The sequence below is a fragment of the Pinisolibacter aquiterrae genome, from assembly GCF_019160155.1.
In the GTDB taxonomy this organism is placed as follows: Bacteria; Pseudomonadota; Alphaproteobacteria; order Rhizobiales; family Ancalomicrobiaceae; genus Pinisolibacter; species Pinisolibacter aquiterrae.
In genome coordinates this window covers 112832-156846 of sequence record NZ_JAFNIH010000042.1, presented here as the reverse complement: position 1 = coordinate 156846, position 44015 = coordinate 112832, and the positions used below count along the sequence as shown (strand labels likewise).

Here is a 44015-nt window from a genome sequence, read left to right as displayed (position 1 = left end):
AACTCAACATCCAGCCGACCCTGACGATCCGGCCGGGGTTCCCGGTCCGGGTCATCGTCAATCGTGATCTCGTGTTGGCGCCTTACGGAGGGCAGACGCCATGACCAAGTTGAAGCTCGGAGCACTTTCCGACGATCGACCGGTCAAGCTCTCGGTCGAACTGCCGGCCGCGGTGCACCGTGATCTCGTCGCCTATGCCGAGGTGCTGGCGCGGGAGACCGGGCAGGTGGCGCCCGAGCCGGCGAAGTTGATCGCACCGATGATCGAGCGGTTCATGGCGACGGATCGGGGGTTCAGGAGATCGAAGGCGGGGCGGTGAGCGCTGGGCGTTCGGAATGAACATCGGAAAGTCGTGACCGAATTCCATCCCCCGGGGCGTCTGATCGTCGGGATCCAGACACTCCTCTCTCCATCGTGACTAGATCCGCCCTTGTGAAAATCCATAGTCGCGAAAGGGGCACCCGTCCGTCGGTCCAGTCTGACCGATCGTGTCGATGTGGGAGCGTTTCATGTTGCCCTGCACGGGGGATCGGCTGACCATCGGGGGCATCCTACCGGCTCCGGTGCCGGACCCTCTCCGGACGAATGCTGCCGATTTCGTGATGGAAAGAAAAAAGTGATTTATAGGGCCATATTTGGCACGTAAACTTCAAATTTCCTATTTATAGGGTCATATGTAGCCCTCTGCTGAAGGGTATTGAAAACGCCATTTAAAGGGTCATATCATACCCTATAAATGGATGGGTGCCGATATGGTGTCAAATATGACCCTTAATGATGATGGTGCTTCTGTGACCGTCGAGGGCCATCGGCGCGATCTCGGTGCGCGTATCGCAAGGATACGCCTCAGTCGAAATCTGACGCAGGCCAATCTGGCCCTGGAGGCGGGTGCTTCCGTCCGGAGCATAAAACGTCTCGAGGCAGGGGAGAACATCTCGCTCGATACGTTCATCCGCGTGCTCATGGCGCTCGATATGGAGGATCACTTGCGCACCATCCTACCCGATCCCGACGTTCGGCCGGTCGAGCGCATAAGGCGAGAAGGCCATGAGCGCCAGCGCGCGCGCGGACGCAGCGCCGTGACCAAGGCGACGGACTGGGCATGGGGCGAGGAGGACGAGAAATGACGGACGCCACCGTCCGACTGTGGGGCAAAGACATCGGTGCCGTGAGCTGGTTGGCCGATCGGGAGCTCGCCGTCTTTCAGTACATGCCGGACTTCGCCGACAGCGCCATTCAACTGGCGCCGATCATGATGCCATTGAGCCGCGATCCCTACGTGTTTCCCGGGTTGCCCCGGGACGCGTTCAAGGGCCTTCCCGGGATGCTCGCCGACTCGCTGCCGGACAAGTTCGGCAACGCACTGATCGATGTCTGGCTCGCGGCGCAGGGCCGATCGGCCTCCGGCTTCAATCCGGTCGAACGTCTCTGCTACGTCGGTACGCGCGGCATGGGTGCGCTCGAGTTCCATCCGACTATTCTCGCGGGGGCACGGAAATCGCGGCGCCTCGAGATCGATGCCCTGACCAGGCTCGCCAATGATGTCCTCAGCAGCCGGGCGCAGATCGCCGGTGTGCTGAAGGGCGAGGATGATCACGAAACGCTGGAGGACATCCTGCGCGTCGGAACTTCGGCCGGCGGCGCACGGGCGAAGGCCATTCTCGCCTGGAACGCGCAAACGGGAGAGTTCCGGTCCGGGCAGATCAAGGCCGGCGAAGGTTTCACCTACTGGCTGATGAAATTCGACGGCATCTCGAACAACCGCGACAAAGAGCTGGCGGACCCTCGAGGGTTCGGGCTGATCGAATACGGCTTCCATCTGCTCGCGGTCGCGGCCGGCATCGACATGAGCGAATGCCGCATTCACCGGGAAGGTGGGCGGGCGCATTTCATGACACGCCGTTTCGATCGCAGCTCGAGCGGCCAGAAGCTGCACATGCAGTCGCTCGCGGCGTTGCGCCACTACGACTTCAATGCGGCGGGTGCCTATTCCTACGAACAGGCCGTGGAGACGATCCGACTGCTGGGGCTGCCCACCTATGACGTCGAGCAGCAATTCCGCCGCGCCGTGTTCAATGTGTTGGTCCGCAATCAGGACGATCACGTTAAGAACATTGCCTTCCTCATGAATCGCAAGGGCGAGTGGCGCCTGTCGCCGGCTTTCGACGTCAGCTACGCCTATAATCCGAATGGCAGCTGGACCAACCAGCACCAGATGAGTCTCGCTGGGAAGCGCGACAATTTCGAATTTTCCGACCTCGTTCAGTTCGGCATTTTCTGCGGGATGAAGCCCAAGAGGGCGGAAGGTATCATTCGGGACATGCACGAGCAGGTGGAGGACTGGCCGACTTACGCAGAGAAGGCGAGCATTCCCGAAAGCGTCGCCAATACCATTCATCGGGCGATGCGGCGGGAGATCGTGATCCACTGACATGAAGTCGGAAAGTGCCGCCTCATAGGTTTGCCCTGACGTCGGGAGATGCATTCGCCACCCGAGTGTGGATCGGCACAAAAGTCTGGCTCCATCGTGAAGTTGGGATAGCCCGTTGATCGGGCTACAAAATCCGAGACATATAAGGGGGCATGATCGGCGCCTGTCGTGATCCCTCCCAATTCTTGAAGTACGTCGCGATTTCAATGCCTTGCCATATCCGCACTATTGCCGCGCTGTCGCGGAAGAATCGCGAAGGCGGGCTGATCACGGTGGAGGTCACCGGCGCGCCGGGCATTCTTGTGCTGGACCGAGGCTTGGGTTTTCCAGGCGACGTGCTCGATGCAGAGTTCCGGTGTCGCGGGCTGGTGCGCTCCGGCCGTCGCGACGGCGCGGGCCCTGGACTGTCCATCGTCGAGCGCACGATGCTGGCGCATGGGGGGAACTTCTGCTCTTCAACATGGAGGCCGACGGGGGCTGTGTGGAAATGCGATTCCTGACTCCCGTGCATTGATAGATTGCGGCCACGTCAGCCCGGTGGAAGGGTCGCACTGGCAATGATGCCTTTGATGCCCATGAGGAGCCTGGCTCTGTGCAGGGTGATCGCGGTTTCGGGAAAGCCGCCAGCCAGAAGGAGCTGCCAGAGATCGTCCGCATCATACGTCACGTGCGTCTCGGGTCCCGCGAACGGCCAACTCTTCATGTTCGCGCGGTCGGTCACATAGAGGACGACTCGCCCGCCCGGCCTCAGGACGCGGCGAATCTCCGAAACGGCGAGGCGTTCGCGATCGAAGAAGTAGGCGACATTGACCGCGAGCACCCGGTCGAAGCTGGCATCCGCCCATGGCAGGTGATGAAAGTCGCCGACTTCGAGTTCCATCCGGCCGGAAGCGATCGCCTCCGCATTGCGGCGCTCGGCGAGGTGCACCATGGCCGGGGAGCCGTCGATGCCCCAGATCCGGCCCAGCGTCACGCGCCGGGCCAGCCTGGCGAGGCCTTCGCCGGGGCCGAAGCCGATCTCCAACACGTCGTGGCGGCGGGCCAGCTGGAGCACATGGATGGCGAGGCGGTTCGGCCTTCGGTTCATGTAGGCCATGAGCCGCCCGACGAGGGTGCCGGCCACGCCTTCGGGATGGGCCAGTTGGCGGCCGAGCCGGTGCCACAAGCCCCCGCTCGGGGGCTTGGTCGGCGCCGACGTTCCGGCGCGAGAGGGATCAGAGGGTCTCATTGCTTTGCCCCGATCTCATCCAGTTTTTCCTGGATCACCAGCCGGCGGTTCTTGTCCCACAGAGGGCGGTCGGGATGGATCGGAGTGGCGAGAGCGTGGCCGAAGGCCTCCCGCGCCTTGGCGTACTGGCCCTGCGAGAACAGGTAGTCGCCGTAGAAGTACCAGGCGTCGAGCCCGGTCGGGGAGCCTGCCGTGGCCTGCTCGAGAAGACGGCGCGCCTTGTCCTTGTCGCCGAAGGCCAGAGGAAAGCCGGGTACGCGATAGTAGAGGACGCCGAGGCTGGTCGGCGCACCGGCATCGAGCGCCGTGGGGTTCATCTTGTTGGCCTTCTCCAGGATGTCTCGGGCCCGCGTGGCGAGCGACAGGGCCGAGATCGGATTGACCATGGACGCACGTTCACTGGTGATGATGCCGTCCCAGATGAGGACCTCGACCCGGTCGGGATACTTCGCCGCCAGGGCGTCGGCCTCGATCCCGAGGGCATTCATCCGCTCGGTCTGCTTGTCGCCCTCGGGAATGGTGAACTTGGCGGTCTCCCACTCGAGTTGAATCTGCTTCACCTGGGCGGTGACGGCGTCGTCGACTGCCCGGGCCGATCGGGCACCGAGCGCGAGAGCGGCAAGGAAGACGGCGCAAAGGAGCCGGTGTGAATGAGCACGCATGGAACATCTCCGTGTTCTCGGATGTCGGGGTCAGTTGGCGCCGCGCACCGCCGAGCGGGTGAGCGCCCGGTCGATGAGCTTCGGAGCGAGGCGTTGGACGAGGACGAACAGGCGTTCGAGGCCGAGGGGGTAGGCGTCGTCCCGGCCGCGCTCGACCGCCCGCCAGATCGCGGCGGCGACGCGCCCGGGGTCGTCGAGACTCATGCCGGAGGCGGCGATGAGGTCCTGGAAGGCGGTGGCCGCGGCAGTGCGAGTGGCGCGCGGCGCGACGTAGGTGACGCCGATCCCGATCGGCTTCCACTCCCGCCGCAGGGCGTCGGAGAAGCCCCGCAGCGCGAATTTGGATGCGGAATAGGCGGCGAAGCCGGGATAGGCGATGTCGCCGAACATCGATCCGACGTTCACCACCCGCGATGGTCGGGCCGCCGCGAGCAGGGGGGCGAGATCCCGCGTCAGCGCCATCGGAGCGAGGACGTTGGTGCGGAACAGGTCCTCCAGGGCGTCGTCGCCGAGACCATCCGCCGCACCGCCCATCACGACCCCGGCATTGTTGACCAACACGTCGAGAGCCCCCCAGGCATCTGCGATGCGGGCGACCACGCGGGCGCGATCCGACGCCACCGTGATGTCCGCTTCGATGAGAAGGGGGGCGGCGCCTTCCGGAAGGGCCGCGACCGTCTCCTCGAGAGGCGCGCGACGGCGACCGCACAGGGCAACCCTCATGCCGCGTCGGGCCGCTTCCAGCACCAGGGCACGGCCGATCCCCGTTCCGCCGCCGGTGACGAGGACGCGTTCGATCTCACGCGGCATGGTCGAGCTCCCAGATGGAGCCGAGGTCGCGGAAGATGTCGCCGTAGAGCCGGTAGAACATCTTCGCGTGGTCGATGACGATGGCCTGAACCTCCGGCGCGTCGAAACCGTCCACCAGCTTGCGGAAGAAGACCACGTGTTCCTGGTCGAGGCTGCCGTGGGAGGTGAGATAGGAGAAACCGGGCTCGCCCTCCGCGCCGAAGCCGCGTTTCAGAGCCCCGGCGAGTTGCTCGGCGAGCAGCACCGACATGCCCTCGAGCACATGGACGCTGCCCAGCATGCCATAGGGGCTGACGTGTTCGATGGCGTGATGGGCAAAGGCCACCATGACACGGGTGGCCGGCCCCGGCGTGCCGAGGCGCACGGCTTCGGCATCGCCGCCCATGGCGCGGATGTCGTCGAGAATCCACTTCTCGTGGCCGCGCTCCTCCACCATGTAGCCCACCAGCGCATCCTGATAGCGCTCGTCGGGGGTGCGGGACGCGGCGAGGGCGAGCAATGGGAACGTATGTTTCACATGGTGATAGGCCTCGGTGAGGAAGGCGACGTAGACGGTCTTGGACGCACCGGAGCGCAATGCGCTCCGCACCAGCGGTATGCTGAGAAATCGCGTCCGTTCGGTCGCGGTCTCTTGCGTGAGGCGATCGTAGAAGCTCATGGCTCGGCTCTTTCTTCGAGTTGGATGGGCTGCTGCGGGAAAACGCCGGTCGCGCCGGCGATCAGTTCGCGCGCGACGGATCGGCGGATCCGACCATTGTCGGTGAAGAGGCCCACGGCCTTGGCTCGGGCGAGGTCGAGGACGTCGATACGCATCGGTCGCGCATAGGCGGGCAGCGCCGCGCACCACATGGCGACGCGTTCGTCGATCGCCTCGGGTGTGGCCTCGTCGAACCAGGCCGCTGCCCGTGGTGTGGGCACGACGAGCGCGGCGAGGCCGGCGCCCGCCGCCGCGGCGGCGCAGAAGGCGATGCCGGGATCGTCGAGGATGGCGCTCTCCACCCATTCTGGGCTGACGTTGCGCCCGAGTGCCGTGACGACGAGATTGTCCTTGCGGCCGAAGACGGTCAGCCGCCCGGTTTCGTCGAGGGCGCCGAGGTCGCCCGTCGCCCACGGCCGCTCCGCGACGGAGCCGCCGAGATAGCCGTCGGTCACACAGGGGCCGTCTACGTGGATCTCGCCGTTTCGGATGGTGACCGCGAGCCCCGGCAACGGCTCACCGACGGTGCCGGCGATCCGCGCGCCCGGGCGGTTCATCGCCACCACCGAGCAGCACTCGGACAGGCCGTAGCCCTCGTGGATGGGAATGCCCAACCGCCATGCGGACTCGGCCAAGTGGGGCGGAACCGCCGCTCCTCCGACCGCTACGAAACGCAGCCCGGTCGGTGCGCTCTCGCCGGTGGCGAGCAGTTCCGCCACCCAGAGCCGCAGGAGTTCGGGGACCAGCACGCCGGTCGTCGGGCGATGGCGGGCGAAGGCCGCGGCCAGTCCTGTCGGTGCAGCGCGGCCGACCGCCTCCGCGAGTGCCGTATCGAAATGGCAGCGCCCACCGACGAGGGACGGAACGAAGATGGCGCAGATGCTCTCGAGCAGCAGCGACAGCGGCAACACCGAGAGATAGGAATCGTCCTCGGTCGCGGCGCTCGCCTCGGCGAGCGCCGCCGTCGACCAGCCGATCTGCCCGCTCTCGTGGCGAACGCCCTTCGGCCGGCCGGTGCTGCCGGATGTGTAGATGAGGGTGCCGAAACCCGGATGGAAGCCGGGAACGGTTCCGTTCTCGCTCGTCAGCGCGACCGAAAGAACCGGGAGACCGGGGGGCGTCGAGGTTCTGCAGGCTTCGGTGGTCAGAACGAGGTCCACGGCGGCGTCCCGCACGATGTGGCGGATCTGTTCGACACTGAAGAAGGTCGGCAGCGGGACGGCGATGCGTCCCGAGGCGACGCAGGCGAGCTGCGCCACGGCCCATTCCCGGCCGTTGGGAAGCAGGAGCCCGATGGTCCGCGCGGCCTTCGGCAATCGGGTGGACAGGCGAGCCGCTTCGCCGAGGAGACCCGCGCGCGTCAGGGTGCCGTGCGAATCGGCGAAGGCCACCCGATCGGGGTCGCGATCGGCGAGGCGCAGCACCGCTTCAAAGAACGCTCGCATGGCGGGCCTCCCTGACGCGCGGGACGAGTGGCGTGAGCAGTTCGACGCCGCAGGCACCGTAGACCTTGGGGTCCGTCTCGTAGTAGCGGCCCCAGGACGCCGCATCGGCCACGCGGCCCGGATCGGCGTCGGCGAGATAGATCGGCGCGATGTGGAGACGCTGGATGAGCAGGCTGAGGCGGCGCGTGAGCGTGAAGAACGACCACGACAGGCCGTAACCGACACCGGTGGCGATGATGTCGTCGATGAAGCCGGCGATGTCACGGGGCGAGCGGCTGGCGAGGGTGGTGACCTCGAAGATCTCGTCGCGCCGCACGTCGTGCCCGGTGGCACGGCCGAGCGCGGCCTCGATCGGCTCCGCGAGATACTGCTCGGAGAAGAAGCCGCTCTCGACCAGCCGCAGCCCGGCGACGCACAGGATCTCGCCGTCGGGGCCCCAGCGGCAGATCAGTCGATCCGCGATCTGCCCGATATGGGCCTCGTATTCACAGGCGTAGACGTCTCGGATGAAGCGTTCCGCGTCCGCGCGTCGGGCATCTGATCGTTCGATGATGCGTACTCGGCTCATGCCCGCTCGTCCTTTATTGAAAGGTCGAGCGAAATTTACGGGTCCAAGTTTGCGTGAGCATTACGTGAGCTTGGAAAGGCCGAGGAAAAACATGGCTTTTCCTGGGTATGGCTTCGCAGGAGAAGCCATGACGAGATCGAATTTTTCGGACATCGTCGGACGGTCGGCGAACCACGTGTCGCAGAGTGAGTGATGTCGGCCGCAGATCTCGTCGGTGGCGTCGCTTCGCCAGGGTCGAAGGCCACATCGCGGACAAACAGCGTTCATCGGAGCTGCGACACCCGACCGGGTCCCCCGGAATAGTCGCCGGCGGGAGATGGAGACGATGCCGGAGCCGGCATCCCAGCCGAGGTCAGGAGGCATCGCCCAGACAGCACGGGTTCGTCGGGCTTCACCCCTTTGTCAGCGCCAGATGCCGAGGCTCCAATCACGGAATCCAGGCGTACAACTGCATATCATCGGCGCGGCAGCGCGAGGCATGCTGCCCCGCGGCTTCCTGGGTTCCTCTAGAACCGGTAAGCCGCACCAATCCTTGCGAAGGGCTGGATCTTGTCCCTGACGATCGGGCTGTTCCTCGCATCTCCCATGAGAAGACCAGCACCTGCCGCCCCCGTCACCGACCAATTCTCGGTGACCAAATAGGTCACGGAACCCTTCAGATCGACACGCTTCAATCCAGCCTTCGCCGTGTATTCGGGAAGACCAGAACGTGCCGACTGGTTGGCATTCACGCCGAAATAGGCCTCCATGTACTTGTCGTCCGCCAGGGTAGCGAACGCATCGGCCGAGAAGAGGAAGCGGTCGTATCTGTACGATGCCGACGCTCCCAGCTTGCCGGTGAGGCCATCGCTGCCGCCGAACGTCTTGTCGAGTTCGGCATAAATTTTGAACGGCCCAGTTTCATAACTGACGATTCCACCGACGATGCCGCCTGCGCCGACATCACCCAGACCCCTGAGGTAGTTGGAATCGCTTTCTTTGCGGCCGAATTCATATCCGGCTTTCACGCCGATACGAAATCCGCCGTCCTTGTACACGTCCACCGTGAGGCCGCTGGTATCGAGATGCGCCCAGTCGCCATATGACGCGGAAACGATGGGGAATGGCAGAACTCTGAACTTGTCCGATCCCTCGTATTCCGGAAGGACGAAGGCGGCTGCCCCGACAACGACCTTCCATTCGTGGAACACCGAAAATGCGCGATCGATCCGGCTGGGTTGCGCTTGATCAGACGTGGCGGCAGGCGTCGAAGCATTGTCGAAACCCAGGCCGATATCGGCGCCTCGGGCGGCGGCGGGGGCAAACAGCGCCGCTGCTGCAAGGGCGACGATCTTCACCCGCACCGTTCCCCTGTGCGGGGGTCTGCCGCCTTCTTGACGATGTCGATACGGTTGCATTCGCAAACCCCCAAATCCGTTCTGATCGGGATGACACCGGAGTCATCAACTACGGAGGGGACTGTGCGGGGCCAGGATTGCGACAGCATTACGCATCGAGCCGACCTCGATTGACTGTCGTTCGCCGTCTCCTTGCCGACCAGATCGGGCGTCGTGCCCCTTCGTCCGGGTGAAAATCAGACATGGGCTCCGCCGGGATCCGGTCGGGTCGTCGGCGATGTCGTGGAACTGGCGATCTCGCCGATATCGACCGGCGCCTTCGGCAGAAAGCGACCGAGACGCCGTGTCGCACTGTCGATGTAGGACAGCATGACGGGCACGATGATCAGGGTCAGAATCGTCGAACTGACGAGCCCGCCGATGACGGCATGCGCCATGGGCGCGCGCTGTGCTCCGCCGCCGCCGACCGCTATCCCGAGCGGGATCATGCCGAAGATCATCGCGAGCGTCGTCATGACGATGGGGCGGAAGCGGATGACGCCGGCGCTGATCAATGCCTCGTCGAGAGGAAGACCCCGTCGGCGCTCCTTGTTGGTGAAGTCGACCAGCAGAATACCGTTCTTGGTGACGAGCCCCATCAGCATGATCAGGCCGATCAGCGAGAAGATGTTGATCGTGCTGCCACTGACGATCAATCCGAGCAAGACGCCGACCAGAGAAAGCGGCAGCGCCACCATGATGGCCAGCGGCTGAGCAAAACTGCCGAATTGCGAGGCGAGCACGATGTAGATGAAGACGACTGCCATGGCGAGGGCCGTGACCATGTGGCCCATGGTCTTCTGCATGTTCTCCGATTGGCCGCCGAAGCGAATTCGATAGCCCACGGGTAGGTCCTGCCGAGCGACGAGCTCTTCCAGTTCGCGCGTCACGGCACCGAGAGTTCGGCCGGATATGTTCGCCGAAACCAGGACCTCCCGGCGCGTGTCGAAGCGTCGAATTTCCGAAGCGGCTGGAACCGTGCTTATCCGTGCGACCTGGTCGAGGCGAACCATGACGGGGCCGCCGGTCGCATCCATGCGTCCGGTCGTCAGCATGAGCTCGCTGATCGCGCCCGTGTCGGAGCGCTGTTCAGGCGGTAAACGGACGACCACGTCGTAGGTCTCGCCGCGCGGGTCGGTCCAACTGGTGATCTTCTTGCCACCGACCAGCGGGGAGAGCAGACCAGTGAGGTCCGAGACGCCGATGCCCAGATCGTTCGCCGCTTCACGCTTCAAGCGCACCGACAGGACGGACGTCGGCTCCTTGGAGCTGGAGGCGATGTCGACCAGACCTGGAATTCGGCCCATGGCGGCGATGAGTTCGGTCGCTGTCTTTTCCAACACGGCCATGTCGTCGCCGAGCACGCTCAACTGGATCGGGCTACTGCCGGCGCCGAGGCCCATCTGGATGATGGCGATGTCGATGCCCGGGATGACGGAGAGACGCTCGCGGATCGGATCTGCGAGGGCGACGGGCGTGCGCACGCGAGCCTCGAGCGGCACGAGCGCGACGAGAACGGAAGCCCTGTGTTTGCCGATGGCATTGCCGGTATTGATCGTCGAATAGAGCGTGTCGACTTCCGGAAACGCGCGCAATGCGTTTTCGACCTGCCGGACTTTCGCTGCGGTGTAGTCGAGCGAGGAGCCGACCGGCGTCGTCACTCTGATCTGAAGACGGCCTTCGTCGGCATTGGGGACGAACTCGGTTCCGACGAGGGGAACCATGAAGATGCTCGCCAAGACCATGGCGCCCGTCGCCGACAGGGTGACGAGGCGGTGGTGCAGGGTCCAGGCGATCACATGGCGGTATCGCCCGGCGAGGGCATCGAAGCCGTGATCGAAGCGCGCAATGAGGCGACCGATCGGCCCGCGCTCGGCATCCGGATGGGCGTCGGGATCATACCAGACGCTCGACAACATCGGATCGAGCGTGAAGGCGACGAAGAGCGAGATCAGGACCGCGGCCGAGACCGTCACGCCGAATTCGTAGAAGAAGCGGCCGACGATGCCGTCCATGAAGGCGACGGGCAGGAAGACGGCGACGATCGTCGCCGTCGTCGCCATGACCGCGAGCCCGATCTCGTTCGTGCCGTCGAGAGCGGCCTGCAGATGGGATTTGCCCATGTGAAGGTGACGCGTGATGTTCTCGCGCACCACGATCGCGTCGTCCACCAGGATGCCGATGGAGAGCGTCAGCGCGAGCAGGCTCAGCGTGTTGAGTGTGAAGCCGAGGAAACCGATGACGGCGAGCGTGCCGAGCATGGCGATGGGCAGCGTCAGACCGGTGATGACGGTGCTACGCCACGAATTGAGAAACAGGAAGACGATGGCGATGGCCAGTCCCGCCCCTTCGATCAGTGTCGCCTGGACCTGGTTGGCGGATTCTCGGATCGAGGTGGATGTGTCGGAGATCACGCGGAGCTGGATATTCTGGGAGGCGAGTTCCGCATTGAGCCGATCCAGGCGCTGCCGCACGTCGGCGACCACCTGCACGACGTTCGCGTCCTGCACCTTGACGATATCGATCGCGAGCGCCGCCCGGCCATTGTAGATGGCGAGACTTTCGGCGTCCGCCGCGCCGTCGGCAACGGTCGCGATATCACGCAGGTAGACCGGAGCGCCGCCACGCCGCGCGACGACGACGTCGAGAAGATCCTCGGGCCGGTCGATTCCACCCTGTACCTGGATCACGCTCTCCGAAAAGCGACGGATGACGCTGCCGACCGGTACGTTCTCGTTGCCGTTGCGCAGGGTCTTGGCGACTTCGTCGATTCCGACACCGAGTGCGCGCATCCGCATCTCGTCGATTCCGACGTCGATCTGGCGTTTCCTCCCGCCGATCAGCGTTGCCTGCCCGACGCCGGATACCGTCGTGAGCTGACGGACGACACCCTGGTCGGCAATGGTCGTGAGGGCTGAGATGCCGAGAGAATCGGACACGACGGCGATCGAGAGGATGGGCTGATCCGAGGGGTTGACGCGCGAGATGATCGGCTTGTCGATGCCATCGGGAAAGCTCGCCTCGAGCGCCGCCACCTTGTCGCGGACGTCCTGCGCCGCAACCGGGCCATGCACCTCCAGCTTGAAGCTCGCCCTGACGACGGAGCGGCCTTCATAGGACGTCGAGGTGACCTCATCGAGCCCACTGATGGCGTTGAGTGCGTTCTCGATCGGGCGGGTGACGTCGGTCTCGACGGTTTCCGGCGTCGCCCCCGGATAGGTCGTCGTCACCAGGACGATGGGAACGTCGACATTGGGATATTGGTCGAGGCCCAGCCGCTGGAACGCAAAGACGCCGAGCACGAGCAGGGTCACCATCATCATGGTGGTGAAGACCGGGTAGCCGACGGAGATGCGGGTCAGGAACATGTTAGTCCGCCTGTGCAACGACGGCTGCCACGCCGGGCTTCATCTCGGGAAGGGGGGAGGCGACGACGACGTCACCGGCGTTGACGCCACCAACTTCGACCTCGGTGCCGCCGCGCCAGCGCGACCTGATCGTGACCGCCTTGCGGACGAGCCTGCCGTCATGGAGCGTGAGCACGAAGGCCCCTCGGTCATCCTCGCGCAGCGACGTCGCGGGAAGGACGAACATGTCCTTGCGTTCGCGGACCAGTATCGAGCCGGTCGCGAACATCCCGCCCCACAGGTGCCTCTCGGCATTGTCCAGGCGCACATGGACAGCCACGGAACGCGACCCCTCGTTGGCGGCAGGATTGATCCGATCGACGGTTCCGATCAGCGGCCCGTCTTCCCGTCCGTCGATTTGAAGTTCTGCGGTCTGACCGGCCTCGAGGCGGGATATGTCCCGCGTCGAGACGAGCACTTCGGCCTCCAGCGCCGATGTGTCGACGACGGTCATGAGCTCGGCGTTGGAAGCGGTCGCGGTACCGGGGTCGACGGCGCGGCTCGCGACGATCCCGTCGAAAGGCGCCGTGATCTTGGCATTGCGCAAGGCGGTTCTCGCGATGTCGATCTGTGCGGAGAGCCCCTGCACTCTGGCCCGGGCACTCGTGGCATCACTGCGAGCCTTCTCGAGCTGATCTCTCGGCAAGATGCTCTTGCGCACGAGCAGCTCGACGCGATCGAGTGTCTGTTCGGCTCGGAGGAGTTCTGCCTGGGCGCCGTCGAGGTTGCTGTCCTGTAGTGCGAGACTCGCCGTCAATTCCTCGACGGCGAATCTCACCAGCACCTCTCCGGCCGAGATCCGCTGGCCCGCGCGCGCGTTCACTTCCGTGACGGTCCCGGCGGCCTTCGATCTGAGGACGACGCGGTCGATCGGCTTCAATTCGCCGCTCGCACGCACCCGTTCCGTCATCGAAGTCGGCTTCACCGTGACGACCTCGACGGTTGCCAGCTCGAGCGGTTTGATCTCACGGTTTGCCGACTCGGAGGTTTCTCCGGGGACACGGCGTGCGGCAATCGCATCGAGTGTCCCGCCGCGCCGGTCGAAATAAACGAGGCCGGTAGAGAGTCCGCCGATGAGAAAGGTGCCGACTATCAACCCTTTCACCCATTTGCGCGCCATGCGGCTCGGTCCTTCTTCACGCGATCGACAGGAAGCCCGGGCGCCTGCAGACGATTTTCCTCGAACCGCGACATTCGCGCAGGAAATGCCATCTCGGCGCACCGATTTGTCGCTACCGGTAGCGCTCGACCGTTGCAGCAGCATTACCCGAAGGTTTTCGGGGGCGCGCAATGTTGCCGCAACCCTTATGGTCGACAAGAAGAGCGAGGGGCGGGCGCGAGAGACATGAGAATACTACTGGTCGAGGACGAAAAAGAGATGGCGGAAGCCCTGTCTACCGCGCTGGGCAAGCAGGGCGTCGTGATCGATCACACGATGTGTCTCGCCGATGCGGCGGAACTGACGCGCCAGAACACCTATGACGCCATCCTGCTCGATCGGCGTCTGCCGGACGGCGAGGGGCTGGATTTCATTCCGAAGTTGAGGCGGAGCGGCATCGAGACGCCGATCATCGTCCTCACGGCGCACAACGAACCGAGCGAGCGGGTCACGGGCCTCGACACGGGCGCGGACGACTATCTCGGCAAACCGTTCCTGGTCGAGGAACTGATGGCCCGGTTGCGTGCCGTCCTGCGACGCCCCGCCGGACTCATCGAACCGCAGATCGTCACCGGGCGGATGGTCATCGACCCGTTGCATCTGAGCGTGGCCGTCGAGGCGACCCCTCTCGAGCTACCGCGCCGCGAGCTACTGGTTCTGGTGACGCTGGCCAAGCGCCGAGGTCGGACCGTTCTTCGTTCGGTCCTCGAAGCGGCGGTCTACAATTACGAAGAAGAGATCCAGTCGAATGCGCTCGATGCGCACATCTCCAGGCTGCGCAAGCGTCTGCTCGATGCCGGGGCCGGGGTCACGATTCACAACATCCGCGGCGTCGGCTATCTCCTGAAGGAAGACTGATGGCGGATACGAACACCCCGAACCCGTCGCTCTGGTGGAAACTGAGCTGGCAACTCAGCCTCGTCTTCGTCGCCGTCGTCACCGTGGTGATCGTCGGCCTCTCCGCTTACGGAGCCGTCATTCTGTCGCCGAACGTGGCGTTGGAAGACAAACTGGCCACCGCGCTCGACGAGGCCCTCACGCGGGATCCCGGGGGCCGGATCGTCGTCGGCGACACGCCACGCCTCCAGGCGTTCAAAACGGAAAACGACCGGCTCTGGTTCGTCGCTGCGACGTCCGATGGCGAGGTGGTCACCTACGGTGCAGTACCGGCGCAGTATGCCGGTTTGGCACCCTATGTGCGGCTGATGAAGGATGCGGACATACGCGGGGCCAAGGACACGCAGGAGACCGCGTCCATCGACGGTTTCAAGACGTCTCTCGGCGAGGTCCGGGTGATGTACGGAGGAAACACCGACACCACCGACAACATGCTGACGATGCTCAGGAAGCTCTACCCGATTTATGTTCCCCTGCTGGCGATTTCGCTGCCGTCGGTGTTCTTCACCATTCCTCGGGTCGTGCGTCGTGGGCTCGCCGGCGTGAGAGAAGTCGCCCGAGAGGCCTCCGAGATCGAGCCGCGCCGGCAGGAGGTGCGGCTTCGCACCAAGGGCATCCCGAAGGAGATCGCTCCGCTCGTGGTGGCGTTCAACGGTGTTCTCGATCGCCTCGAACGCGAATTCCGGAAACGCCAGCGCTTCCTGATCGATGCGGCCCATGAACTCCGCACCCCGATTGCGATCATGCAGACACGCATCGAAGGCATGGCCGATGGACCGGACCGCGAACGGCTGTTGCGTGACGTGGCTCGGCTGGGTGCGACCGCCGAGCAACTTCTCGACTTCGAACGCAACGATCAGGCGACCGACCGTCAGGATACAGTCGATCTCGTCGATGTCGCGCGCAACGCGGTCGCCGATCTGGCGCCGCTCGCGATAGCGGCGGGATACGAGATCGCGTTCAGGAATGGGCCGGACAGGCTCGAGCGCCCGGGCAACCGGTTTGCCCTTTCCGGCGCCATCGGAAATCTGGTCCGCAATGCGATCGATCACGGCGGCAACGCCGGAATGATCTCCGTATCGGTCGCGGCGGACGGCGAGATCGCCGTCGCCGATGAAGGGCCGGGCATTCCGGCCGAACATCTCGAACTGGTGTTCGAGCCGTTCTATCGCGTCGCCCCGCGAAGCGAGGGGGCGGGGCTCGGCTTGAGTCTGGTGAGGCAGGTCGTCGCCAATCACGGTGGAGAGGTCACGATGGAAAGTGGCTCGAGCGGAACAACCGTCAGGATTCGGCTCTAGCGCAGCGGCGATCTCTGTCGGTATGGCTGACTTCATCTCGTTTCTGCGGCATGAAACCGCGACCGCCGATCGGTGTCGATCATGATCTTCGGATGGAAAATCCATCCTTTCTGCTGCCGGTGGGTCTTCGTGATCCGATTGGGTGATCTTCCGGAGCAGCACGTAATGTTGAGGCAATTCTTCCGCCTCAGTCTCCGATGCGAAAACGTCCGCGATGGAGACCAGAGACATGAGCAGCTGTCCTTCGATCGACCCGATCCAACCGGCGGTCGGGTGAACCGCCGATGATTCAGCTGAGAGTTTTGAGCTCGGTACTGCCCCTGCTGCTGGCGATCGCCGGCTGTGCCTCGGTGCCCTTGAAGGAAGGCGGTACGCTGTCGTCCTACGACAGGCTCGGTCCGCCGAAAGGAAACCTGTCGAAAACGCGAGCCTATGTGGATGGCGCCGGTCTGGCGTCGATGAAGACCGCCCGCATCGTGCCGACGACTTTCTCACCCAGCATGTCGTCGCTCACCGACTCGGAGGCGGATCGCGTCCTCGTCGCCAATGCCATCGATCGGGCGCTCTGCATCGCCCTCAGCGACAAGTATCAGATGTTGCCCGCAGGCCAGATCGCCGATTTGACCGTGCGGGCAGTCGTCACCGACATCGTCCCGACCAACAAGACCATGGCCGGCGTCTCGACCGCGGTATCGCTGGGGACCAGCGTGGTTCTGCCCGTCGGCGTTCCTCGCCTCCCCGTGGGGTTGGGAGGGCTTTCCGTCGAGGCGGAAGCCGTGGATGGCGCCGGGGTCCAGCGGGCGGCGATGGTGTGGGCGCGCGGCGCCAACTCGCTTCAGAACAACCCTCGGGTTTCCGAGGTCGGCGACGCCTATGGTCTCGCAGTCAAGTTCGGGGACGAGTTTTCACGAATGCTCGAGATCGGCAAGGAGCCTGAGGGCCTGGACCTGTCGCTGCCATCGGGGCAGCGTCTGCAATCGTGGTTCGGCGGAAAGCCCAAGTACGAGGCCTGCGACGTGTTCGGCCGCGCGCCCGGACTCGTGGGCGCCGTCGCCGACAAGGTCGGCGCGCCGCCGGAATGGGCAGACAAACGCCCGGCAACGCCCACGCAGTAGTGCATGGCGTTCTGCATTCACGAGATGGAATCGACATTCGGAAATCGACATAATGCATTGAATTGTATGGCATGTGTTGAATTCCGGATTGGATGCTTGGTGTTTCTTGGCGACGGTTGCGATGCGGCGGCATGCTCAAAAATCTGGCCGGGAGGCTCGGGTTGGAAAAACGGCTCCTTCGAGCGGGCGCATCTCTCTTGTCTCTCTGATGCAGGTCTTGGTCGTCGCCGAATATCTGAACTTCCGCCATGCGGCCCATGCGCTCGGCGTCACGCAGTCGAGCGTGAGCGCCCGGATCAAGGCACTGGAGGAAGCTCTCGGCATCCTCTTGTTCGAACGACGCCATCGGGGTGTCCGCCTCACCGAAGTCGGACGGCAATTCGTGGTCGAGGTTTCGGCCGGCATCGCGCATCTGGACCTCGCCATCAAGACCGCAGGTGCGGCTTCGTCCGGTGTGGTCGGCCATCTCGCCATCGGTCTGATTTCGTCCATCTCGGGCGGCTTCCTCGCAAACCTGCGAGCCCGGTTCAGAGAGACCTATCCGGACGTCGAGCAGATCGTGGTGGAAGGTCCCTCGGCGCAAACGATCTCTCTGGTGCGGGACGGTAAGCTCGATGTGGCCTTCGTTCTCGAACCCGTCGATGCGCCCGATTGCCATTCGAAACGCTTGTGGTCGGAACCGTTCCTGATCGCATTGCCGGCCGATCATCCGTTGGTGGTCAACGAAAGCGTCTCTTGGCTGGACCTCGCACCGAATACGTTTCTGATCCGGACCGGAGGAGCAGGCCCGCAGCTTTTCGAACATGTCGTATGCCGAATCGTCGAGTGCGGAAAATCTCCCCACATCCGTCGCTGCGACGTGGAGCGAGATACGTTGATGCACATGATCGCGGCCGGCGAAGGCGTGGCTCCCGCCAGCGAGACGGCCAAGCATATGTCGGTTTCCGGCATCGCATTTCGCCCGATCGCCGACGAGGTCGAACAGGCTCGATTCAGCGCCGTCTGGTCACCACACAATCGTAATCCCGCACTGAAGAATCTGCTCGACATGGCCATCGCAATGAGCCGATCCGCACGATCGGCTTGACCCCTTCGGAAGCCGACCCGGCTCCATTCCGAGTGCTTCGACATCCCCGGTCGCACATTCACTTTTTCGGCGGATCGGCGAACCGTTCGGTCACCCAATCGACGAAACTGCGCAGCTTCGGCGTCGGGCGGCGGTCCGGGGCGTAGAGCAGGTGGAACGGTCTTGCGGGCGCCTCGTAGTCTGGCAACAAGCGGACGAGTTTGCCCGCCGCGATCAACGGTTCGACCATCTCCGAGGATTGCAGAAGCACGCCGAGGCCGGCGAGAGCGGCGGACAGCAGCGCCTCGCCGTCGTCCATCGTGATGCGACCATCGATCGGCACCGTGATGCGGCCGTCCGGGCCATCGAGTTCCCAATGCGTGCTCAGCGTGCCGAAACTGAAGCCGAGACAAACGTGGTGCCTCAGATCCATCGGTGTTGCCGGGGGCGACCGGCGGGCGAGGTAGGCGGGGGCGGCACAGAGTACGAGGCGATAGGGCTGCAGGCGTCGCGCGATGAGACTGCTGTCGACCAGCTTTCCGACACGGAAGACGACATCGTAGCCTTCCTCGATCACGTCGACATAGCGGTTGGACAGGACCAGGTCGACGGAAACTTCGGGGTAGCGGTCGAGATAGTCCGTGAGGTTCGGCGCCAAGGCATGGACGCCGAAGGTCACCGGCACGTTGACGCGCAATTTGCCGCGCGGCGTGACGCGGGTCTCGGCGGCGAGCGCCTCGGCGGCCTCGACCTCGGCGAGGATGTTGCGCGCGCGCTCGCAGAAGACCCGGCCGATCTCCGTCAGGCTCTGCCGCCGCGTGGTTCGGTTGAGGAGGCGAACACCGAGATGGCTCTCCAGCACCTGCACGTGTTTGCCGACCAGTTGCGACGACATGTCGAGTGCATCGGCGGCGGCCGAAAACGAGCCGAGGTCCACCGTCTTGACGAAGATGGCCATGCTGGTGAGGCGATCCATTTGAAACACTCCGTTTCCAGTGATCCTATTTATCGCCCATTTTTGAATGAATCACATGCAATTACGGTTGCGCTATCGACACGAACACATTGGAGCATTCGTCATGAACATCGCCGTCATCGGAGCCGGGAACATGGGCGCCGGCCTCGCTCGCCTCTTCGCCTCGTCCGGTCATCAGGTCGTCATCGGCGCTCGGCAGCCGGAAAAGGCGGCGGCGCTCGCGGCCGAGATCGGTTCGCAGGTGCAGGGTGGCGGCATTGCCGCCGCCGTCAAGCTCGCCGACATCGTCGTCCTCGCCTTGCCCTATGGAGCGGCGGCCGAGGCGCTGAAGGAGGCGGGCGACCTGTCGGGCAAAGTCGTCGTCGACATCAGCAATCCGCTGAAGCCCGACTTCTCGGGTCTCGTCATCGGCCACACCACCTCGGCGGCGGAAGAGATCCAGGCGCTCGTCGGCAAGGCGGTCGTGGTCAAGGCGTTCAACACCGTCTTCGCCCAGTTGTTGCCGCGCGAAGCGCGTGCCGCCCGGCCGCTTCAGGTCTTCGTTGCGGCCGACGATGCGGCGGCCAAGGCCAAGGTCACGGAACTGGCGGCCTCGGCCGGGTTCGAGCCGGTCGACGCCGGGCCGCTCGGCAATGCCCGTTATCTCGAGCCGATCGGCATGATGAACATCGCCTTCGGCTATTTCCTCGGTCGCGGTCCGACGGTTGCCCCGGCTTGGGCGAGCTTCTGATCGGTCGAACGCGTCGGACGGGGGCGTCCGACGTGATCCATGCGGATTTCGGCTGCTCGAACCACTGTTCGGGCGGTCGAAGTCTGGCAATGAACTGCAAAGGAAGGGCGTTAATGCGGACTGAACAACAACATTGGAGCTTCGATCTCGCCGATCTGCCCACCGGAGCGACGCTCAGGTCCGTGCGAGCGACGCCTGCCGTGGTCGCAGGGCGACGAGCCTTGCGGGTGTCGTTGACCGACGAGGTGTTGCTCGAGGGGCGGCCCGGCATCCACTACATCGACATGCCGACCTTCGTGCGGTTGCCGGTGGCTCTGACGGACGGCACCGTCTGCGTCGATATTCTCGCCCGTCCGAACGCCCACGCGCCGGACTACGCCCGCGGCTTCGCCGGGCTCGCCTATCGTATCGGCGAGGGCGACACGCGGTTCGAGGCGGTCTATCTACGGCCGCTGAACGGCCTGAGGACCAATCCGCCGGCACCACGCCGCCAGCGGGCGGTGCAGTATTTCGCCTATCCCGACTGGCGTTACGAGCGGTTGCGCGCGGAGTATCCCGACGGACGCTACGAGGCGGCCGCCGACATCGGGCCGGACAACTGGGCGACGCTGAGACTGGACATCGCCGGGCGATCCGTCACGGCGTCGGTCGATGGACGGGTCGTGCTGTCGATCCCGGAGGCGAAGGCAGATCCGATGGAGGGGGCCATCGGGCTGTTCGTCGACATCGGCACGGAGGCGTTCTTCTCGAACCTTCGCGTGTCGCGGGCCGAGACATGATCGGCTGCCGCGGCTTCCGCCCTTGGTTCGGCTCGAGAGTAGGGGCCAGTGCCGGACGCACGGTGATGAGTCTCGCCCATGGAAGGCCTCGATGATCATGGGCAAACTTCACTGGCATTGGGCGCGCGGAGCGGACATGAGACGCTGGAGGCTCACGCTGCCTTCAGTCGCTTTTTGGCGAGCATGGCGCGGACGAACTTATCCCATTTCGCCATGCCGCCGCGCTTCTCAACCATGTAGTTCCAGCGGTCGTAATGTTTCGAGCTGACATCCTGCAAGGCGTGGTTTTGGAGACGATCGCGGATATCCTTCGGAACTCCGGCCTTACCGGCCAAGGTCTTGAAGGTGCGACGGAGATCGCGGTTGGTCGCGTGGGGGATCACCCCGCGATCTCGCTGACGCCAGATGAAGCTATAGAGTGTGCCGTGGCTGACGGGCTTCGATGGATCTTTGGCGGAGGGGAAGAACCAGCCGTATTCGTTCGGGATGATCGACTCGATTAGTTCCGCGGCAAGAGGCGGCACTGGTACGGCGTGCGGCTGAAGGTTCTTGGTCTTGGTCCAGTCAATGATCCGCTCCCTGGCGTCCCACTGATCGACATGGAGGCGGGCGATCTCCTCGACGCGCTGGCCGGTCAGCATGATGATCTGGACAGCGCGGGCGTAGGAAGGATGAACCGGAGTGTCGGGGCACTCCAGCCAGCGGTAGAGCCGAACGAACTCTTCTTCGCTCAGCCAGCGTGTTCCTATCGTCTTAGGTTCCGTCGGTATACTTGCGGCAGGGTTGAGGGTCAGCCGGAAGCGACGCGCGGCGGTGGAGCGATAGTCGTGTTCGGATTTCAGGCCCCAGCTAAAGGCAGATCGAATATAGCTGCGTACATGATCCGCCATTGAGCGTTTTCCGCGCTCATAGATGGGGCGGATGATCTCCGTGATCTCATCCGGTTCGATGTCGCGGGCCGGGCGGTTGCGCCCGAGCGTGTCGGCGATTTTGTTGAGGCCCTTTTCAGCCTCTTTCCAGGACGGCTTTCCCCCGTCCTTGAGGTAGGCGACATACGCGTCGAAGAGGTCGGCAACCGTTCCTGGTCGGGTATCGCCAGCAATCTTGATGCTGCGGCCCTTCTGGATTCTCTCTGCGAAGTCGCGGTTGAACACCTCGCGCGCCTTGCTGAGTGTCATCGACGGATATGAGCCGAGCTTTTTCTTGAGGCGCCTATCATCGCGCCACTGCTGCGCCATCCAGTCAGCGGTCACGCGGGTGGGCATGGGCTTCAGCACGAGGACGAGGCGTCCGGTTCCGTGGCCCTCGCCGTCAACGAGGCTGATCTGCCTACCGGTCGCTTCCACCTGCTTTAGTGCCTTGCGAATTTCTCCATCTGAAAGGCTCGGCATTGGGGTTCTCCGTCGGCTTCCAAGTGGGGTCGCGCGATGGGTTCGTGGGGTCGGCGACTGGGGTCCAAAAGGAGCTTGACCCCCTTAAAACCGCCCCCAATATGCCACAATGACCGACTCTACGACAAGTCTAAAAGCCGTTGTGTTTCAGTATGATGGTGCGTGATTGAGAGTGATCAAAAAGCCCAAGTGGGGTGGTTGTGGACGAGGATGATCGCGGAAGCCGAAAGTTCCAGCGCCCGTTTGACGATCTCGCGCGGGTAGACGGGCGTGTGGTCGACGGTGCCGGTCTGTTGCACCTCGTCGGCGATCAGGCCGTTGCGCTTGTCGAGGAAGAGAATGCGGAACTGTTCACGGGTCTCGAAGGCCATCGCCGAGCGGCAATAGTCGAGCACCTGGGACCAGGACGAGAGGACCGTCTTCTTGCGCACCTCGCCCTTGGCCATGCGCAGGCCACTCGCGCGGACGAGCTTCAGGTCGGTCGCCACCGCCTCGCCGATGCCCGGCACCTCGGTCAGACGCTCGACCGGCGCGCCGAGCACCTCGGCGAAGGAGCCGAAGCGGCGTATCAGCTCCTTGGCGAGCGCCTTCACGTCGCGGCGCGGGATCGAGCGGAAGAGCAGGAGCTCGAGCAGCTCGTAATCCGGCAGAGCGTCGGCGCCGGCGTCGCGGAAGCGCGCCTTGAGGCGTTCGCGGTGACCATGGCGATGGTCGATCGGCTCGGCATCGGGCGGGTCGCCGCCCGCGATCTCGTCGAAACCGCCCATCGCTCCACCCCCGATTCGAGCCGCTTCCGGCTTCATCCTCAGACGACGTAGGGCGGCTTGTGAAGCCCCTTCGGCGAGAAGGTGAAGACCTCGCAGCCGGTCTCGGTGACGCCGAGCATGTGCTCGAACTGCGCGGAGAGCGAACGGTCGCGGGTGACCGCCGTCCAGCCGTCGGAGAGCACCTTCACGTGCGGGCGGCCGAGGTTCACCATCGGCTCGATGGTGAAGACCATGCCGGGCTTCAGCGGCACGCCCTCGCCGGGTTCGCCGTAGTGGAGGATGTTCGGCGTGTCGTGGAAGAGACGCCCGATGCCGTGACCGCAGAAGTCGCGCACCACCGAGCAGCGCTCGGCTTCCACATAGGTCTGGATGGCGTGGCCGATGTCGCCGGTGGTGTTGCCCGGCTTCACGGCGGCGATGCCGAGCAGCAGGCTCTCGTAGGTGACGTCGATCAGGCGCAGGCCGGCGCGCTTCACCTCGCCGATCGGGTACATGCGCGAGGAATCCCCATACCAGCCGTCGAGGACGAAGGTGACGTCGATGTTGACGATGTCGCCGTCGCGCAGGGGCTTGTCGTTGGGGATGCCGTGGCAGACCACGTGGTTGATCGAGGTGCAGACCGACTTGTTGTAGCCGCGATAGTTCAGCGTCGCCGGTTGGGCGCCGCGATCGACCGCATAGGCGAAGATGAAGTCGTCGATCTCCTGGGTGGTCACGCCGGGGCGGGCCAGCTCGGTGACCGCGTCGAGGCATTCGGCGGCGAAGCGCCCCGCCTTGCGCAGGCCTTCGAAGGCCTCCGGGCCATAGAGGCGGATGGCGCCGGTGTTCTTGAGGGGGGCGGTGGCGTCGTCGACGTAGGTGACCATGAAGCGTCCGATGTCTTGGGCTCGCGGGGGACGCGAGGCACAGGGGGACGCGTCCGGGTTTCTATTTATAGGCTCTGACGCCGCTTTCCAGAACGAATTGCGACATTCCAGCCGCGCGTCACGGGTCGACCGCGATTTTCGCGCGTATCTCGATCCCCTCCGGGCTCGTGGCGCAGGCGAGAACGAGGCGCTCGACGCCGCGATCGCGCGCCTCCCGCCAGCCCTCGGCATAGGCCGGATCGACGTCGGCGGCGAGGGCGAAACGGTCGCAGTCGGGACGGTTCACCAGATAGACCATCACGGCGCGGTCGCCCATCGCCACTCGGGCGGAGAGTTCGTCGAGGTGCTTGGCGCCGCGCGTCGTCACCGCGTCGGGGAATTCGGCGAGGCCGGGGACGCGCGACAGGGTGGTGTTCTTCACCTCGACCCAGCAGCGGCCCTTCGCCGGATCCTCGAGCAGGATGTCGATGCGGGAGTTCTTCCCGTATTTGACCTCGCGGCGCAGGGTCGCGAAACCGGCGAGGGCGGGGATCTGCCCGAGGGCGATCGCCTCGGCGACGATCGCATTGGGGCGGGAGGTGTCGATGCAGACGCAGTCGCCGGCCGGGGTCTCCTCGAGGATCCAGCTCCAGGCGAGTTTGCGCTTCGGGTCGTCGGACTTCTGCAGCCAGACGCGGGCGTCGGGGCGGGCGAGCGAGAGCATCGAGCCGGAGTTGGCACAATGGGCGACGACCTCCTCGCCGGTCGCCTCGATCACCACGTCGGCGAGGAAGCGCTTGTAGCGGCGCAGCAGCCGGCCGGCGACGAGAGGAGTGGAAAAGCGCATGGGGGATCTCCGGCGCCCGATTTTCGGGTGACACTTTCGTGGGCTGCATTACAAATAGGCGATCGCCTCGGCACGGGCCGAGCGCACCCTCCTTGGCATCAGGGGAGCCCCATGTCGATCTCGAGCTTCACCCGGAAGGCATTTCTCGGCGCCGGTCTTTCCACCGCGCTCGTCCTCCTCGCGCCCGCGCTCGCCGGAGCGGCGGATCTGAAGGAGGTCAAGTTCACGCTCGACTGGGCGGTGCAGGGCAATCACGCGGTCTGGACCGTGGCTCAGGCGCAGGGGCTCTTCGAGAAGGAAGGGCTCAAGGTCAAGATCGATCGCGGCTACGGCTCGGGCGACGCGGTCACCAAGGTCGCCTCCGGCGCCTACGACATCGGCTTCTCCGACATCAACGCGGTGATCAAGTTCGATGCCGAGAACCCGACCAACACCGTGCTCGGCGTCTGCCAGATCTTCGACAAGACGCTGAATTCGCTGATCACGCTGAAGAAGTCGGGCATCAAGACGCCGAAGGAGCTCGAGGGCCGCAAGATCGGTTCGCCGGAAGCGGATTCCTCGCGTCTGATGTTCCCGGCCTTCGCCAAGGCCAACGGCATCGACCCCGCGACGATCACCTGGACCTCGATGCAGCCGCAGCTGCGCGAGACCATGCTGGTCCAGGGCCAGGTCGACGCGATCACCGGCTTCGCCTCGACCTCGGTCTTCAACCTGACCGGCGTCGGCGTGCCGGCCGACGACATCGTCGTCTTCTCCTTCCCCGACAACGGGCTCGACCTCTACGGTTCGACCGTGATCGTGCGCAAGGACTTCGCCGAGAAGAACCCGGAGGTGGTCGCCGCCTTCGTGCGCGCCACGATCGCCGGCCTCAAGGCCGTCGCCAAGGACCCCGACGCGGCCGCGAAGACGCTGACGCTGGTCGATCCGCTCGCCAAGATCGAGCTCGAGAAGGCGCGGCTGAAGTTCGTGCTCGATCGCTCGATGTTCACCGACGGGATCAAGAAGGCCGGCTTCGGCACGGTCGATCCGGCGCGGATGCAGCAGTCGATCGACGTGGCGGTCGCCGCCTACAAGATCGCGACGCCGCCCAAGGCCGAGGACGTCTACACGACGAAGTTCCTGCCGCCGGTCGCCGATCGGATGCCGTGATCGCGAGAGCTTCGGGGGTTTCGAGCGAACCGAAGGGCGGGCCGTGAGGCTCGCCCTTCGTCGTTTCTGGGCGGGTGATTCCGCCTCAGGGGCGCTTCGGATAGGGGAGCGTCGGGGCGGTCTTCAGATCGCGGCCGAGCGCGACGTCGAGTTCGACCAGGGGGCGCCCACCGAGGCCGACGCGGATCGGCGCTTCCGCGTCGATGTGGGCGAAACGGCCGGCGTTGGCGGCGAGGCCGCGGGCGAAGGTCTCGGGCCGGCCGATCAGCACGAGGTCGCGGCCGAGGAAGCTTCTCGGATCGGAGAGGAAGGCGAAGCCGCGCGGGTCGTCGTCGAAGACGGCGACGGTGGCGCGCGAACCCAAGGCCTCGCCGAGGCGTGCCGCCTCCATCCAGCGGAAGGCGATCACCACCGGCGGACGGCCGGCGGCGTCTCGGGCGAGGAGGCCGCGCGCGTCGAGGGCGGCGGCGAGGCCGGTCCAGGAGGTCGCCTCGGCGAGCGGCTTCTCGAGGCGGAAGCGGGCGACGATCTCGGGCGTCGGCGGAAAGATCCGTAAGAGGGCGACGGCGAGGGCGGCGACGGCGAGGAGGCCGGCCGCGATCCGCGCGAAGAGGCGGGCGAGGCCGGGGATGCGCCTCGCGGCGCGGGTCTCGGCTTGCGCGATCGCGCGGCCGAGCAGCGGCAGCAGGAAGAGCCAACCCGGCATCTGCCAATGGGGCAGGCTGTCGCCGCCGAGGAGCGGCACCGCCGTGAAGAGGACGATCGGCAGGACGGCGAGGGCGACGAGGAAGGCGGCGGGGCCGTCGATGCGGCGATCGGCGCGGAGCGCCGCGCCGGCGGCGAGGAGGGCGCCGATCGCCGTCCACGGGCCGAGATAGGCGAGCTGGCCGAGGAGGGCGCGGCCGAAGCCGATCCAATTCGTGCCTCCGCCGCCGCCGCGTCCGGCCTGGAAGGCGAAGGAGACCCAGTCGTTCCCGGCATTCCACAGGATCACCGGCGACACCACCACGACGGCGAGCGCCACGGCGATCCACGGCCAGGGGCTGGCGAGCCGGCGGCGGTGGGGCGTGGCGACGACGAAGGCGAGCGCCGCCACCGCGAAGAGGGCGGCGTGGTATTTGGAGAGGCCGGCGAGGCCGAGCGTCAGGCCGAGGCCGAGCCAGAGGCGGCGTTCGCGGGGGCGATCGGGCGCCTCGAAGAGCAGGATCGCGAGCGCCCGGGCCGACAGCGCCAGGAACAGGACGAGCGGCCCGTCGGGCACCAGCCAGGATCCGGCCGAGACCAGGAAGAAGGGCGCGAGCGTCAGCGCGACCAGGGTCCAGAGCGCCGCCCGCGCGCCCCAGAGGCGGCGGGTCAGGTCCCACAGCGCCCAGGACGTCGCGGTGAAGGCGAGGACGAAGGGGAGCCGCAGGATCCAGGCGGCCGGGTCGGGTCCGGCGACCGGCGCGGCGAGGGCGCGCATCGCCTCGACCGTCCAGAAGGTCATCGGCGGGTGATCGAACCACGAGCCCTGCCAGACCCGCGCCACCGCCATGGCATAGGCCTCGTCGAGCCCGGGCTCGACCAGGACGGCGAGGAGCAGGCGCGCGAGGGTGCCGGCGACGAGAAGAGCCGCGGCGGCGCGGGCCGTCGCGGCTTCGTCGGTCGGGGAGGTGAGGTTCGGCATCGTCGGTTCCGGTCGTCGGGGGCGGCCCCCTTCATAGAGGTCCGCGCCGGTCGCGACCAGACGCCGCCCGAGCCGTCGGTCTCACATGGAGAGCGGCAGGCCGTGCATGCGCCAAGCGCCGATGCCGCCACCCATGTGGGTGTCGTGCGGCAGGCCGAGCTTCTGGCAGATCTGGACCGCCTGGGCGGAGCGGCCGCCCATCATGCAGTAGAACACCACCGGCTTGTCGGTCGGGATGGCGGTGGCGGTCTGGGCGAGCTTCGACAGCGGGGCGTGATAGGCGCCGGGCGCGTGGCCGGCGGCCCACTCGTGAGCCTCGCGCACGTCGACCAGCAGCACCTTGCCGTCCTTGGCGAGCTGATGAGCCTCGGGCGGGGTCAGGGTCTTCACGGGAGCGGATCTTCCGAACAAGCCGAACATGTCATTCTCCTGAAGGAGAGACGTCGCCGACGACGACGCTCTGCCGACGAAATATCAGACCTCTCTCATACCTCCGGAGCGGTCCTTTCGCAACTGCGAGAGAGATGGGTCAGGGCGCGGCGAATTCCAAGGTGACACTCATGGAAAATCGGCGCGTTTCTCCGGGCGCGAGCGTGACCATGCCGGGCTTCGCCGTGATCTCGCCGGCGAACCCGGCCGGGTCGGCCCAGCCCTGCCACGGCTCGATGCAGAGGAACGGCGCCCCCGGTTTGGTCCACAGGCCGAGATGGGGCATGTCGGGGAAGTCGACACGCAGCCGGACCTCGCCGGCGCCATAGACGACGCTTTGGCTCTTCAGGTCCGTGAAGATCAGCGCGTCCTCGGCGAAGAGGGAGTCCTCGAGGGCGAGCGTGTCGCCGTGGAGCGGGGTGGCGCGCGGTTCGGGATCGATCAGGCCGTCGGCGTCGAGGCGGCGGATGCGCGCGGTCTCGGGCGCGGCGAAGCGGACGAGGTGCGCGGCGCGCGGGCCGGCCCCGGCGAGCGGCCAGCGGAGGGCGGGATGGAAGCCGAAGGCGGTCGGCATCGGTTCGTCGGAGTGATTGGCGACCTCGGCGGTGGTTGTGAGCCGGGCGCCGTCGAGGGCATGGGTGACGTCGAGGTGAAACGCGAAGGGCCAATGGGCGAGCGTCTCCGCCGAGGTCTCGAGGCGGAAGGTGACGTGCGCCGTGCCGCGATCGACGAGGGCGAAGGTCGAGCGGCGGGCGAAGCCGTGGCGGGGCAGCGTCCAGGCCCGGCCGCGATGGCGGAAGGTGCCCCCGGCGAGGCCGCCGACGATGGGGAAGAGCAGCGGCGCGCGGCCGGTCCAGAAGGCCGGATCGCCGTTCCACAGGAGCGGATTGCCGACCGCGTCGTCGAGGCGGACCAGTTCGGCGCCGAGCGGCGAGACGTCGGCGGAAAGCTCGTCGGAGACGAGGGTGACGCGATCGTCCTGCATGGGCTCGCTCCGCCGGGTCAGATGATCGTGCCGAGCACGTTGTCGACCCCGACCGGGGTCTCGAACCATTCGATCTCCGGCTCGACGCCGTAGAGGATGCGGACGCGCTCGCGCCACTCGCCGGCATAGCAGTCCTCGGCGGCGGCGCGGGTCTTCCACAGATAGACGCCGCCGACGGTGAGCCCGTCGTCGGAGCGGACGTAGTGTTTGCGGACGAGGCCGGGCAGGTCGAGGTATTTCGGCGCCGACAGCGCGAAGCGGCGCGCGGCCTCCTCGAGGGTCATCGGATCGTCGAGGCGGAATCGAACCAGAGTGAGGATCATCGCGGGGGCTCCCTTTCGAGGCCGCATCATCGTCCGCCGCGCGCGCGTTGGAAAGACGGGGGGAGAGACGGGGCGATGGGTGACGCCACGCCGATCCCGCGCGTCCGAAGACGACGAACCCGGCCGTGGGGCCGGGTTCGAAGAGAGGCGTGGAGACGAGCCCGGAGGCGAGGTCTCAGAAGCGGTAGTTCAGGCCGGCGCGGATGACGCTGCCCTTGGCGTTGGTCTCGATGTTCGGGGCCGTCGCATATTGGGCGTTGCCGAGATCGAAGTAGAGATATTCGACCTTGGCGGTGATGTTCTGCCAGACGGCCGCCTCGATACCGGCGCCGACCGTCCAACCGGCCTTGAACTCCGACCCGGACAGGCCGCCGGTGCCGACATGCGCCTTCACGTCGCCCATGGCGAGACCGCCGGTGACATAGGGCAGGAAGCGGTCGAAGGCATAGCCGGCGCGGGCGCGGACGGTGCCGAAGGAGCGGATGTCGGTGTAGCAGCCCGGCGCGGCGCAGTTGCCGCTCGTCGAGCCCTTGATGCCCGACCACGCGTAATCGGCTTCGAGACCGAGGACGTAGTTGTCGATCTGGTAGTTGTAGCCGACCGTCGCGCCGATCAGGCCGCCACGAATGTCGAAGTTGCTGCTGTAGGTCGCCGGTTGCTGATGATGACGGATGCCGTCGCCGAAGCCGTAGCCGCCGACGATACCGGCATAGAAGCCGGTCCAATTGTAGGCCGTGACCATCGGCGGGGGGGCGACCACGGGGGCCGGGCGCGCCATGTCCGCGGCCTGCGCCGCCATGGTCAGACCGACGAGGGAACCCATGAGGTAAGCGAGAGTCTTCATGATGTCGAAACTCCTCGATCCGAACCGAACTCGCAAGCATCATACTGCAGCATTGCCGTGAAGTCTGTCCATTCTCTGCAACACTCCGGAAAAATCGTTCTTGGTTTCTTTTGTATGCACAAATCCCTCGAGCCACCCGCCGGGTTGCGGCCGGTGCCGCGACGGCACGCGGCGGGATCTCGACCCGGCGGATCGGCTGGGGCAGTGTGAGGCGGAAGGACTCGCCTCGCCCGCGCGGGCGCCGGGGCGGCCCAGCAACCCTCGGGAGCCTGTCGATGATCGCCGGATTCGCCATTTTGTTGGTGCTGCAACTGGCCGGGGAGGTGACCGCGCGCGGGCTCGGCCTGCCGGTGCCGGGGCCGGTTCTGGGCATGGCCTTCCTGGTCGTGGGGCTGGCGATCTGGGCGCGGATGGGCGGGAGCGATCCGGTCGCGGCCGAGGCGCCGCTCGGCCGGGTCGCCGACGGACTGCTGGGGTCGCTGGCGATCCTCTTCGTCCCGGCCGGCGTCGGGGTGGTGCAATATCTCGACCTGATCGCGGCGCAGGGAGCGGCGATCGTCGTCACGCTGGTGGTCTCCACCGTGGTGACGATGCTGGCGACGGTGGCGACCTTCCGGCTGATCAAGCGGGCGATGGGACGCGGCGGTGAGGAGGAGACGCCGTGACCGCCTCCTCGCTCTGGGTCTATCTGTCGGCCGATCCCTTGTTCTGGCTGACGCTGACGGTGGTGGTCTGGCTCGTCTCCGACCGGATCGCGCTGGCGTTCGGCCGCCATCCGGTGGTCAATCCGGTGCTGATCGCGATCGTGCTGGTCGGCGCGGTGCTGCGCCTCACCGGGACGCCCTACAAGGCCTATTTCGAGGGGGCGCAATTCGTCCACTTCCTGCTCGGCCCGGCGACGGTGGCGCTCGGCGTGCCGCTCTGGCGCAATCGCGCGGTGGTGCGGCGGGAGATCGTGCCGATGGTCGGCGCGCTGGTGGTCGGCTCGGTGGTGGCGATCGTCTCGGCGATCGGCATCGCCTCGGCCTTCTCCGCCTCGCGGGCGGTGGTGGTGTCGCTGGCGCCGAAGTCGGTGACGGCGCCGGTCGCCATGGCGATCAGCGAGAGCCTCGGCGGGCTGCCGGCGCTGACGGCGGCCCTGGTGATCACCACCGGCATCATCGGCGCGGTGGTGGTGACGCCGACGATGAACGCGCTCGGCATTCGCGACTGGGCGGCGCGCGGCTTCGCCGTCGGGCTCGCCAGCCATGGGCTCGGCACGGCGCGGGCCTTCATGGTCCATCCGATCGCCGGCGTCTTCGCCGGCATCGCCATGGGGCTCAACGCGATCGTCACCGCGATCCTGGTGCCGGTGATCGTCGGGCTCCTGCCGTGACCGGCGATGCATGAGGTCATGTTGCACTGCCACATCAGTCGTTCGGGAAACGCGAACGGAGTGTGTCCGAGGGGGCGGATCCTCGGCGCGTCCGTGACACGATAGGTTTTCGCGTCGCATCCCGAGAGGTTTCCATGTCCGCCAGAACCGCCTTCGTCGATCTCCTGATCTTCCTGCACGGCGTCGGCTCGTCCGGCGACGATCTGGCCCCGCTGGCGAAGGCCTGGGGCGCGCGCCTCGGCGTCGCGGCGGTGTCGCCGGACGCGCCCGAGCCCTTCGATCAGGCGGCGGTCGGGCGGCAGTGGTTCTCGGTGCTCGGCGTGACGGCGGCCAATCGGCCGGCGCGGGTCGAGGCGGCGGCGGCGCGGTTCGACGCGGTGGTCGACGCGGCGATCGGGGCGGCGGGGACGACGGCGGAGCGCACGGTTCTGGTCGGCTTCAGCCAGGGCACGATCATGGCGCTCGACGCGCTGGTGCGCGGGCGGCATTTCGCGGGCGTGCTCGGCTTCTCCGGGCGGCTGGCGCGCGACCCCGTCGCGTCGCTCGAGGGCAAGCCGATCCTGCTCGTCCATGGCGATGCCGACGGCGTCATCCCGATCTCGGAGGCGATCGCGGCCCGTCACGCGCTGGCGGCGGCGGGCGCGGAGGTCGATTTCGCGCGGATCGCCGGCGAGGGCCACGGGATCGGCCCGGCGGCCGCGGCGGTCGGCTACGGCTTCCTGGAAAAGCTCTGCGCGGGCGAGTGAGACCCGGGCGGGTCCCGCGCCGCGCCCTGAGACCCCGATCGAAACGAAGACCGCCGCCTTCGGGGAGAAGGCGGCGGTCTCTTCGTTCGATCGTGAGGGGGTGGGTTCACACCACCTCGTCGGGGACGTAGACGGCGTCGCGATCGTCGCCGCGGTTCATGGCGACGAGGGCGATCAGGGTCAGGGCCGAGGCGATCGCCAGATACCAGCCGACCGCGCCGAGGCCCCAGGTGGTCGCCAGCATGGTGGCGGCATAGGGGGCGAGCGAGGCGCCGAGGATGCCGGCGAGATTGAAGGCGAGCGAGGCGCCGGTGTAGCGCACCGCCACGGGGAAGGGCTCGGCGAGCGCCGTGCCGAGCGGGCCGTAGGTGAAGCCCATCAGCGCGAAGCCGCCGATCAGGAAGACCAGCACGCCGACGGTGGTGCCGGAGCCGAAGATCGGGCCGAGCAGCAGGCCGAAGACGATCATCGCGGCGGTGGTCCAGATCAGCGTGCGGACATAGCCGAAGCGATCGGCGGCGAGCGCCGAGAGCGGGATGGTCAGGCCGAAGAAGGTCACGCCGATAAGCTGCAGCGGCAGGAAGTTCGCCTTGGTGTAGCCGAGCGCGGTGGTGCCCCAGTTCAGCGCGAAGACGGTCATGATGTAGAACAGCACGAAGGTCGCGACGGCGCCGATGGTGCCGTAGAGGAGCAGCGCCTTGTGGGTGGCGAAGACCTTGGCGATCGGCACGCGCACCCGCTCCTCGCGCTCGATGGCGCGGCGGAAGTCGGGCGTCTCGGTCAGGCGCAGGCGCACCCACAGGCCGACCACCACCAGGATCGACGAGGCGATGAAGGGGATGCGCCATCCCCAATCGAGGAACTGCGCGTCGGTGAGGGTCTCCGCCATCAGGAGGAAGCCGCCGTTCGAGCAGATGAAGCCGATCGGCGCGCCGAGCTGGGGGAACATGCCGTACCAGGCGCGCTTGCCGGGAGGGGCGTTCTCGGTGGCGAGCAGCACCGCGCCGCCCCATTCGCCGCCGAGCCCGAGGCCCTGGCCGAAGCGGCAGAGCGCCAGCAGCAGCGGCGCGAGAACGCCGACCGAGGCGTAGGTCGGCAGGAGGCCGATGGCGATGGTCGAGAGGCCCATGGTCATCAGCGCCGCGACCAGCGTCGCCTTGCGGCCGATGCGGTCACCGAAGTGGCCGAAGAGGGCGGCGCCGAAGGGGCGCGCGAAGAAGGCGATCGAGAAGGTGGCGAAGGACTGCAACACCGCCGAGGTCGGATCCGACGTCGGGAAAAACAGCTTCGGGAACACGATCACCGAGGCGGTCGCGTAGATGTAGAAGTCGAAGAACTCGATCGTCGTGCCGATGAGGCTGGCGAAGAGCACACGCCGCGCCGAATTCGACGGTCGGCCTGCTTCGGACAAGTCGGTCATGGGGATGGTCTCGTATTCGGGAGGTGGAGCGCCCACCTGCTTCTGGAATTCGAGTAGGCGGTCATTCGACGAATGGCGAGCGGTGCGGGCGAATGGCCGCCAACCGCTCGTGCATGGCTGCACGGCCGGCGGCGTCACCCCGCGAAGACGAAACGAACACTCGTGGTCTGGAAAATTCGTCCGATCGTCTCGAGAATTCGTGCGTTCGGGGAAATCGATACCGAATTCGCCGATCTTCGGGAAGGATCCTTCCTATGGCGCGGATCCGGCGAAGCCATGCGTCGCGGGCGCGCCTGTCGTGCGTCGCGGTGCGGGAGGGGCGAACCGAGGGGCATGGGCGGCGGCGGCGGTTTTGTCGCAGCCGAGCGGGACGTGCCGCGATAGACTGGATCCGGCGGGCCCGTCGCACGATTCCGGCGGGTCGCGGTGGCGCGATGGTCGATGGGATTTCAATCATGCCGATGGTCTTCTCGAAGCGGTTCGTCTCGCGGTGGTGCCTGTCGGCGGCGGCGCTCGCCCTCGGTCTCGCCTGGGGCGGGGTGGCGGCGCGGGCCGAGGCCTCCGGCGCGGCCTCTCTCCGTCGGACGGCGCCGGCGGATTTCTCCGACCTCGGCGAGGTCGAGGCGTTCCGGCGCATGCACGAGAAGATCGCGGCGGAATATGCCTTCACCGAGTGGAAGGGCGTCGATTGGCCGGGGCTCCGCGCCCGGATCCTGCCGCTGATCGAGGCGGCCGCCGCCGCCCGCGACGTCAAGGCCTATCGAGCGGCCCTGCAGGCCTATGTCGCGGGTCTCGACGACGGACACGTCAACCTGCCGCGCAACGACGCGGTCGCGCCGGCGATCGACGCGCTGACGGCGGAGGCCTCGGGCGGGACCTTCGGGATCGGTCTCGTCGAACTCGACGACGGACGGGTGATCGCGGCCTCCGTGGCGCCGGGCGGCCCGGCGGCGCGGGCGGGGATGCGGCCCGGCGACGTGGTGTCGCGTTGGGGGGATCGGCCGATCGGCGAGGCGATCGGCGCGGTCGATCTCGGGCGTTTCGCCGCCGCCGCGCGGGTGGCGACCGATGAGCACCGCCGTCTCGAACAGGCGCGGCTGATGACCCGGGCCACGATCGGCACCGCCGTCGAGATCGACCTCGCGGGGGCCGAAGGAGCGCCGGACCGGCGGGTCCGTCTGGTCGCGGAGAGCGACGGGCCGGCGGCTCTGCGCGATCTCGCACCGCGTCTCGATCCCGGCGAAGTGCCGATCACCAGCCGGCGGATCGGCCGTTTCGGCTACATCCGCCTCACGATCCTCGCCGACCTCTCCGATCTCGGGCGTTGGCCTGAGGCGATCTGGGCCGCCTATCGGCGCGCCATCCTCGGGTTCCGCGCCGAGAGGGTCGACGGCCTCGTCCTCGACCTGCGCGGCAATCACGGGGGATGGGATCTCCTGGCGATGCGGATTTGCGGCACGCTGCGGCGGACCCCGGTCTTCTACGAGGCGACCGTCTTTTACGACGCCGACACCGGGCGGTTCCGCCGCTTCACGGTCGACGATCGCACCGGCGCGGTGGTCGACGGGCTGACGGTGCGGCCGGAGAAGCCGGTCTTCGCCGGGCCGGTGGTCGCGCTCGTCGATCCGATGACGATCTCGAGCGGCGAGGGGCTGGCGCGTTGCGTGCGCGAGCGCCCGGGCGGCGTGACGCTCGGTTTCCACGGCACGCGCGGCTCGTTCGGGCTCGCCGGCGGCGAGATCCGGCTACCCGGCGGCAACGTCCTCCACTATCCCGACGGGCGCGCGGTCGATCGCGACGGAACCATCCTGATCGACAGCCGTCACGGCGTCGGCGGGGTCGCGCCGACGATCCGGGTGCCGGTCACCTACGAGACGGCGATGGCGAAGGCGAGAGGCGAGGACGTCGAACTCGCCGCCGCGCTGGCGTTTCTCGACCGGGCGAGCGCCGGGCGGGCGAAGGCGCGGACGGGATCGCAACGGCCGCGGTGAAGCGGAGCCGACGGGCCGCTTCGCGATCGACGGTGGTGCGGACGGCGGGGGTCGAACCCGCACGCCTTGCGGCGCAAGATTTTAAGTCTCGTGCGTCTACCAGTTTCGCCACGTCCGCACACCACCACCGCTAGCCGTGGACGCGGCGCGATTCAAGTTCGCTTTCGCCCTTCTCCCCAATCGCCGGAGGCCGGCGTGCCCCGGTGGTTCCGCCACGACATGGGTCCGTAATCGCCGAGATTTCGCCATGGTCCGGCCGAGGACCGACCGCGATCGGGGGTGAGGCTCTCTCATCGGCCGCGCTGCTTCGGGATCGTGGGGATCCCGTTCGAGGCGGGCGGGCGATCATGGTGAGGGGGAGAATCCCATGAACAAGTTCATTCTCGCGTCCGGATTGGCGACGGCGCTCTTCGTGGCGGTCACGGGCCGCTCGTTCGGCGGCGACGGCGTCTCCGGCCAGGGCGTCGCGCCGCAGACCGAGACGCGCGCCGCGCCCTCGGGCACCTCGGTCGCCGACATCGGCGCGCCGAAGCGCATCGAAATCGCCTTCGTCCTCGACACCACCGGCTCGATGGGCGGCCTGATCGACGGCGCCAAGCGCAAGATCTGGGGCATCGCCGACGAGGTGCGCAAGCTCCACCCCGACGCGGAGATCCGCATCGGCCTCGTCGGCTATCGCGATCGCGGCGACGCCTATGTCACCGACGCGACGGACCTCTCCACCGACATCCACGCCGTCTACGGCAAGCTCCTCGACTTCCGCGCCCAGGGCGGCGGCGACTGGCCGGAATCGGTCAACGAGGCGCTCGCCGTGGCGGTCGGCAAACTGTCGTGGACCTCGGGCGACGATACCCGGCGGCTGGTCTTCCTGGTCGGCGACGCCCCGCCGCACATGGACTATCCGCAGGACGTGCCCTTCACCGACACGCTGAAGATCGCCGCCGACAAGGGCATCCTGGTCGACGCGCTCCAGTGCGGGGTGGCGGCGGACACGGAACTCGCCTGGAAGACCATCTCCCAGCTCGGCCACGGGCGTTACGCGCAGATCCCGCAGTCCGGCGGGGTGGTGCAGATCTCGACCCCCTGGGACGATGAGATCTTCCAGATCCAGATCCGGCTCAATCGCACCATCGTGCCCTACGGCAGCCGGCAGCAGCAGTCGGAGGTGCGCGCCAAGGCCGCCAAGGCGGCGGCGGCGCCGGCGGCGGTGGCCTCGGACATGGCGAGCTATTCGGCGCGCGCCACCAAGGAGGCGGATCGCAAGGTGGTGACGGGCGAGGGCGATCTCGTCGCCGACGTCATCGCCGGTCGCGCGGTCGCCGGCAAGGTCGCGACCAAGGACCTGCCGGAGGAGTACCAGACGCTCGCGCCGGCCGATCTCGAGGCGGCGATCGCCGCCAAGTCGGCCGAGCGTCAGCGCCTCCAGGCCGACCTCGGCCGTCTCGTCGCCAAGCGCGACGCGATGGTGGCGGAGGAGCGCATCAAGGCGCCGGCCGGCAAGGACGGGTTCGACCGCGTCGTCGAGGACATGCTGCATTCACAGCTGAAATGAGCGCTCACGGCGCGCGGCGGCCCGGCCGTCGTGCCGCCCGGTCCTTCGAAACATCGGCGAGACCTCGGGCCGCGGCGGAGACGTCGCGGCCTTCGTCGTTCATCGGTGCGGATGGAGGGGTGTTCGGGCCGATCGCCGTCAGGCGCGCCAGGCCGGGACGGGGGCGGCGGGATCGGCGGCGTCGAAGCGTTCGGGCACGAGGTGTTCGGAGCGGCAGATCCCGAGCCGGGCGAGCAGGACGAAGATCCGGTCGAGCAGCGGATTGGTCCAGCCGCTGATGATCGCGAAGCTGCGGCGCGGGTCGTCGTGGTGGGCCTGATGGGCCTCGGCGGTCATCACCAGCCGGATGCGCTGCATCGCGGCGATCAGCGGCGGCACGTCGGTGCGGTGCATGACGCTGTGGAAATACTGGATGTAGATCGCGCCGATCGCCATGGCGAGGCCGGCGGCGACGAGCCAGGGCGGCGGCGCGGCGACGGCGATGGCGACGTCGAGGACGAGCAGCACCGGAAGCCCGCCGACGACGAGCGTGTCGCGGGTCAGTTCGCGCAGCGAGCGCCGGCCGAGGGCGCGCGGCGTGTGGTGATGGACCTTGAAGTCGTAGGCGATGCGCCAGAAGGCGTTGAGGCGGGCGAAGAACGCCTTGCGCATGCGCGTATATTCCGGCGTGTCGCGGCGCGGGGCGAAGAACAGGAGATCGGCGCGGAACGACGTTGGCAGGTGGACGTAGTCGAGCAGCATGTGGACGACGCCGGAGCCGAAGTCGATCACCGCCCAGCCCAGGACGAAACCCGGAACGATCGTCCACGACGGTGCCCGCAGCAGCGCCAGGGCGATCCAGAGGGTGGAGAGGCCGAGAAACACGAGACAGAGGCGGTAGATCATCGAGGTCCTCCGACCGTTCGTGCCGGCGCCGGGCCGGGTTCGCTCGCTCGCCCGTGGGGCGTCCGACTCCGGCGAGGGAGCGGGACGACACCACGTCCGGCGAGGCGAACCCGAAGACCGGCACCGGCGCCGAGGCGACGACGCGTCAGGCGCGGCCGCCCGGTCCGCCGGTCTCCTCGCCCTCCTCGAGGGCGGCGAGGGTCTCCTCGACGAAGGTCTTGGCCGACTTCTTCGCCTCGCGGACGAGGTCGGCGATGTCCTTGGCGAGACGGTCGAGCTCCATCTGCAGGCCGCCGGCCGAGGGCTTCTCGGTCGACATGACGTAGCCCGACATGGCGATCGACAGGGCGATCTCGATCAGGCCGAACACGGCGGTGCCCTCGTCGACGTCGTTGGCGTCGAGGTAGTCGAGCACCATCTCGCGGATGGCCTCGGCGTGGGCCTCCTGCTCGTCGTCCCAGCTCTCGAGGTCGGTGTTGTCGTTGTCGTTGATGTGATCGTTCACGGGGCTGCCTTTCGCATGGCGGAACGGGACGGGAGGGGGCGGATCAGGCGCCGCCGTCGTGGAGCGGCGGCTGGAAGGTCAGCCCCATGTCCCAGGGGAAGTAGATCCAGGTGTCCTGCGAAACCTCGGTGATGAAGGTGTCGACCAGAGGGCGGCCCTGGGGTTTGGCGTAGACGGTGGCGAAATGGGCCTCCGGCAGCATCTCGCGGACGACGCGGGCGGTCTTGCCGGTGTCGACGAGGTCGTCGACGATCAGGATGCCTTTGCCGCCGGCGCCGGTCTTGGCGATCAGCTCGTCGGAGACCCCCTTCATGACCTTCAGCTCTCCTTGCGAGGAATAGTCGTGATAGGAGGCGACGCAGACCGTCTCGATCAGGCGAATGTCCAGCTCGCGGGCGACGATCGCCGCCGGGACGAGGCCGCCGCGGGTGATCGCGACGATCGCCGACCACGGCCCGTGCCCGGCGAGGCGCCAGGTGAGCGCACGGGCGTCGCGGTGGAACTGGTCCCAGGAGACGGGGAAGACTTTCTGCTGCGGCCCGGACATGTGCACCTCAGGGATAGCGGGAGCGGACTTCGGCGAGCATCGCCTCGACGTCGGCCACGGCGGCGGCCAGGATCGCGGCGTCACGGGCCCGGACGACCACGTTGGTGGCGTAGCGTCCGTCGCGTTCGTAGGGGTAGGAGCCGATCACGGTGGCCGGGTGGGCCTTCTGCAGCGCCCCGAGCGGAGTGGCGATCAGGCCCTCGCCGAGATGGGCGTCGATGGTCTCCGACAGCATCCGCCGGCCGCCCTCGAGGGTGCGGCAGACCACCGTCATCATCGACTGGAGCACCGCCGGCACGCCCGCCATGACGTGGACGTTGCCGATCGTGAAGCCGGGCATGCCGTTGTCGGTCTCGATCAGGGTGGCGCCGAAGGGGATGCGGGCCATGCGCAGGCGCGCCTCGTTGATCTCGGCGCGGCCGGCGAGACGGGCCTTCAGGATCTCCACGGCGCGGGGATCGTGATCGATGCCGACCCCGAAGGCGACGGCGATCGCGTCGGCTGTGATGTCGTCGTGGGTCGGGCCGATGCCGCCGGAGGTGAAGACGTGGTCGAAGCGGGCGGAGAGCGCGCGCACCGCTTCGACGATCATCGCCTCGTCGTCGGGGACGATGCGGACCTCGCGCAGATCGATGCCGATCTCGGTCAGACGGTCGGCGACGAAGCCGATGTTCTTGTCCTTGGTGCGGCCGGACAGGATCTCGTCGCCGATCACCAGCATGGCGGCGGTGACGATGCGATCGGCCGGTGCCGAGGGGGCGGAGGCTGCGTCTTCGGTCATGACCCTGCGGTTCCTCCCGGCTGGTGTCCTCGGCCCGTCCTCGTTTCGATAGCCCAACGCGAGGCGAGCCTCAAGGCGAGGCGCGGAAATGCCCACCGGAACCGATCCGGATCAGCCCGCCTTCCAGCCGTAGATCCAGGCCATGCGATCGGTCAGGCGGGATCCGACGCCGAGCTTCAGGGTGGTGTCGCGGAAGAAGGCGAGACCGTCGGGCATGTGATAGATGCGCCCGTTCTTGGCCGCCTGATCGACGATGGCGCGGGCACGGGGCTTGCGCAGCGTCTCGTAGGCGTGGAAGGCGGAGGCGACGTTGGGGGCGCCGCGCAGGGTGCGGGCGAGGACCTCGGCGTCCTCGATCGCCATGCCGCCGCCCTGGGCGGCGAAGGGGAGGGTGGCGTGGGCGGCGTCGCCGAGCAGGGTCACCGCGCCCGACGACCACTCGAAATCGGTGTCGAAGCCGCACAGCGCCCATTTGGTCCACTGGTCGGGCAGATCGAGCAGCCGGCGGGCGAGCGGTGGCCAGCGTGTGGTGGAGAGGCCGAAGACACGGGCGACCTCGGCGCGATCGGCGGCGACCGACCAGCTCTCGTCGTGCCAGGCGTCCTCGACGATGGCGACGATGTTCCATTCGCGCCCGGCCCGGATCGGATAGTGGACGATGTGGGCGTGGGGGGCGAACCACAGTCCGGTCGAGCGGCGCAGTTCCTCCGGCGCGGCCTCGATCGGCACGGTGGCGCGATAGGCGGTGCGGCCGGTGTAGCGGGCGGGCGGGCCACCGCGCACGGCGATGCGCACCCGCGAGCGCACGCCGTCGGCGCCGATCAGGCCGTCGGCGGGAAAGTCGCGAGCCTCGCCGGCGACGGTGGCGTGGATGGTGATGTGGCCGGGTTCGGCGCCGACGCCGCGCAGGCGCGCGTCGAGCACGAGGTCGACGAGCGGGTGGGCGCGGGCGGCGGCGGCGAGCACGGCGAGGAGATCGGCGCGATGGATCACCCAGAACGGGGCGCCCCAGCGCTCTTCCGGGCGCGAGCCGAGCGGCGTGCGGGCGACCTCACCGGCGGCGCGGGTGGAGAAGACGCGAATGTCGGAGGGGGTCACGGCGACCCGGGCGAGGGCCGGGCCGAGGCCGAGGTCGACCAGGATGCGCGAGGCGTTGGGCGAGATCTGGATGCCGGCGCCGACCTCGGCCAGTTCGTGGGCCTGTTCCAGGACGGTGACGCGGTGGCCGTCGCGGGCGAGCGTGAGGGCGACGGCGAGACCGCCGATGCCGCCTCCGGCGACGATGAGAGAGTGTCCCGACATGGGATGGACCGTTCCCGTGGTTGGGGGCGGGCCGTCGGCGAGAACGCGAGGGCGGTCCGTGGAAGCGGACGACGGCGAGAACCCGCCCGGGGCGAGGATCACGCCGTCGGAATCTGAGGCCGGCGGGGAGACCCGTCGGGCGGCGTCACTCGGCGGCGACGGCCGCGGGATGCCACTCGGCCTCGGCCGGGACCGATTCGGTCGCCTTCAGCGAGGCGTCGTGGACATAGAGCGTGCCGCACCAGGGGCAGAGCTTTTCGTCGTCGCCACCCATGTCGAGATAGACGTGGGGGTGATCGAAGGGCGGCCGCGCGCCGATGCACATGAATTCGCGGGCACCGATTCGGATCTTGTCGATGCCGCCATCGTTGGCGAAATGGGGAACGGCAGCGTCCGCCATGGGATAACCTCATGCTCTCGATCGAAGGCGGCACCATAGCCACGGCGGCCGCCGGTGGGTAGTGGGAAAAGAGGCGGAGTACGCGGCGCGGGGCAGTCCCGCCGCGAAAGGGCTTTTCGTCGTCCGCCCGGATCGTTAGCCTCGCCGGCCATGAAGATCACCTCTCTCTCCACCTCGCCCCGCAAGGGTGCTCCGCCGATGCGATTCTTCCAGTCGGAGGGGCTCAGCCTCGCCTATTTCGACGTCGGACCGCAGGACGGCGAGCCGATCGTGCTGGTGCACGGTTTCGGGTCCAATTCGCGCGTCAACTGGGTCGGCACCGGCTGGGTCGACCTGCTGGTCGGCGACGGGCGGCGGGTGATCGGGCTCGACAATCGCGGCCACGGCGCTTCCGACGCGCCGCACGATCCGGCGCTCTATCACACCGGCGATCACATGGCCGAGGACGTGCGCCGGCTGATGGATCATCTCGAGATCGACCGGGCCGACGCGATGGGCTTCTCCAAGGGCGCGTGGATCCTCGGTCATCTGGCGACGCGCCATCCCGAGCGGCTGCGCTCGGTGATCTTCGGCGGGCTCGCCATGGCGATGGTCGAGGGGCTCGGCGGGCAGGAGACGATCGCCAGCGCGCTCGAGGCGGAGACCGACGCCGAGGTCGTGACGCCCAAGGGCCGGGCCTATCGCGCCTTCGGCAAACAGACCGGATCGGATCTCCTGGCGCTCGCCGCCTGCATGCGCGGCTCGCGTCAGCCGGTGCCGCGCGAGGCCTTGGCGGCGCTCGATCTGCCGGTGCTGGTGGCGGTCGGCGACAAGGACGACGTCGCCGGCTCGGTCGAGGACTTCGTGGCGCTGGTGCCGGGCGCGCGGGCGGTGATCCTGCCCGGCAAGGACCACATGGCCTCGGTCGGCGACAAGATCTACAAGCAGGCCGTGCTCGACTTCCTCGCGACGCGGCCCTGAGAGGGCGACGGACGGGGCGGTGTCTCCACGAGCCCGCCCGCGTGCCTCGATCCTTCAGCCGAACTGGACCGCGTGCAGGCCGGCGTAGCGGCCGCCGTGGGCGAGCAGCTCGGCATGGGTGCCGCGCTCGAGGACCTTGCCCTCCTCGATCACGCAGATCGCGTCGGCCTTCTCGATGGTCTGGAGGCGATGGGCGATGACCAGCGTGGTGCGGCCGCGCGAGAGTGCCTCGAGCGCCTGCTGGATGGCGCGCTCGCTCTCGGTGTCGAGGGCGGCGGTGGCTTCGTCGAGCAGCAGGATCGGCGCGTCCTTGAGGATGGCGCGGGCGATGGCGAGGCGCTGGCGCTGGCCGCCGGAGAGTTGGGCGCCGTTTTCACCGACCTGGGTGTCGTAGCCGGCCGGGAAGCCCATCACGAAGTCGTGGGCGTAGGCTGCCTTCGCCGCCGCCTCGATCTCGGCGCGGGTGGCGTCCTCGCGGCCCATGGCGATGTTCTCGGCGATGGAGCCCTTGAACAGGAACACGTCCTGGCCGACGTAGCCGATCGCGGCGCGCAGCGAGCGGCGCGAGACCGTGTGGATCTCGGTGCCGTCGATGGTGATGCGGCCGCCGTCCGGCTCCCAGAAGCGCAGCAGCAGCGACAGGATCGTCGACTTGCCGCCGCCGGAGCGGCCGACCAGGGCGGTGGTCTTGCCCGCCTCGGCGACGAGGTCGAGGCCGTCGAGGACCGGCTCGTCGTCGCGATAGGCGAAGCGGACGTCGTCGAAGACGACCCGGCCGGTGCCGACGGCGAGGGGCGGCAGGGCGGCGTCCTCGACCTCCGGGGCCGGCTCGGCGAGGAAGTCGTACATCATCTGCACGCCGACCAGATTGCCGGCGAGCTCGACGTGGACGCGGGCGAGGCGCTTGGCCGGATCGTAGGCGAGGAGCAGCGCGGTGATGAAGGACATGAAGACGCCCGGCGTCGCCCCCGCCGAGGTCACGCGCCAGCCGCCGTAGAGGATGACGCCGGCGACGGCGAAGCCGCCCAGCGTCTCCATCAGCGGCGCGGTGCGCGCGCCGACGGAGGCGAACTTGTCGGCGGCGTGGCGGACGAGATCGATGGTCGCGGCCATGCGGGCGCGCTGATGGTCCTCGAGGCCGAAGGCCTTCACCACCTTCATGCCCTGGACCGTCTCCTGGGTGATCTCGACCACCATCATGCCCTGGGTGAAGCCGGCCTTCATGATCGCCTTGGCGCGCTTCACCAGCTTCTGGACGCCGAAGACCGCCCCGGGCATCACCAGGAAGGCGATCAGCGACATGGTGGGATCCTGCACCAGCATGACGGTCAGGAGGCCGATCAGGGTCAGGAGGTCGCGGCCGAGCGAGGTGATGATGATGTTGAGCACGGCGCCGCAGGAGGCGGCGATGTAGCTCTGGCGGGCGACGAACTCGGAGGTGTGGCGGTCGGCGAAATAGGAGAGGTTCAGCCGCAGGAGATGATCGAAGATGCGGGCCTGGACCGAGGCGACGATGGCGTTGGCGATGCGCGACAGCGTCACCTGCTGGCCGAAGGTGGCGAGGCCCTTGACCACGTAGATCACGGCGACCGCGCCGGAGAGGGCGAAGATCGCCGATTGGCTCTTCTCCAGGAACACCTTGTCGATGACGTCGCGCATCA

General features: G+C 67.1%; 44 protein-coding genes and 1 tRNA gene (1 of these 45 cut by a window edge). 17 read left to right on the top strand and 28 right to left on the bottom strand.

Annotation, left to right across the window (positions count from 1 at the left end; translation table 11 throughout):
• Positions 1-100 precede the first annotated feature (100 nt).
• The 4 genes from J3S89_RS18490 (at position 101) to J3S89_RS18475 (ending at position 2931) form a co-directional block, all read left to right on the top strand.
• Complete coding sequence (locus J3S89_RS18490; RefSeq protein WP_217929383.1) at positions 101-319, top strand: DUF2274 domain-containing protein; 219 nt, start codon at positions 101-103, stop codon at positions 317-319.
• 445 nt (positions 320-764) lie between these two features.
• Positions 765-1127 (top strand): helix-turn-helix domain-containing protein, encoded by a 363-nt coding sequence (locus tag J3S89_RS18485; RefSeq protein WP_217929382.1) that lies wholly within the window; start codon positions 765-767, stop codon positions 1125-1127.
• Positions 1124-2431 carry a type II toxin-antitoxin system HipA family toxin gene (locus J3S89_RS18480; RefSeq protein ID WP_217929381.1) on the top strand — a complete coding sequence of 436 codons (1308 nt, stop codon included), beginning with the start codon at positions 1124-1126 and terminating at the stop codon, positions 2429-2431. Before J3S89_RS18485 ends, J3S89_RS18480 begins: the two co-directional genes overlap by 4 nt.
• 152 nt (positions 2432-2583) lie before the next feature.
• The gene (locus J3S89_RS18475) at positions 2584-2931 is read left to right on the top strand and encodes a histidine kinase (RefSeq protein ID WP_217929379.1); all 348 of its coding nucleotides are present in this window, start codon (positions 2584-2586) and stop codon (positions 2929-2931) included.
• 29 nt (positions 2932-2960) lie between these two features.
• Here the strand turns inward: J3S89_RS18475 and J3S89_RS18470 are convergent, their stop codons facing one another.
• The 9 genes from J3S89_RS18470 to J3S89_RS18430 all read right to left on the bottom strand — a co-directional run bounded on the left by J3S89_RS18470 (position 2961) and on the right by J3S89_RS18430 (position 13744).
• Positions 2961-3596 carry a class I SAM-dependent methyltransferase gene (locus J3S89_RS18470; protein ID WP_230488894.1) on the bottom strand — a complete coding sequence of 212 codons (636 nt, stop codon included), beginning with the start codon at positions 3594-3596 and terminating at the stop codon, positions 2961-2963.
• Positions 3597-3655: 59 nt separating this feature from the next.
• Entirely contained in the window at positions 3656-4321 is a 666-nt protein-coding gene (locus tag J3S89_RS18465; RefSeq protein WP_217929377.1) for a tetratricopeptide repeat protein, read from the bottom strand.
• Positions 4322-4351: 30 nt separating this feature from the next.
• The gene (locus tag J3S89_RS18460) at positions 4352-5131 is read right to left on the bottom strand and encodes an SDR family NAD(P)-dependent oxidoreductase (protein ID WP_217929376.1); all 780 of its coding nucleotides are present in this window, start codon (positions 5129-5131) and stop codon (positions 4352-4354) included.
• Positions 5121-5789: an iron-containing redox enzyme family protein gene (locus J3S89_RS18455; RefSeq protein ID WP_217929375.1), complete on the bottom strand. Its 669-nt coding sequence runs from the start codon at positions 5787-5789 to the stop codon at positions 5121-5123. The genes J3S89_RS18460 and J3S89_RS18455 overlap by 11 nt, the downstream gene beginning before the upstream one ends.
• Complete coding sequence (locus tag J3S89_RS18450; RefSeq protein WP_217929374.1) at positions 5786-7273, bottom strand: AMP-binding protein; 1488 nt, start codon at positions 7271-7273, stop codon at positions 5786-5788. Before J3S89_RS18450 ends, J3S89_RS18455 begins: the two co-directional genes overlap by 4 nt.
• On the bottom strand, positions 7257-7841 hold the full coding sequence (locus J3S89_RS18445; protein WP_217929373.1) for a thermostable hemolysin: 585 nt from the start codon (positions 7839-7841) through the stop codon (positions 7257-7259). The genes J3S89_RS18450 and J3S89_RS18445 overlap by 17 nt, the downstream gene beginning before the upstream one ends.
• 506 nt (positions 7842-8347) lie before the next feature.
• Positions 8348-9178 (bottom strand): MipA/OmpV family protein, encoded by an 831-nt coding sequence (locus tag J3S89_RS18440; protein ID WP_230489223.1) that lies wholly within the window; start codon positions 9176-9178, stop codon positions 8348-8350.
• 236 nt (positions 9179-9414) lie between these two features.
• Positions 9415-12585, bottom strand: coding sequence for an efflux RND transporter permease subunit (locus J3S89_RS18435; RefSeq protein ID WP_217929371.1), 3171 nt, complete (start codon positions 12583-12585; stop codon positions 9415-9417).
• Position 12586: 1 nt separating this feature from the next.
• Positions 12587-13744: an efflux RND transporter periplasmic adaptor subunit gene (locus J3S89_RS18430; protein WP_217929370.1), complete on the bottom strand. Its 1158-nt coding sequence runs from the start codon at positions 13742-13744 to the stop codon at positions 12587-12589.
• 225 nt (positions 13745-13969) lie between these two features.
• Here J3S89_RS18430 and J3S89_RS18425 point away from each other — a divergent pair, with 225 nt between their 5' ends.
• From J3S89_RS18425 to J3S89_RS18410, 4 genes are all read left to right on the top strand, one after another.
• On the top strand, positions 13970-14641 hold the full coding sequence (locus J3S89_RS18425; protein WP_217929368.1) for a response regulator transcription factor: 672 nt from the start codon (positions 13970-13972) through the stop codon (positions 14639-14641).
• The gene (locus tag J3S89_RS18420; protein ID WP_217929367.1) at positions 14641-15978 is read left to right on the top strand and encodes a sensor histidine kinase; all 1338 of its coding nucleotides are present in this window, start codon (positions 14641-14643) and stop codon (positions 15976-15978) included. The genes J3S89_RS18425 and J3S89_RS18420 overlap by 1 nt, the downstream gene beginning before the upstream one ends.
• 284 nt (positions 15979-16262) lie before the next feature.
• Positions 16263-17093, top strand: a complete 831-nt coding sequence (locus J3S89_RS18415) for a DUF3313 domain-containing protein (protein ID WP_217929366.1) — start codon at positions 16263-16265, stop codon at positions 17091-17093.
• Positions 17094-17199: 106 nt separating this feature from the next.
• Entirely contained in the window at positions 17200-18180 is a 981-nt protein-coding gene (locus J3S89_RS18410; protein WP_238483869.1) for a LysR family transcriptional regulator, read from the top strand.
• Between the two features lie 58 nt (positions 18181-18238).
• On the opposite strand, the gene J3S89_RS18405 is transcribed toward J3S89_RS18410, so the two are convergent.
• Entirely contained in the window at positions 18239-19135 is an 897-nt protein-coding gene (locus J3S89_RS18405; protein WP_217929365.1) for a LysR family transcriptional regulator, read from the bottom strand.
• Positions 19136-19238: 103 nt separating this feature from the next.
• Between J3S89_RS18405 and J3S89_RS18400 the strand changes: the two genes are divergently transcribed.
• Together J3S89_RS18400 and J3S89_RS18395 are read left to right on the top strand one after the other, a co-directional pair.
• Positions 19239-19865 (top strand): NADPH-dependent F420 reductase, encoded by a 627-nt coding sequence (locus J3S89_RS18400; RefSeq protein WP_217929364.1) that lies wholly within the window; start codon positions 19239-19241, stop codon positions 19863-19865.
• A 32-nt stretch (positions 19866-19897) separates the two neighbouring features.
• Positions 19898-20644, top strand: coding sequence for a hypothetical protein (locus tag J3S89_RS18395; RefSeq protein ID WP_230489224.1), 747 nt, complete (start codon positions 19898-19900; stop codon positions 20642-20644).
• A gap of 152 nt (positions 20645-20796) precedes the next feature.
• Here the strand turns inward: J3S89_RS18395 and J3S89_RS18390 are convergent, their stop codons facing one another.
• From J3S89_RS18390 to sfsA, 4 genes are all read right to left on the bottom strand, one after another.
• Positions 20797-22035: a tyrosine-type recombinase/integrase gene (locus J3S89_RS18390; protein ID WP_217929363.1), complete on the bottom strand. Its 1239-nt coding sequence runs from the start codon at positions 22033-22035 to the stop codon at positions 20797-20799.
• Between the two features lie 176 nt (positions 22036-22211).
• The gene (locus tag J3S89_RS18385) at positions 22212-22802 is read right to left on the bottom strand and encodes a JAB domain-containing protein (protein ID WP_217929362.1); all 591 of its coding nucleotides are present in this window, start codon (positions 22800-22802) and stop codon (positions 22212-22214) included.
• Positions 22803-22840: 38 nt separating this feature from the next.
• Positions 22841-23668, bottom strand: coding sequence for a type I methionyl aminopeptidase (map, locus tag J3S89_RS18380; protein WP_217929361.1), 828 nt, complete (start codon positions 23666-23668; stop codon positions 22841-22843).
• A gap of 118 nt (positions 23669-23786) precedes the next feature.
• On the bottom strand, positions 23787-24494 hold the full coding sequence (gene sfsA, locus J3S89_RS18375; RefSeq protein ID WP_217929360.1) for a DNA/RNA nuclease SfsA: 708 nt from the start codon (positions 24492-24494) through the stop codon (positions 23787-23789).
• Between the two features lie 111 nt (positions 24495-24605).
• Between sfsA and J3S89_RS18370 the strand changes: the two genes are divergently transcribed.
• Positions 24606-25643 (top strand): ABC transporter substrate-binding protein, encoded by a 1038-nt coding sequence (locus J3S89_RS18370; protein WP_217929358.1) that lies wholly within the window; start codon positions 24606-24608, stop codon positions 25641-25643.
• An 85-nt stretch (positions 25644-25728) separates the two neighbouring features.
• On the opposite strand, the gene J3S89_RS18365 is transcribed toward J3S89_RS18370, so the two are convergent.
• From J3S89_RS18365 to J3S89_RS18345, 5 genes are all read right to left on the bottom strand, one after another.
• Positions 25729-27309, bottom strand: coding sequence for a glycosyltransferase family 39 protein (locus J3S89_RS18365; protein WP_217929357.1), 1581 nt, complete (start codon positions 27307-27309; stop codon positions 25729-25731).
• Positions 27310-27390: 81 nt separating this feature from the next.
• Entirely contained in the window at positions 27391-27699 is a 309-nt protein-coding gene (locus tag J3S89_RS18360) for a rhodanese-like domain-containing protein (RefSeq protein ID WP_217929356.1), read from the bottom strand.
• Between the two features lie 139 nt (positions 27700-27838).
• Positions 27839-28723 carry an aldose 1-epimerase family protein gene (locus J3S89_RS18355; RefSeq protein WP_217929355.1) on the bottom strand — a complete coding sequence of 295 codons (885 nt, stop codon included), beginning with the start codon at positions 28721-28723 and terminating at the stop codon, positions 27839-27841.
• A gap of 17 nt (positions 28724-28740) precedes the next feature.
• Positions 28741-29046 carry a monooxygenase gene (locus J3S89_RS18350; protein WP_217929354.1) on the bottom strand — a complete coding sequence of 102 codons (306 nt, stop codon included), beginning with the start codon at positions 29044-29046 and terminating at the stop codon, positions 28741-28743.
• 175 nt (positions 29047-29221) lie between these two features.
• Positions 29222-29890 (bottom strand): outer membrane protein, encoded by a 669-nt coding sequence (locus J3S89_RS18345; RefSeq protein ID WP_217929353.1) that lies wholly within the window; start codon positions 29888-29890, stop codon positions 29222-29224.
• Positions 29891-30165: 275 nt separating this feature from the next.
• Between J3S89_RS18345 and J3S89_RS18340 the strand changes: the two genes are divergently transcribed.
• The 3 genes from J3S89_RS18340 (at position 30166) to J3S89_RS18330 (ending at position 32011) form a co-directional block, all read left to right on the top strand.
• A complete protein-coding gene (locus tag J3S89_RS18340; RefSeq protein WP_217929352.1) occupies positions 30166-30555 on the top strand; it encodes a CidA/LrgA family protein in 390 nt (129 codons plus the stop codon).
• Entirely contained in the window at positions 30552-31265 is a 714-nt protein-coding gene (locus J3S89_RS18335; protein ID WP_217929351.1) for an LrgB family protein, read from the top strand. The genes J3S89_RS18340 and J3S89_RS18335 overlap by 4 nt, the downstream gene beginning before the upstream one ends.
• 134 nt (positions 31266-31399) lie before the next feature.
• Complete coding sequence (locus J3S89_RS18330; protein WP_217929349.1) at positions 31400-32011, top strand: alpha/beta hydrolase; 612 nt, start codon at positions 31400-31402, stop codon at positions 32009-32011.
• Between the two features lie 106 nt (positions 32012-32117).
• Here J3S89_RS18330 and J3S89_RS18325 read toward each other — a convergent pair whose 3' ends face one another.
• Complete coding sequence (locus J3S89_RS18325) at positions 32118-33431, bottom strand: MFS transporter (RefSeq protein ID WP_217929348.1); 1314 nt, start codon at positions 33429-33431, stop codon at positions 32118-32120.
• A gap of 455 nt (positions 33432-33886) precedes the next feature.
• Between J3S89_RS18325 and J3S89_RS18320 the strand changes: the two genes are divergently transcribed.
• Positions 33887-35422 (top strand): S41 family peptidase, encoded by a 1536-nt coding sequence (locus J3S89_RS18320; protein WP_217929347.1) that lies wholly within the window; start codon positions 33887-33889, stop codon positions 35420-35422.
• Between the two features lie 33 nt (positions 35423-35455).
• Here J3S89_RS18320 and J3S89_RS18315 read toward each other — a convergent pair.
• Positions 35456-35540 (bottom strand) — tRNA-Leu (locus J3S89_RS18315).
• 249 nt (positions 35541-35789) lie between these two features.
• Here J3S89_RS18315 and J3S89_RS18310 point away from each other — a divergent pair.
• Complete coding sequence (locus tag J3S89_RS18310; protein WP_217929346.1) at positions 35790-36974, top strand: vWA domain-containing protein; 1185 nt, start codon at positions 35790-35792, stop codon at positions 36972-36974.
• Between the two features lie 138 nt (positions 36975-37112).
• Here the strand turns inward: J3S89_RS18310 and J3S89_RS18305 are convergent, their stop codons facing one another.
• From J3S89_RS18305 to J3S89_RS18280, 6 genes are all read right to left on the bottom strand, one after another.
• Positions 37113-37859, bottom strand: a complete 747-nt coding sequence (locus J3S89_RS18305) for a fatty acid desaturase family protein (protein WP_217929345.1) — start codon at positions 37857-37859, stop codon at positions 37113-37115.
• 145 nt (positions 37860-38004) lie between these two features.
• Positions 38005-38364: a hypothetical protein gene (locus tag J3S89_RS18300; protein ID WP_217929344.1), complete on the bottom strand. Its 360-nt coding sequence runs from the start codon at positions 38362-38364 to the stop codon at positions 38005-38007.
• A gap of 43 nt (positions 38365-38407) precedes the next feature.
• Complete coding sequence (gene gpt / locus J3S89_RS18295) at positions 38408-38911, bottom strand: xanthine phosphoribosyltransferase (RefSeq protein ID WP_217929343.1); 504 nt, start codon at positions 38909-38911, stop codon at positions 38408-38410.
• A gap of 7 nt (positions 38912-38918) precedes the next feature.
• Positions 38919-39692: a competence/damage-inducible protein A gene (locus J3S89_RS18290; protein WP_217929342.1), complete on the bottom strand. Its 774-nt coding sequence runs from the start codon at positions 39690-39692 to the stop codon at positions 38919-38921.
• A 111-nt stretch (positions 39693-39803) separates the two neighbouring features.
• Positions 39804-40994 carry an FAD-dependent monooxygenase gene (locus J3S89_RS18285; RefSeq protein WP_217929341.1) on the bottom strand — a complete coding sequence of 397 codons (1191 nt, stop codon included), beginning with the start codon at positions 40992-40994 and terminating at the stop codon, positions 39804-39806.
• Positions 40995-41139: 145 nt separating this feature from the next.
• Positions 41140-41394 carry a zinc-finger domain-containing protein gene (locus tag J3S89_RS18280; protein ID WP_217929339.1) on the bottom strand — a complete coding sequence of 85 codons (255 nt, stop codon included), beginning with the start codon at positions 41392-41394 and terminating at the stop codon, positions 41140-41142.
• A gap of 150 nt (positions 41395-41544) precedes the next feature.
• On the opposite strand from J3S89_RS18280, the gene J3S89_RS18275 reads away from it, so the two are divergent.
• Entirely contained in the window at positions 41545-42354 is an 810-nt protein-coding gene (locus tag J3S89_RS18275) for an alpha/beta fold hydrolase (protein WP_338019813.1), read from the top strand.
• Between the two features lie 54 nt (positions 42355-42408).
• Here J3S89_RS18275 and J3S89_RS18270 read toward each other — a convergent pair whose 3' ends face one another.
• Positions 42409-44015, bottom strand: partial view of an ABC transporter ATP-binding protein gene (locus J3S89_RS18270; RefSeq protein ID WP_238482047.1) — the 3' portion only. It continues 130 nt past the right edge of the window; the window shows 1607 of its 1737 coding nt (coding positions 131-1737); the start codon falls outside the window, past its right edge; its stop codon occupies positions 42409-42411.

Bases quoted from the DNA above. Each gene is read 5' to 3' on its own strand.
- J3S89_RS18490 (WP_217929383.1), top strand. From the start codon at position 101: ATGACCAAGTTGAAGCTCGGAGCACTTTCCGACGATCGACCGGTCAAG.
- J3S89_RS18485 (WP_217929382.1), top strand. From the start codon at position 765: ATGACCCTTAATGATGATGGTGCTTCTGTGACCGTCGAGGGCCATCGG.
- J3S89_RS18480 (WP_217929381.1), top strand. From the start codon at position 1,124: ATGACGGACGCCACCGTCCGACTGTGGGGCAAAGACATCGGTGCCGTG.
- J3S89_RS18475 (WP_217929379.1), top strand. From the start codon at position 2,584: ATGATCGGCGCCTGTCGTGATCCCTCCCAATTCTTGAAGTACGTCGCG.
- J3S89_RS18465 (WP_217929377.1), bottom strand. From the start codon at position 4,321: ATGCGTGCTCATTCACACCGGCTCCTTTGCGCCGTCTTCCTTGCCGCT.
- J3S89_RS18460 (WP_217929376.1), bottom strand. From the start codon at position 5,131: ATGCCGCGTGAGATCGAACGCGTCCTCGTCACCGGCGGCGGAACGGGG.
- J3S89_RS18455 (WP_217929375.1), bottom strand. From the start codon at position 5,789: ATGAGCTTCTACGATCGCCTCACGCAAGAGACCGCGACCGAACGGACG.
- J3S89_RS18450 (WP_217929374.1), bottom strand. From the start codon at position 7,273: ATGCGAGCGTTCTTTGAAGCGGTGCTGCGCCTCGCCGATCGCGACCCC.
- J3S89_RS18445 (WP_217929373.1), bottom strand. From the start codon at position 7,841: ATGAGCCGAGTACGCATCATCGAACGATCAGATGCCCGACGCGCGGAC.
- J3S89_RS18435 (WP_217929371.1), bottom strand. From the start codon at position 12,585: ATGTTCCTGACCCGCATCTCCGTCGGCTACCCGGTCTTCACCACCATG.
- J3S89_RS18430 (WP_217929370.1), bottom strand. From the start codon at position 13,744: ATGGCGCGCAAATGGGTGAAAGGGTTGATAGTCGGCACCTTTCTCATC.
- J3S89_RS18425 (WP_217929368.1), top strand. From the start codon at position 13,970: ATGAGAATACTACTGGTCGAGGACGAAAAAGAGATGGCGGAAGCCCTG.
- J3S89_RS18420 (WP_217929367.1), top strand. From the start codon at position 14,641: ATGGCGGATACGAACACCCCGAACCCGTCGCTCTGGTGGAAACTGAGC.
- J3S89_RS18415 (WP_217929366.1), top strand. From the start codon at position 16,263: ATGATTCAGCTGAGAGTTTTGAGCTCGGTACTGCCCCTGCTGCTGGCG.
- J3S89_RS18405 (WP_217929365.1), bottom strand. From the start codon at position 19,135: ATGGATCGCCTCACCAGCATGGCCATCTTCGTCAAGACGGTGGACCTC.
- J3S89_RS18400 (WP_217929364.1), top strand. From the start codon at position 19,239: ATGAACATCGCCGTCATCGGAGCCGGGAACATGGGCGCCGGCCTCGCT.
- J3S89_RS18390 (WP_217929363.1), bottom strand. From the start codon at position 22,035: ATGCCGAGCCTTTCAGATGGAGAAATTCGCAAGGCACTAAAGCAGGTG.
- J3S89_RS18385 (WP_217929362.1), bottom strand. From the start codon at position 22,802: ATGGGCGGTTTCGACGAGATCGCGGGCGGCGACCCGCCCGATGCCGAG.
- map (WP_217929361.1), bottom strand. From the start codon at position 23,668: ATGGTCACCTACGTCGACGACGCCACCGCCCCCCTCAAGAACACCGGC.
- sfsA (WP_217929360.1), bottom strand. From the start codon at position 24,494: ATGCGCTTTTCCACTCCTCTCGTCGCCGGCCGGCTGCTGCGCCGCTAC.
- J3S89_RS18370 (WP_217929358.1), top strand. From the start codon at position 24,606: ATGTCGATCTCGAGCTTCACCCGGAAGGCATTTCTCGGCGCCGGTCTT.
- J3S89_RS18365 (WP_217929357.1), bottom strand. From the start codon at position 27,309: ATGCCGAACCTCACCTCCCCGACCGACGAAGCCGCGACGGCCCGCGCC.
- J3S89_RS18355 (WP_217929355.1), bottom strand. From the start codon at position 28,723: ATGCAGGACGATCGCGTCACCCTCGTCTCCGACGAGCTTTCCGCCGAC.
- J3S89_RS18350 (WP_217929354.1), bottom strand. From the start codon at position 29,046: ATGATCCTCACTCTGGTTCGATTCCGCCTCGACGATCCGATGACCCTC.
- J3S89_RS18345 (WP_217929353.1), bottom strand. From the start codon at position 29,890: ATGAAGACTCTCGCTTACCTCATGGGTTCCCTCGTCGGTCTGACCATG.
- J3S89_RS18340 (WP_217929352.1), top strand. From the start codon at position 30,166: ATGATCGCCGGATTCGCCATTTTGTTGGTGCTGCAACTGGCCGGGGAG.
- J3S89_RS18330 (WP_217929349.1), top strand. From the start codon at position 31,400: ATGTCCGCCAGAACCGCCTTCGTCGATCTCCTGATCTTCCTGCACGGC.
- J3S89_RS18325 (WP_217929348.1), bottom strand. From the start codon at position 33,431: ATGACCGACTTGTCCGAAGCAGGCCGACCGTCGAATTCGGCGCGGCGT.
- J3S89_RS18320 (WP_217929347.1), top strand. From the start codon at position 33,887: ATGCCGATGGTCTTCTCGAAGCGGTTCGTCTCGCGGTGGTGCCTGTCG.
- J3S89_RS18310 (WP_217929346.1), top strand. From the start codon at position 35,790: ATGAACAAGTTCATTCTCGCGTCCGGATTGGCGACGGCGCTCTTCGTG.
- J3S89_RS18305 (WP_217929345.1), bottom strand. From the start codon at position 37,859: ATGATCTACCGCCTCTGTCTCGTGTTTCTCGGCCTCTCCACCCTCTGG.
- gpt (WP_217929343.1), bottom strand. From the start codon at position 38,911: ATGTCCGGGCCGCAGCAGAAAGTCTTCCCCGTCTCCTGGGACCAGTTC.
- J3S89_RS18290 (WP_217929342.1), bottom strand. From the start codon at position 39,692: ATGACCGAAGACGCAGCCTCCGCCCCCTCGGCACCGGCCGATCGCATC.
- J3S89_RS18285 (WP_217929341.1), bottom strand. From the start codon at position 40,994: ATGTCGGGACACTCTCTCATCGTCGCCGGAGGCGGCATCGGCGGTCTC.
- J3S89_RS18280 (WP_217929339.1), bottom strand. From the start codon at position 41,394: ATGGCGGACGCTGCCGTTCCCCATTTCGCCAACGATGGCGGCATCGAC.
- J3S89_RS18275 (WP_338019813.1), top strand. From the start codon at position 41,545: ATGAAGATCACCTCTCTCTCCACCTCGCCCCGCAAGGGTGCTCCGCCG.